50 protein-coding genes, 1 pseudogene and 1 riboswitch (2 of these 52 running past the window's edge) are annotated in these 57,671 nt (G+C 43.3%); of the genes and pseudogenes, 34 read left to right on the top strand and 17 right to left on the bottom strand.

Annotation, left to right across the window (positions count from 1 at the left end):
• The 8 genes from P8596_RS20760 to qoxD all read left to right on the top strand — a co-directional run.
• Positions 1-724 carry the end of a heavy metal translocating P-type ATPase gene (locus tag P8596_RS20760; RefSeq protein ID WP_254652314.1) on the top strand. Its footprint begins 1,733 nt before the window's first position, so the window shows 724 of its 2,457 coding nt (coding positions 1,734-2,457); the start codon falls outside the window, past its left edge; the stop codon is at positions 722-724.
• Positions 725-752: 28 nt separating this feature from the next.
• A complete protein-coding gene (locus P8596_RS20755; RefSeq protein WP_224521958.1) occupies positions 753-1,034 on the top strand; it encodes a glutaredoxin family protein in 282 nt (93 codons plus the stop codon).
• A 227-nt stretch (positions 1,035-1,261) separates the two neighbouring features.
• Positions 1,262-1,498: an SHOCT domain-containing protein gene (locus P8596_RS20750; RefSeq protein WP_279724921.1), complete on the top strand. Its 237-nt coding sequence runs from the start codon at positions 1,262-1,264 to the stop codon at positions 1,496-1,498.
• A 51-nt stretch (positions 1,499-1,549) separates the two neighbouring features.
• Positions 1,550-3,073: a multicopper oxidase family protein gene (locus tag P8596_RS20745; protein ID WP_279724919.1), complete on the top strand. Its 1,524-nt coding sequence runs from the start codon at positions 1,550-1,552 to the stop codon at positions 3,071-3,073.
• A 372-nt stretch (positions 3,074-3,445) separates the two neighbouring features.
• Complete coding sequence (qoxA, locus tag P8596_RS20740; RefSeq protein WP_279724918.1) at positions 3,446-4,465, top strand: cytochrome aa3 quinol oxidase subunit II; 1,020 nt, start codon at positions 3,446-3,448, stop codon at positions 4,463-4,465.
• Between the two features lie 16 nt (positions 4,466-4,481).
• Positions 4,482-6,443, top strand: coding sequence for a cytochrome aa3 quinol oxidase subunit I (gene qoxB / locus P8596_RS20735; protein WP_279724917.1), 1,962 nt, complete (start codon positions 4,482-4,484; stop codon positions 6,441-6,443).
• A 2-nt stretch (positions 6,444-6,445) separates the two neighbouring features.
• A complete protein-coding gene (qoxC, locus tag P8596_RS20730; protein ID WP_279724916.1) occupies positions 6,446-7,057 on the top strand; it encodes a cytochrome aa3 quinol oxidase subunit III in 612 nt (203 codons plus the stop codon).
• A complete protein-coding gene (gene qoxD, locus P8596_RS20725; protein WP_060672612.1) occupies positions 7,057-7,353 on the top strand; it encodes a cytochrome aa3 quinol oxidase subunit IV in 297 nt (98 codons plus the stop codon). The genes qoxC and qoxD overlap by 1 nt, the downstream gene beginning before the upstream one ends.
• A gap of 55 nt (positions 7,354-7,408) precedes the next feature.
• Here the strand turns inward: qoxD and P8596_RS20720 are convergent, their stop codons facing one another.
• Both P8596_RS20720 and P8596_RS20715 read right to left on the bottom strand, forming a co-directional pair.
• A complete protein-coding gene (locus P8596_RS20720) occupies positions 7,409-7,831 on the bottom strand; it encodes a VOC family protein (protein ID WP_254652310.1) in 423 nt (140 codons plus the stop codon).
• Between the two features lie 166 nt (positions 7,832-7,997).
• Complete coding sequence (locus P8596_RS20715; protein WP_279724915.1) at positions 7,998-8,363, bottom strand: cbb3-type cytochrome c oxidase subunit I; 366 nt, start codon at positions 8,361-8,363, stop codon at positions 7,998-8,000.
• A gap of 249 nt (positions 8,364-8,612) precedes the next feature.
• Between P8596_RS20715 and aspA the strand changes: the two genes are divergently transcribed.
• From aspA to P8596_RS20670, 9 genes and pseudogenes are all read left to right on the top strand, one after another.
• Complete coding sequence (gene aspA, locus P8596_RS20710; RefSeq protein ID WP_254652308.1) at positions 8,613-10,043, top strand: aspartate ammonia-lyase; 1,431 nt, start codon at positions 8,613-8,615, stop codon at positions 10,041-10,043.
• Positions 10,044-10,335: 292 nt separating this feature from the next.
• Positions 10,336-11,595 carry a helix-turn-helix domain-containing protein gene (locus tag P8596_RS20705; RefSeq protein ID WP_279724914.1) on the top strand — a complete coding sequence of 420 codons (1,260 nt, stop codon included), beginning with the start codon at positions 10,336-10,338 and terminating at the stop codon, positions 11,593-11,595.
• Positions 11,596-11,930: 335 nt separating this feature from the next.
• The gene (locus tag P8596_RS20700; protein WP_279724913.1) at positions 11,931-16,109 is read left to right on the top strand and encodes a S8 family serine peptidase; all 4,179 of its coding nucleotides are present in this window, start codon (positions 11,931-11,933) and stop codon (positions 16,107-16,109) included.
• A gap of 557 nt (positions 16,110-16,666) precedes the next feature.
• Complete coding sequence (locus P8596_RS20695) at positions 16,667-20,086, top strand: S8 family serine peptidase (protein WP_279724911.1); 3,420 nt, start codon at positions 16,667-16,669, stop codon at positions 20,084-20,086.
• Positions 20,087-20,368: 282 nt separating this feature from the next.
• Positions 20,369-24,463 (top strand): S8 family serine peptidase, encoded by a 4,095-nt coding sequence (locus tag P8596_RS20690; protein WP_279724910.1) that lies wholly within the window; start codon positions 20,369-20,371, stop codon positions 24,461-24,463.
• Between the two features lie 134 nt (positions 24,464-24,597).
• Positions 24,598-24,690, top strand: a pseudogene (locus P8596_RS20685) (spore cortex-lytic enzyme); the annotation flags it as partial.
• A gap of 133 nt (positions 24,691-24,823) precedes the next feature.
• A complete protein-coding gene (locus tag P8596_RS20680; RefSeq protein WP_279724908.1) occupies positions 24,824-25,321 on the top strand; it encodes a protease inhibitor I9 family protein in 498 nt (165 codons plus the stop codon).
• A 397-nt stretch (positions 25,322-25,718) separates the two neighbouring features.
• Positions 25,719-26,930, top strand: a complete 1,212-nt coding sequence (locus P8596_RS20675) for a helix-turn-helix domain-containing protein (RefSeq protein ID WP_279724906.1) — start codon at positions 25,719-25,721, stop codon at positions 26,928-26,930.
• Between the two features lie 28 nt (positions 26,931-26,958).
• Positions 26,959-27,219 carry a hypothetical protein gene (locus P8596_RS20670; RefSeq protein WP_034764165.1) on the top strand — a complete coding sequence of 87 codons (261 nt, stop codon included), beginning with the start codon at positions 26,959-26,961 and terminating at the stop codon, positions 27,217-27,219.
• Positions 27,220-27,265: 46 nt separating this feature from the next.
• Here the strand turns inward: P8596_RS20670 and P8596_RS20665 are convergent, their stop codons facing one another.
• Positions 27,266-28,651 (bottom strand): DUF2254 domain-containing protein, encoded by a 1,386-nt coding sequence (locus P8596_RS20665; RefSeq protein ID WP_279724905.1) that lies wholly within the window; start codon positions 28,649-28,651, stop codon positions 27,266-27,268.
• Between the two features lie 257 nt (positions 28,652-28,908).
• A riboswitch (SAM riboswitch) is annotated at positions 28,909-29,019 on the top strand.
• Positions 29,020-29,151: 132 nt separating this feature from the next.
• Here P8596_RS20665 and P8596_RS20660 point away from each other — a divergent pair.
• Together P8596_RS20660 and P8596_RS20655 are read left to right on the top strand one after the other, a co-directional pair.
• Entirely contained in the window at positions 29,152-30,399 is a 1,248-nt protein-coding gene (locus P8596_RS20660; RefSeq protein WP_279724904.1) for a homoserine dehydrogenase, read from the top strand.
• A gap of 48 nt (positions 30,400-30,447) precedes the next feature.
• Positions 30,448-31,644, top strand: coding sequence for an aspartate kinase (locus P8596_RS20655; RefSeq protein ID WP_279724903.1), 1,197 nt, complete (start codon positions 30,448-30,450; stop codon positions 31,642-31,644).
• A gap of 38 nt (positions 31,645-31,682) precedes the next feature.
• Here the strand turns inward: P8596_RS20655 and P8596_RS20650 are convergent, their stop codons facing one another.
• Together P8596_RS20650 and P8596_RS20645 are read right to left on the bottom strand one after the other, a co-directional pair.
• Positions 31,683-32,177, bottom strand: a complete 495-nt coding sequence (locus tag P8596_RS20650; protein WP_279724900.1) for a L,D-transpeptidase family protein — start codon at positions 32,175-32,177, stop codon at positions 31,683-31,685.
• Positions 32,178-32,288: 111 nt separating this feature from the next.
• Positions 32,289-32,921, bottom strand: coding sequence for a spore coat protein (locus P8596_RS20645; RefSeq protein WP_371928698.1), 633 nt, complete (start codon positions 32,919-32,921; stop codon positions 32,289-32,291).
• A 135-nt stretch (positions 32,922-33,056) separates the two neighbouring features.
• Between P8596_RS20645 and P8596_RS20640 the strand changes: the two genes are divergently transcribed.
• Together P8596_RS20640 and P8596_RS20635 are read left to right on the top strand one after the other, a co-directional pair.
• A complete protein-coding gene (locus P8596_RS20640; RefSeq protein WP_279724898.1) occupies positions 33,057-33,686 on the top strand; it encodes a LysE family transporter in 630 nt (209 codons plus the stop codon).
• Between the two features lie 64 nt (positions 33,687-33,750).
• Positions 33,751-34,494 carry a YqcI/YcgG family protein gene (locus P8596_RS20635; protein WP_279724897.1) on the top strand — a complete coding sequence of 248 codons (744 nt, stop codon included), beginning with the start codon at positions 33,751-33,753 and terminating at the stop codon, positions 34,492-34,494.
• Between the two features lie 9 nt (positions 34,495-34,503).
• On the opposite strand, the gene P8596_RS20630 is transcribed toward P8596_RS20635, so the two are convergent.
• The gene (locus tag P8596_RS20630; protein ID WP_279724896.1) at positions 34,504-35,808 is read right to left on the bottom strand and encodes an amino acid permease; all 1,305 of its coding nucleotides are present in this window, start codon (positions 35,806-35,808) and stop codon (positions 34,504-34,506) included.
• 129 nt (positions 35,809-35,937) lie between these two features.
• On the opposite strand from P8596_RS20630, the gene P8596_RS20625 reads away from it, so the two are divergent.
• Positions 35,938-36,885, top strand: a complete 948-nt coding sequence (locus P8596_RS20625) for an arginine deiminase family protein (protein ID WP_224521977.1) — start codon at positions 35,938-35,940, stop codon at positions 36,883-36,885.
• A gap of 82 nt (positions 36,886-36,967) precedes the next feature.
• Positions 36,968-37,369 carry a DoxX family protein gene (locus tag P8596_RS20620; RefSeq protein ID WP_224521978.1) on the top strand — a complete coding sequence of 134 codons (402 nt, stop codon included), beginning with the start codon at positions 36,968-36,970 and terminating at the stop codon, positions 37,367-37,369.
• A gap of 111 nt (positions 37,370-37,480) precedes the next feature.
• On the opposite strand, the gene P8596_RS20615 is transcribed toward P8596_RS20620, so the two are convergent.
• Positions 37,481-38,569 (bottom strand): GGDEF domain-containing protein, encoded by a 1,089-nt coding sequence (locus P8596_RS20615; protein WP_279724894.1) that lies wholly within the window; start codon positions 38,567-38,569, stop codon positions 37,481-37,483.
• 159 nt (positions 38,570-38,728) lie between these two features.
• Complete coding sequence (locus tag P8596_RS20610; RefSeq protein ID WP_279724892.1) at positions 38,729-40,372, bottom strand: M4 family metallopeptidase; 1,644 nt, start codon at positions 40,370-40,372, stop codon at positions 38,729-38,731.
• Between the two features lie 344 nt (positions 40,373-40,716).
• Here P8596_RS20610 and P8596_RS20605 point away from each other — a divergent pair, with 344 nt between their 5' ends.
• Positions 40,717-41,607 carry a TIGR01777 family oxidoreductase gene (locus P8596_RS20605; protein WP_279724890.1) on the top strand — a complete coding sequence of 297 codons (891 nt, stop codon included), beginning with the start codon at positions 40,717-40,719 and terminating at the stop codon, positions 41,605-41,607.
• Between the two features lie 39 nt (positions 41,608-41,646).
• Here P8596_RS20605 and P8596_RS20600 read toward each other — a convergent pair whose 3' ends face one another.
• On the bottom strand, positions 41,647-42,024 hold the full coding sequence (locus tag P8596_RS20600) for a winged helix-turn-helix transcriptional regulator (protein WP_279724889.1): 378 nt from the start codon (positions 42,022-42,024) through the stop codon (positions 41,647-41,649).
• A gap of 311 nt (positions 42,025-42,335) precedes the next feature.
• Between P8596_RS20600 and P8596_RS20595 the strand changes: the two genes are divergently transcribed.
• Positions 42,336-43,316 (top strand): zinc-binding dehydrogenase, encoded by a 981-nt coding sequence (locus tag P8596_RS20595; RefSeq protein WP_279724887.1) that lies wholly within the window; start codon positions 42,336-42,338, stop codon positions 43,314-43,316.
• A gap of 45 nt (positions 43,317-43,361) precedes the next feature.
• Here the strand turns inward: P8596_RS20595 and P8596_RS20590 are convergent, their stop codons facing one another.
• Together P8596_RS20590 and P8596_RS20585 are read right to left on the bottom strand one after the other, a co-directional pair.
• Positions 43,362-44,117 carry a sugar phosphate isomerase/epimerase family protein gene (locus P8596_RS20590; protein ID WP_279724886.1) on the bottom strand — a complete coding sequence of 252 codons (756 nt, stop codon included), beginning with the start codon at positions 44,115-44,117 and terminating at the stop codon, positions 43,362-43,364.
• Between the two features lie 10 nt (positions 44,118-44,127).
• Positions 44,128-44,556, bottom strand: coding sequence for a MarR family winged helix-turn-helix transcriptional regulator (locus tag P8596_RS20585; protein WP_254652291.1), 429 nt, complete (start codon positions 44,554-44,556; stop codon positions 44,128-44,130).
• Between the two features lie 147 nt (positions 44,557-44,703).
• Between P8596_RS20585 and P8596_RS20580 the strand changes: the two genes are divergently transcribed.
• Positions 44,704-45,912 (top strand): MFS transporter, encoded by a 1,209-nt coding sequence (locus tag P8596_RS20580; RefSeq protein ID WP_279724885.1) that lies wholly within the window; start codon positions 44,704-44,706, stop codon positions 45,910-45,912.
• 117 nt (positions 45,913-46,029) lie between these two features.
• Positions 46,030-46,185 carry a DUF1540 domain-containing protein gene (locus P8596_RS20575; protein ID WP_079532121.1) on the top strand — a complete coding sequence of 52 codons (156 nt, stop codon included), beginning with the start codon at positions 46,030-46,032 and terminating at the stop codon, positions 46,183-46,185.
• Positions 46,186-46,283: 98 nt separating this feature from the next.
• Here P8596_RS20575 and P8596_RS20570 read toward each other — a convergent pair whose 3' ends face one another.
• On the bottom strand, positions 46,284-47,492 hold the full coding sequence (locus tag P8596_RS20570; protein ID WP_279724884.1) for an MFS transporter: 1,209 nt from the start codon (positions 47,490-47,492) through the stop codon (positions 46,284-46,286).
• 237 nt (positions 47,493-47,729) lie between these two features.
• Between P8596_RS20570 and P8596_RS20565 the strand changes: the two genes are divergently transcribed.
• Positions 47,730-48,767 carry a nuclease-related domain-containing protein gene (locus P8596_RS20565; RefSeq protein ID WP_279724883.1) on the top strand — a complete coding sequence of 346 codons (1,038 nt, stop codon included), beginning with the start codon at positions 47,730-47,732 and terminating at the stop codon, positions 48,765-48,767.
• 34 nt (positions 48,768-48,801) lie between these two features.
• Here P8596_RS20565 and P8596_RS20560 read toward each other — a convergent pair whose 3' ends face one another.
• Together P8596_RS20560 and P8596_RS20555 are read right to left on the bottom strand one after the other, a co-directional pair.
• Positions 48,802-49,473, bottom strand: a complete 672-nt coding sequence (locus P8596_RS20560; protein ID WP_279724881.1) for a 5'-methylthioadenosine/S-adenosylhomocysteine nucleosidase family protein — start codon at positions 49,471-49,473, stop codon at positions 48,802-48,804.
• 75 nt (positions 49,474-49,548) lie between these two features.
• Entirely contained in the window at positions 49,549-49,863 is a 315-nt protein-coding gene (locus tag P8596_RS20555; RefSeq protein ID WP_034764117.1) for a winged helix-turn-helix transcriptional regulator, read from the bottom strand.
• 161 nt (positions 49,864-50,024) lie between these two features.
• Here P8596_RS20555 and P8596_RS20550 point away from each other — a divergent pair, with 161 nt between their 5' ends.
• Entirely contained in the window at positions 50,025-50,873 is an 849-nt protein-coding gene (locus P8596_RS20550; protein ID WP_279724880.1) for a VOC family protein, read from the top strand.
• 223 nt (positions 50,874-51,096) lie between these two features.
• Entirely contained in the window at positions 51,097-52,074 is a 978-nt protein-coding gene (locus tag P8596_RS20545; protein ID WP_279724879.1) for an LLM class flavin-dependent oxidoreductase, read from the top strand.
• A 93-nt stretch (positions 52,075-52,167) separates the two neighbouring features.
• Here the strand turns inward: P8596_RS20545 and P8596_RS20540 are convergent, their stop codons facing one another.
• The 3 genes from P8596_RS20540 to P8596_RS20530 form a co-directional block, all read right to left on the bottom strand.
• Positions 52,168-52,461, bottom strand: a complete 294-nt coding sequence (locus tag P8596_RS20540; protein WP_279724878.1) for an inner spore coat protein YmaG — start codon at positions 52,459-52,461, stop codon at positions 52,168-52,170.
• 213 nt (positions 52,462-52,674) lie between these two features.
• Entirely contained in the window at positions 52,675-53,217 is a 543-nt protein-coding gene (locus P8596_RS20535; RefSeq protein ID WP_279724877.1) for a DUF6944 family repetitive protein, read from the bottom strand.
• 57 nt (positions 53,218-53,274) lie between these two features.
• Positions 53,275-54,312: an MBL fold metallo-hydrolase gene (locus P8596_RS20530; protein ID WP_279727041.1), complete on the bottom strand. Its 1,038-nt coding sequence runs from the start codon at positions 54,310-54,312 to the stop codon at positions 53,275-53,277.
• Positions 54,313-54,679: 367 nt separating this feature from the next.
• On the opposite strand from P8596_RS20530, the gene P8596_RS20525 reads away from it, so the two are divergent.
• The 4 genes in view from P8596_RS20525 to P8596_RS20510 are tightly spaced (each overlapping or abutting the next) and all read left to right on the top strand, a layout consistent with a single transcriptional unit that may run on beyond the window.
• Positions 54,680-55,381, top strand: coding sequence for a response regulator transcription factor (locus P8596_RS20525; RefSeq protein ID WP_279724876.1), 702 nt, complete (start codon positions 54,680-54,682; stop codon positions 55,379-55,381).
• Positions 55,368-56,423 carry a sensor histidine kinase gene (locus tag P8596_RS20520; protein WP_279724874.1) on the top strand — a complete coding sequence of 352 codons (1,056 nt, stop codon included), beginning with the start codon at positions 55,368-55,370 and terminating at the stop codon, positions 56,421-56,423. The genes P8596_RS20525 and P8596_RS20520 overlap by 14 nt, the downstream gene beginning before the upstream one ends.
• A complete protein-coding gene (gene msrA / locus P8596_RS20515) occupies positions 56,420-57,562 on the top strand; it encodes a peptide-methionine (S)-S-oxide reductase MsrA (RefSeq protein WP_371928697.1) in 1,143 nt (380 codons plus the stop codon). Before P8596_RS20520 ends, msrA begins: the two co-directional genes overlap by 4 nt.
• Positions 57,559-57,671, top strand: partial view of a Crp/Fnr family transcriptional regulator gene (locus P8596_RS20510; protein ID WP_034764109.1) — the 5' portion only. Its footprint extends 526 nt past the window's final position; the window shows 113 of its 639 coding nt (coding positions 1-113); it begins with the start codon at positions 57,559-57,561; its stop codon lies off the right edge, out of view. Before msrA ends, P8596_RS20510 begins: the two co-directional genes overlap by 4 nt.

Raw genomic sequence — 57,671 nt, 5'->3', positions numbered from 1 at the left:
CGAAGGAGACGATCTCCTCCTCGGAAACCGCAAGCTGATGGACGAAAATGATGTCGATGTCGGTGAACTGGCGGAAGTTTCGGACCGCTTGGCAGCCGAGGGGAAAACGCCCATGTATATCGCCGTCGAAGAAGAGATTGCGGGCATCATCGCCGTTGCTGATACGGTGAAGGAAACGAGTTTCAAAGCCATTGAAAAGCTTCACAGGATGGGGCTCCAAGTGGCCATGATCACGGGAGACAATAAGCGGACAGCGGAAGCGATCGCAAGAGAAGTAGGGATCGACCGCGTACTGAGTGAAGTATTGCCTGAAGACAAAGCAAATGAAGTCAAGAAGCTTCAGGAAGAGGGCAGGAAAGTGGCGATGGTGGGGGATGGAATCAACGATGCCCCGGCACTTGCACAAGCGGATATAGGAATCGCCATCGGTTCTGGTACGGATGTAGCCATGGAGTCGGCAGACATCGTCCTCATGAGAAGTGACCTCATGGACGTACCGACAGCCGTCGAATTGAGTAAAGCAACCATACGGAACATTAAACAGAACCTTTTCTGGGCCTTTGGCTATAACATCCTCGGCATACCCATTGCCATGGGAATCCTGTATCTGCTCGGCGGACCGTTACTGAATCCAATGATCGCTGGTGCAGCCATGAGCTTCAGTTCTGTATCCGTGTTGCTGAACGCCCTGCGCCTGAAAGGATTCAAACCATCAGAAACGTAGTTCTTGACGAAAGGAGCTCTAGAATGCCATGAGTCATGATCTTGAATTAGAACTTTACACCAGACCCACCTGTTCCGATTGTCAAGCTGCTAAAGAATACCTGAGTGGGCAAAACATCAAGTATGTCCATAAGGATGTAGGAGAAGATGAAAGGTTCGAAAAGGAACTCAAGGAAATATCCGGCTCCAGAATCGTTCCTTCCTTTGCTTTTTACAAAAAAGGTATATTCGGTAAAAAAAGAATCGTAAAGAATTTGATTGGTTTTGAGAACAATAAAGAAGAAATCAAGCAATTAGTAGGATTGAAATAACTTCACTAAAACAGCTCATCATGACGCAGAGGGCTGCTATAAACAAATCAGAAATGTCCAGTAGATGATCAACGACATTTCTGATTTTTTTATTGTTTTCTTCATTAAATCTGCACATTTAAGGGGAAAAGTGAAGGTGTCCCCAAGATGCTGCAAGAGAAATGAATTTTTGTTTTGTATAATACCATAGTGGGTATAAGAAGAAAAAACATAAAGGAGATGATTTTATGATGAATGGTGGAGGAATGGGCGGCGGATTTTTTGGAACCGGCTTTCTTTTTATCCTACTGATCGTAGCGATTGTGGGGGTATTCATCTGGATGATGAGAGCGAAGACGCCGAAAGAGAACAACCCGACGGACAATGCAAATCGTCATTCTTTGAGTTTATTAAAGGACCGACTGGCAAAAGGGGAAATAACGGAAGAAGAATACGAACGACTTAAACGGAAAATCCAGGAGTAATAACCTACTTGCAAGACTGGTTGGTACAACAAACGGTTAGGAGAGGCAGCGATGAAAAGAAAAGTTATTGGAAGCATACTCATTACGTTATTAGTGGCAATCGGGGTGATCGTGTTTCTTCAATCACCCTGGTATAAAAATGGGGAAATGGCATTGCCCAAGGGAGTGACGGACGGAGAGACGAGTATATTAGACGTAAGCGCACAAGAAAAAGGTGACCGCCATGTCAAAAAATTTGAATTAACGGCTCAGGATACGGAGTGGCAGATCAGTGAAGGTAAAAAAGTGAATGCTTGGACTTATAATGGGACGGTTCCTGGTAAATCCATTCGTGTGACGGAAGGAGATTTTGTACAAGTAAAGCTTAAGAACGAGCTTGATGTACCGGTTACCATTCACTGGCACGGCGTCCTGCTGCCAAATAAAATGGACGGGATCCCAGGTTTGACTCAAGATGCTGTTCAGCCGGGAGAAAGCTTTACCTACGAATTTATTGCACATGATGCGGGTACATATTGGTATCATTCCCATCAACAAAGCTCTGTACAGGTCGACAAAGGCTTATATGGATCGTTCATCGTGGAAGAAAAGGAAAAAGAGTATAAGAAGGATGAAGTCTTCATCCTCGATGAGTGGGCAGTAAATCAAGAAAAAGAGGACATCACCAATATGGGAGGAATGATGAAGGGAGCCATGTCCGGGGACGGTGAAGCAGATACGAAACAAATGTACGATACCTTTACCGTGAACGGAAAATCAGGAAAGGCCATTGAACCCCTTGTAATGGAAACGGGTGAAAAAGCAAGATTGAGATTCGTGAATGCCGGATACCAGGTTCATCGGTTGGTCTTTCCGGAGGGATCGATGAAGGTTATTGAGAATGATGCAGAAAGAGTGATCTCTGAAGATAGAAACACCAATGTTCTTGAAATTGCCCCTGGGGAAAGAGTGGATGTGGAATTCACGAAGCCCGATCAAGATACGGTATTCATTGGTCAGGAACAGAATATAGACCACGCAGAAGACATGATCCTGCCAGTTGTGTCGAATGAGACTCATTCCGATCAAGAAGCGTCGCTTGCAAGGGAAGCAGGTACTGCGAAAGGAATTTCATATGGGAGTGAAGAACTGATTTTCGACAAAGCCCCTGACCCCGATGTTACCTATGACATGGATCTAAGCATGGGCATGTCAATGGGAGAAGGCATGTCCTTTCAAATTAACGATGAGACCTTTCCCGATACACCGCCTATCAAGGTGGAAGAAGGTGACATCGTGAAAGTCACATTAAGAAATAAAGGCAGGATGAATCATCCCATGCACCTTCATGGTCATCGTTTCCAGGTGGAATCCAAGAACGGAAAAGAATTTGAAAAACCGATTGTCAAAGACTTGATTCATGTGAAACCAGGCGAGGAATACGTGATTTATTTTAAAGCCGATAATGTGGGGGAATGGTTATTCCATTGCCATGATAACAATCATGCTGCCAGGGGAATGGTGACGATCGTCGATTATGAAGGAGTATATTCCCCGTTTGAGTTAGGCGGACAAGAGGAGAATCAGCCTAACTGAATCAATCATTAGTTACTACCACAAGAGAGGAATAAAACGTTCATGAGGATACAGATATATATAATGAATGTTTTATTAGCATAATGGTAATCAGAGAAAAATTTTAGGTCTGTTCACATTTTATGAGTGATGATTATTAATATTCTAAATAATGAACCTATAAACCGCTCTCAACGTTATTCTCAGATAACTTTGAGAGTTATTTTTTTGTCCATTGAGCAATTCTTTCCAACATTGTTACCGTTCTGTGAATAAAATGCGTCGAAATTTCGAAAATCTGTTTAAAAATGAAGTTATGAAGGGTACCTGATTAGAGAATTTGATAGTATAGGTCTACGAGAGTAAATTCTACATAAAGGAAGGTGATTTCTTTTGTTTAATAAATTTAAACCGTATTTAATTGTTTTAATAAGTCTTATTTCGTTATTTTTCATCATTATTTTCAGTACGGATAGCGAATTAATCATCCTGGATCCCAAAGGACCGGTGGGAGCCGTTCAAAAAGATCTGATTATGCTGTCCATCTACTATATGATTGCCATTATGGTTGTTGTTCTTGGTTTCTTTACGATCATCTTATTCAAGTATCGAAGCAGTAAGAAGAATAGTGACTATAAGCCGGATATGCACGGAAGTACATTCCTTGAGGTCATTTGGACACTCATTCCTGTCCTGATCGTCATCGCATTATCCATCCCGAATACAAAGGCCCTTTACGAATTGAGAGACGCACCGGAAGCGACCTCTCATAAAGACCCGATCGTGATCCATGCGACAGCTGTCGATTGGAAATGGATCTTCAGTTATCCTGAAGAAGGAATCGAAACCGTAAACTATGTGAATGTTCCCGAGGATCATCCGATTCTTTTCAAAGTAACCGCAGCTGATTCCATGGCTTCCTTCTGGGTACCGCAAATCGGCGGTCAGATCTATGGTATGCCTGGAATGGTCAATGACTTGTATCTGCAGGCTGATGAACCGGGTACCTATGATGGAAGAAACTCCAACTTCACTGGTGAGGGAATGACGCACCAAACGTTTGATTTTGTTGCAATGAAACAAGACAAATATGAAGATTGGGTAGAAGATGCTCAAGACGAACCGAAATTGACGGAAGATACGTATGAAAAACTGATGCTTCCTGAAACGGTTGATAAGATGACCTTTTCATCTACTCACTTAGCATTCGTCGATCATGGTAAGAATTCAGAGTATGCCATGGCGATCCGCCAGAAATACGGACTGGATACCACGGTAGGTGGAGCAGATAAAGATGCTCAGTCCGTTCATGGCAATATGGATATGGAAGGCCATGAAGGCATGGACCATGACGATATGAAGAAAAAAGATGAAGATGACGACCATGAAGATCATGGCGGTCACGAGCACTAAGAAGGGAGGACTTTAAATGTTTGATTTTATTAAGGATAATCTGATCCTCAACGATCCGTTGATCATAGGAGCCAACATTTCGATCGTGTTCACCGTAATCGGAATCGTTGCAGTCCTCACTTACTTCAAAAAGTGGAAATGGTTGTGGAACGACTGGATCACAAGCGTTGATCATAAAAAAATCGGAATTATGTATATCCTGGCTGCACTTGTCATGCTCTTCCGCGGAGGAGTCGATGCACTCTTGATGAGGGCACAATTGACAGTGCCGAATAACTCATTTTTAACATCCGAGCACTACAATGAAATCTTTACCACTCACGGTACGATCATGATCCTGTTCATGGCGATGCCGTTCTTACTTGGATTGATGAACGTGGTCGTTCCTTTGCAGATCGGTGCAAGGGACGTAGCCTTCCCTTATTTGAATAACCTGAGTTTCTGGTCATTCATGTTCGGGGCAATCCTTTTCAATATTTCATTCGTATTCGGTGGTTCACCGAATGCAGGTTGGACGAACTACGCACCGCTTGCGATTGAAGGTAGTCCTGGACCGGGTATTAACTATTACCTGCTGGGCTTACAGATTTCGGGTATCGGTACATTGCTGACCGGAATCAACTTTGTCGTCACGATCATCAAAATGCGTGCGCCAGGTATGACGCTATTACGCATGCCGATGTTCACATGGACGACGTTGATTACGGCTTTCATCATCGTGTTTGCCTTCCCGATTTTGACTGTCACATTAGCACTGATGACATTTGACCGCTTATTCGGTTCCCACTTCTTCACGCTTACGGCTGGTGGTAACCCGATGCTATGGTCAAACCTATTCTGGCTGTGGGGACATCCGGAAGTATATATCGTTATATTACCGGCATTCGGGATTTTCTCAGAGATCATTGCTACATTTGCAAGAAAAACACTATTTGGTTATAAATCTATGATTATCTCACTTGTTGCGATTTCTGGATTGAGTTTCGTTGTCTGGGTCCATCACTTCTTTACAATGGGTGGAAGCGCAGCAGTAAATAGTGTATTCTCGATTTCAACGATGGCGATTGCCATACCGACGGGAATCAAAATATTCAACTGGTTAGGTACCTTATTCAAAGGGAAGATCGAATTTACTGTACCGATGTTATGGTCTGTTGCATTCATACCGACATTCCTCATCGGTGGGGTGACAGGGGTTATGCTTGGAATGGCTGCGGCCGACTTCCAATATCACAATAACTACTTCCTGGTTGCTCACTTCCATTACACATTAATTGCCGGTGTAGTATTCGCCTGCTTCGCAGGACTTGCATACTGGTATCCTAAGATGTTTGGTCATAAGATGAATGAACGCATCGGACGATGGGCTTTCTGGTTATTCTCCATCGGATTCAATCTTTGTTTCTTACCTCAGTTCGTATTAGGATTCGCGGGTATGCCAAGACGAGTATACACGTACGGTCCTGAAGATGGCTGGACAGCATTGAATGTGATCTCTTCTGTCGGAGCTTTCGGAATGGGAGTAGGATTCATGGTACTCGTTTATGGTATCTATTACAGCTACCGTTTTGCTGAGAGAGAAACAACAGGGGACGCGTGGGATGGACGTACCCTTGAATGGGCAACAAGTTCAGCCATTCCGCCTCACTACAACTTTGCACATGTACCTGAAGTGAAGAGTCATGATGCATTTTATGATATGAAGCAAGAAGGAAGAAAGATGGTACCTGACAACTTTGAATACCAACCGATTCACATGCCAAGCAATGCAGGGACACCGTTCATCATGTCTGCACTGTTCTTCGTCGCAGGATTTGGTCTAGTATTTGAACTGTTCTGGATGGCCATTGCAGCGCTTGTCGGTATCTTCGGATGCATGGCATTCCGTTCATTGATGTCCCATAAGCAGGATGAAGGGTATTATGTAAGTGTGGAAGAAATCGAAAAGACTGAAAATCCGTATAAGAGGGAGGCGTGAGCATGGCACAAAGTACGAATATAGATCCAAACACGCCGCTTGAATATCAATCCGATATCGGTAAACTGAACATCTTCGGATTCTGGGTTTTCCTTGGCGCGGAAATTGCATTGTTTGCCACTATTTTCGCAACGTTCTTCGCTCTGAAGGCCGGAACGATGGGTGGCCCGCTTCCAAGTGAAGTGTTTGATATGAAGAATACCATCATCATGACGCTTTTACTATTAATCAGTAGTTTCACGTCTGGTCTATCAATAAATGAATTACGAAAGAGAAATGTCAAATCCATGATGGTCTGGCTGATCATCACATTATTATTCGGATTAGGATTCCTTTATATGGAAATCACCGAGTTCATCCATTTGGTACATGAAGGAGCAGCCATGGGTACGAACGCATTCTGGTCATCCTTCTATTTACTGACCGGGACGCATGGTCTCCACGTATCAGTAGGTATCTTGTGGATCCTTCTCGTCATGTTCCAAGTGAAGAAACGGGGATTGAATCCTGATACCGCTAAAAAACTATTTGTATCCAGCTTGTATTGGCACTTTCTGGACTTTGTCTGGATCTTCGTGTTCACAAGCGTGTACTTATTAGGGATGGTGGGATAATGTCACAACATACGAATCATAGTGGATTACCTTGGACTCAGATCATTGGATTTATCTTATCGATTGCGTTGACGTTTTTAGCCGTCTGGTTTGGACTGTATACGAATATGGCATATGAACTGATCGTAGCGATCGTGTTCGTCCTGGCATTCATACAGGCTGCCATCCAGCTCTTCATGTTCATGCACGTAACGGAAGGTGAAGGCAAATGGCAGGTAGGTAAGATGATGTCGGCGGCATTTATAGCGATTGTCATCGTGGCCGGATCTGTCTGGGTATTGAGCAATATGCATTAAAATAGAAAAGAAGCTGTTGGGTTTCCAGCAGCTTCTTTTTTATGTTTCGTGTTTGTTACCTTTCCTGGCCTTCGTAATTAAATTGCCACTGGATGCCGAATTTATCGGTGACCTGACCGTACAGCTTGCTCCAGAATGTTTCCTGAAGCTCCATGTCCACTTTGCCGCCTTCTTTCAACTTGTGGAAACGGGCCATCAGTTTTTCAGGATCATCGCTTACGAGGGCAAGGGTGATGTTGTTTCCTTCCACAAAAGGCATATTTGGAAAAACATCGGAAAACATGACATGACTGCCGTCGATGGTGAGTCGTGTATGTAGGACCAGATCTTTTGCTTCTTCGGGCAGGGGATAGTCAGGATGCGGGGGTGCCTCAGCGAACGTCATGATCTGTGGTGGTTCGGTTTCAAATACTTCTGCATAATACTCTGCGGCTGCCCGGCAATTGCCGTTGAAATTCAGGTAAACATTGACCGACATATACATCACTCCTAAAATTGAGATAGGTATTCTACTGTATTTTACCATCTTTGTAGGCGTATGAAATAATAAAAATTTGAAAAGTCAAAAAATAAAAACACTAAAAACACTAAAAACACTAAAAACCCCTTCCTGCCAACTGGCGAAAGGGGTTTTCCGATTTGGTTCAAGATTTTAATTCTCTCAGGAGATTGATGCCAAACAATAGTATACCAACTGTCGTCAAGACCCCGCCTGTTGCAATGACCGGGACGACTGCTTCATTCCCAAGTACAAACAGGAATAATCCGATCATCATAAGCGGAAGTCCGACATTATGGAGCCAGAAATGAGCTTTGGCCAATTTGGTTGAAGATACGGCCGGAAATAAGTGATAAATGAGACCTGCAAGCGTCAGCGCCGTCCAGCCCAATAAGTTAATATGAACGTGGACCGGGGTCAGGCTGTAGTCATGGACCATGGACATATATAACCCGATACATACACCGACCATAAAATAGACGACTGAAATTTTAATCAGTTTGATCCCCATACGAATCCTCCTCCTTCACTGGTTAATATATGAGTATTTAGACCCGTGTAGAATGTATTGGCATTGTGTAATGACAATCTATTAAATCCATCTTTTTTCTGAAAAAAGGGAGAATCAGATCAAAAGAATGAAAGCGTTTTTTTTGGAATTTTTGAAATTAATGGTTTTACCTCTAAATCGTTGCCTACTCCCTCTCTAATTGATAGAATCATCAATTAGAGAGACAATCCAAATATGGGGAGTAGAGAAATGATAAACGTCACTAGTGGATTTAGAATAGAAAAAGATTTCCTCGGGGAAAAAGAAGTACCCCAAGATGTGTATTATGGAATACAAACGTTGCGGGCAGTGGAAAACTTTCCGATTACGGGATATAAAATCCATAAAGAGATGATTGATGCCCTGGCAGTCGTAAAGAAAGCGGCCGCACTTGCAAACATGGAAACGACGCGTCTGTATGACGGGATCGGTCAAGCCATCGTGCAGGCTGCTGATGAAATCCTGGAAGGCAAGCTTCATGAATTCTTCATCGTCGATCCGATCCAGGGAGGGGCAGGTACGTCAATCAACATGAACGCTAATGAGGTCATTGCGAATCGTGCCCTGGAACTCATGTCCCACCGTAAAGGGGAATATGGGAAGGTCAGCCCGAACAGTCATGTGAATATGTCACAGTCAACCAATGACGTGTTCCCGACAGTCATCCATATTTCCACTCTGAAATTACTGGAGAAGCTATTGGACACGATGGAGCATATGCTGAAAGCCTTCAGACAGAAAGCCCAGGAGTTCGATCCCATCATTAAAATGGGACGTACCCATCTGCAGGATGCTGTACCCATTCGCCTTGGGCAGGAGTTTGAAGCTTACAGCAGAGTAGTAGAACGCGACATTAAACGTATCGGACGAACTCGCGATCATCTGTATGAAGTCAATATGGGGGCCACTGCAGTAGGAACCGGCTTGAACGCGGATCCTGTTTATATCAAGAGTGTCGTCAAACACCTGGCGGATATCAGCGGGTTGCCACTGACAGGGGCTGAACACCTGGTCGATGCGACACAGAACACGGACGCCTATACAGAGGTTTCTGCAGCATTGAAGGTATGTATGACCAATATGTCCAAGATCGCCAATGACCTGCGTATGATGGCTTCTGGACCCCGTGCCGGACTTGGTGAAATTTCACTGCCGGCAAGACAGCCCGGCTCTTCCATCATGCCGGGTAAAGTGAATCCGGTCATGCCGGAACTGATCAATCAAGTAGCCTTCCAGGTGATGGGGAATGATCAAACCATTTCCTTGGCCTCCGAAGCCGGTCAGCTCGAATTGAACGTGATGGAGCCTGTGCTCGTATTTAACCTTTTGCAATCCATCAGTATCATGAACAATGCGTTTAGAAGCTTTACGGACAACTGTCTAGTCGGTATCGAAGCAAATGAGACACGTATGAAAGAATATGTAGAAAACAGCGTGGGTATCATAACGGCTGTCAATCCACATCTGGGATATGAAGTCGTATCCCGCATCGCAAGGGAAGCTATTCTAAAAGGCAAATCGGTACGAGAGCTTTGCCTTGAATATGATGTTTTGACAGAGGAAGAGCTTGATTTAATCCTGAATCCTTATGAAATGACGAATCCGGGGATTGCGGGTCGTGTGTTATTTGACCGGGAGTAAACGGCAATAACGATGAAAGTAAGAGAAATCCCTTTTCTATTTGAGAGGGATTTCTCTTTTCATATTTACAAACCCTTTGGCTGGTGCAGAAGTTCTTTGATCCCAAAAAGGAAACATGAACGTTCATAGATTTACATTGAAAATAATTTCCTTAAATATGAAAAAATGTATTTTTATTGATTTTATATATTTTTTATCCAGCACCACCAGGCTAAAATACTTGCGTTAATAGCTTATAAGTTACCTATTCCCTATGTATAATGAGAGATATATACAGGGGGGAAGTGAAACAATGTCTATCGGCAGGATTATCTATTATCATCGAAAAAAACAAAATAAAACACAAGAACAGCTTTGCAAGGGAATATGTTCAACCACTCATTTAAGTAAGATTGAGAACAGTTCTAAAGAAGGAAATCTGGAAACATTAGAATTACTTTGTAAGCGACTTGGTGTATCAATCGAAGAGGAAACGGCAAAGACACTTCACCTGAAACGCCAGCTAGCTCAATTCTATGAAGCGATTGAGAGACTTCATCGAGAACATGCCGAAAGACTGTATCAGGAGTTACAAAGGCATAAAGACTATATCCAATGTACGGAAATGGTTTACTTATTTGAGCTTTACATGCTTCGATATCAATTATTCACGTATAATCCAACCGAATATGAACAGGCTTCTCTTGCGCTCAAAAAGAATATGAGTAAATTTTCATCGTTTGAAAAGTATTTGTGGGAGTTCTTTCAGGGAATTTACTACGGACAAAAACAACAATACTCTAAGGCGCTTTCCATTTTTGATCAAATAGAGGATAGAGCCGATATCTATAGTGAGAAAGTAACAGATTATTATTATTATAAAGCGGCTAATCATGGGTTGTTGAAGCACTTCACATTGTCTCTGCATTACTCATACAAGGCTTTGAGGATTTTTCAGAATACTGGGAACATATTGAGGATCCTGCATGTGAAAATCGGATTATCGGCTAACTTGATTTATATTAACGATCTTGAACGTGCAGAAGTCATGCTGCATACGGCTTTAAACGATGCCGAGATGTTAAAGGATAACGAATCGAAAATTACCGCCCTTCATAATTTCGGATTGCTAAATAGAAAAAAAGGAAGGCTACAAGAGTCGTTAGACTATTTCTCCCAGTCCCTCAAATTGAAAAAGAAGCATACAATGGGGTATTACGGCACATTGATTGAAATGGTACAAGTGTTGCTGGATTTGAATGAGAGGGAAACAGCAATCAATCTTTTGCAGGAGAACTTAAAAGATTTTAAAAATCAAGAGTCCGTTAAATATACGGAATTGATGGTGTTGTATTTAGATGCGACAGAGGATGATAAACAGCTTAGCGACTATTTAATCGATCGTGGTCTGCCCATGATGAAGCAATATGATCGATATAAGGCCGCAGCATTCTCAGAGCGACTAGCGGTTTATTTTAAAGAGAAGGGGGACCTGAATTCTTCCAATCACTATCTTCAATTATCGAATGAGCTATTGAAAAAGTTGATATTTAATCATAATGAACCCATTTGAATGAAGCGTTTTACAAGCAACTATTAACAGTTGCTTGTTTTTTTATGAAATTTTATAGGAGTTATTGCCCTATGTAAAATGGTTCTTTATACCTGTTTAGTGAGAGGGGATTATGATTATATAGGTATAATTCCTACTTCAGAAAAAAATTTCCCAACGTTTATCCTATCTTTATATCTTGCGTTAAAAGAAAATACCGTGAAGAGAGTAGAAACTCTAAGAAAATTGGCGGAATGTGTATATAATTTTCCCAATTAACAGAATCATTAATCAGAAATACAATGAACCTTGTAAACAATTCTGCTCCAACGGATGAATATTAGAGGGGGAAAAGTATGAATAAGAAACGTTCAGCTAAGCTCTTGACGGTTGCACTGACTACAAGTCTATTAGGAACATCAGGAATTCCATTTAACGCTATGGCAGAAAGTGCGCCTAGTACGTCTAAGTTCACACAGGTAAAAGATGTAAAGAAGACATTAATGAATCTATCAGATGAGCAAAGGAATGCTCTTAAACAGATCGAAGCGAAACCGGATTTTGAAATCGCTCCGAATATCAATACAGAAAGTGAAGGGCTCGTAGATGTCATCGTTGAATTCAAACAGGCCCCTGCAAAAGTGGAAGTGATGACGCAGGCGGCTAAGGGACTCCGAATGACTACTAAAGCAGCTTCTGAAAAGGTAGAGAAATCTCACAGTGAATTTAAACAAAAGTTCAATTCTATGAAAAATAAAAAGAGTGTAAGTCCTGGATTACAAGATGCGAAAATCACGAAAGAATATCGTTCAGCCATCAATGGTGTCGCGATGTCCATTCCGGGAAATGAGATTGAGAGTTTACTGGATTCCGGGGTCGTGAAACGGGTTTGGAAAGATGAAGTCGTTCAACTAGATCTTCCGGACATGGAAGGGGAAGCTTCCACATCCAAAATGATGGATAGTATCCCTCAGATCAATGTGGACAAGCTTCATGCTGAAAACGTAACAGGAAAAGGCATTAAAGTTGGGGTTTTGGATACAGGAATTGATTATAACCACCCTGATTTAAAAGATGTATATAAAGGTGGATATGATTTCGTTGATAACGATAATGACCCGATGGAAACCACATATGAAGATTGGAAAGAATCCGGTTTACCGGAAATTAATCCGAATTCAGGGTCTGCTTATTATACAGAACACGGAACACATGTGTCAGGAACAATCGCTGGGCACCAACAGAATTCAGTGGATTACGCCGTAAAAGGGGTAGCACCGAATGTAGATCTTTATGGCTATCGTGTACTTGGACCCTATGGATCCGGAGCGACGGCAGGAATCCTTGCAGGAATCGACAAAGCTATAGATGACGAAATGGATGTCATCAACCTTTCATTGGGAGCGTCTACGAATAATCCATTATATCCAACCTCTGTAGCCGTTAACAACGCCATGCTATCGGGAGTTGTGACAGTGGTGGCTGCAGGAAACAGCGGTCCGAATGAAGGAACACTGGGGTCCCCAGGTGCAGCGGCACTCGGAATTACGGTTGGGGCAAGCGATTTTGACATGGATATCCCTACCTTCCAATCCATGAGTGTAAACGGAGAGAGATTTGAGAATGTTTTATTATTAGGGAAGAATTTCTCTGATGATTTAACATCACTCCAAAATCAATCCAAACCAGTTGTTTTTGCCGGACTTGGTTATGAGGCAGATTTTGAAGGAAAAGATTTAACAGGAAAAATCGCCTTGATTCAACGTGGTGAAATTGCCTTTGTGGACAAAATGAAACATGCGAAAGAAGCTGGGGCAGAGGCTGTCATCATTTACAATAATAGTGACGGTGAAATCCAGGCTTACTTGGGAGAAGGTTCAGAATATATCCCGACTTTCCGTATGACGAAAGCGGACGGAGAGCGTTTGAAAGGGCTGGGAGATAACGCATCCATCACGTTTGGAGATGTAGCGTCGGTCCAAACAGAAGGAGATAACCTGGCCAGCTTCAGCTCAAGGGGACCTGTGGCTGGAAGCATAGATATAAAACCGGATGTCGTGGCACCCGGGGTAGCGATTTTCTCAACCATTCCAGAATACATCAATAGCCCGGAAGAAGGGGTAGACTATTCTGCAGCCTATGCCCGCCTTCAGGGAACATCCATGGCAACGCCTCATGTAGCTGGTGTAGCAGCCTTGATCCTTTCAGAACACCCGGAGTATACCACATTTGATGTAAAGGAAGCGCTAATGAATACAGCAGAAGACTTGAATGGTGACGTATCCGTATTCGAACAGGGAGCGGGACGTGTGGATGCCTATGATGCGGTACATGCCGATGTATCCATCAAAGTGATGGATACAACAAAAAATTTAAATGAAAATGGTGAAGAGGAAGAGATTGTTGATGAGACGGCTTCCATCTCTTTCGGAAGTCACTACAAGGATGACAATGGAATTAGTGAAGAAAGCAAGATGATCATCGAGAACAATGGTGGAGAAGACAAGTCATTCAAGGTTGAAGTCGAATACCATGGTGAACGTACAGGCATCAAGGATTCAGCTGCAAACGGCATTCATTTAGACGTTCCGACGAGTGTAGCGGTTGCCGCAAGCAGTTCGAAAGAAATTTCACCTGAGATAACGGTTCCGGAAAATGCAGAAGAAGGGCGATATGAAGGATATATTCACCTGACAAATGCAAGTGATGCGAGTGAAACGTATCAGGTTCCGTTTGCGATTAGAGTCACAGGAAAAGGGTTCGACTATCTTGAAACAGACCGACCTGCTCTTGCAAATAATACACCTAAGTGGCAGTACTACAATCCATACATCTCAGCAGCTTTTCAAATGAAGAATCCGCTGACGAGGATAGACGTAGTGATAAAGGATGGACAATCAGATGAGGCAATTGGATTCATAGCCTCCCTCACACAAGCAAATGCAAAGGCTGACTACAGATATTATATTCCTGCTGTTTTTGCTGGAGTCGTTTATCCATTTACAAATGATGAACAACATCCGATTTCCGATCAATACGTGGATCTGCCTGAAGGGGACTATAAAATGGAGTTCATAGGGTATGATGAAGAAGGGAAAACGTATTCGATCGACACTCCTGTTATCGTTGATAATACAAAACCAGAAGTGGAATTTGATAAAGCTCCTGGTGTGTATGAAATCAATGAAGATATGTACACAGAAGAGTTTGGAAAGAAAGCATTCTGGCTCCACGGAAATGTGCAGGATGAAACAGTGGGTGTTTTACAATCAAAAGGATTGAATTATGATCAATCTTCGAACAAATTTTTAATAGCAACTGGCTTCCGTGAGTACTTTAATTGTTGTTTCCCTCCAGCGGATTCTGAAGGAGACACAGAGTTTGGTATAGAGCCTTCTGATATTGCAGACGAACCATTAAAGTTGAGCCTGGCAGCAACTGATATCGCAGCAAACGTCAATTACCAAAGATATATTTTCCTTCAGGAAGGTACTGAGTATCTGACTTCTGATTACAATAAGGAAGAAGTCGGGTTAGATGAAACTGTCACCATGACTCTGAGCCTGAATAACTTGAAAGACTTCATTTCCGGAGAGTATTCAATTCAGTATAAAGGGGAAATGTATTCATTCGAATCTGCAAAGCTGAATGATGAATTTAAAGCCTACGCAGAAGAAAACGGACTTCAGGCATCCCTTCTTGATCCTGTAGAGAGCGATTCTGGATATTACGCTAACGTAACGGTAGGAGCTGCATTGAACGGAGAAGGGTACTCCGGTTTGAATGGTGACATGCCTGTTGTGGACGTGACGTTCAAGGTCACTCAAGATGATTGGTTTTATGGAGCTGACAAACTGGATGTCACAAAGTCAACTTACACAAAAGCAGGTGAAGATGGTGCCGTAACTCTTCCATATTACAGCACTTCATCTTATAACTTCGTGTCCAAACATGCAAGGGTCGAAGGGAATATTAAACCAGAAGCATTTTTGAAGAAAAGTGGCAGCGGAAATCTTTTTTTACCAAATGGTGTAGCTCAAAATATTGGAGCGAAGGTATATGCCTTGTCACCGGATGGTGAGAAATATGAGGGCATCATCGCTTCAAATGGGAAATACACAATCTATGGTGTCCCTGCTACACGTGAGACATACAATGTCGTAGTGGAAATTCCAGGACATTTAAAGACTTACACGCCATTCATACCTGGATTTGAATTGAAAGGCGAAGACTATGGAAGGTTCGTTTCAGCAGGAACCAAGATCAGTCTTGCTGGAGATGTGAACAGCGACAGCTTGATCGACATCAAAGATGTCCGTGACATCGTTGAGTATTACGGTCAAGAGCAACCGGAAGTCCAAACATTCGATGTCAATCAGGACGGTATCGTGAACGAGACGGACGTACGTTTCATTGAGAAGAACTTCCTGACGAAAGGACCGGATGCTCCTAAAGGGAAATCACCTAAGGAAACAAACGGGAAAAAAGATCTGGCCTATTATTTGAATATGATGGGATTAGAGCTAACTGAATAAAAGCTTCTCATGAGCAACTAAATCAAAAGAGGGAGAACGCTGTCCATGGACAGCGTTCTCCCTCTTTTCTGCTATCTATCATTTTCGGGGATGACCCATTACTCTTGTTTAAAAGTATGAGGCATCAGTAGATTGAGCCTATTTTCATAAAACAAATTCTTTTAAAGTGTTCCTGCAGGTTTTTCCTCCAAGTGTAGATAATTACCCCAATAAATTAATTGAATATTACTTCTATTTTCCTACTATTTGATGCTGTAAAAAGGAAATGTAAATAAACCTTGACTATTTAAGGGTGAAACGACCCATTATCCGCCTCTCTATAGACAGGGACTCCCCCAACAGGATACATGATCATTTAATAGAAATGGTTACGTGGTACTCCAAATTCGAAAAATTGAGGAGGGGAACGTTTAGGGGTGAGTATCCATGACAGGCACTGTCATTAGGATATCTACAAAGGAGGAAGCGAGAGTACTAGATAGAGCTTTGATCATTGTAAGCTTCTAGCAAGCTATGAAAAAAGGAAAATCCTAATTTTAATTAAAGGGGGAAACAAAGTGGTTTCGAAGAAAAATACGTTATCTATTGGATTGATGTCCGTACTCCTAAGCAGCAGTATGATTTCGCCAGCAAGTGCTGAATTCTATCATTCGAAGGAAGAAAAGGCACCTGCTCAAATCCAAAAGGCACAACTTCCATTGATGGATATGGAAAAAAAGGCGACCGATGATCCATTATATGGACAGGATTTAAAAGCATTCAACCCTAATGAAAATATTCGCCTAATCGTTGAAGTAGACGTCAATAAGAAACTGAAAACGTCACCTGAGAAGCAGGTTGAGCAGATTCAAAATACGTTTATGAAAAAGAGGGATGCTTCTTCTAAAGTCATACATACGTATTCAACAGGGTTCTATGGATTCAGTATGGAAACGACGATGAAAGACGCGGAAAAGATTAAAGAAATGGAAGGCGTTAAGGATATTCGCGTTGCGAAAACGTACGAACATATGGACGTAAAGAGCAACGAACTAGTCGAAGCGATGAATGTATGGACGAAATATAATTATAGCGGTGACGGGATGGTCGTAGCGATCGTGGATTCGGGAATCGATTATCGACATGAAGCCATGACGCTTTCGGATAAAGGGAAGAAAAAAGCAAAGTATAATGAAACCAACATCCAAGAGAAGCTTGATGAGTCGGAAGTAGATGATATTTGGTACACAGACAAAGTACCTACAGGCTATGACTGGGCGGACCATGATACCAATGTCATCCCGGCAAGTAATTCCCATGGAACCCACGTAGCCGGCATTGTCGGGGCATACGAAGAATCCCAGAAAAAGGCGATGGGGGTCGCACCGGATGTACAGCTATTAGCTGAAAAGGTATTCTCTGATAAAAGAAGCGGTGCCTATGACGATGATATTACAGCGGGAATCTATCATGCCGTGGAGTTTGGGGCGGATGTCATCAATTTAAGCCTTGGATCTGATGCAGGAAGCGTAGATGCGAATGATCCGGTCCAACGTGCCATTCAATATGCAACAGAGCAGGGTGTGTTGGTCGTAGCTGCGGCAGGGAATGCTTCTTATAGTACAAAACAAAACCTGCTGGAAAGATCTCAATTACCTCTGGCTAAAAATCCGGATATCGGTCTTGTAGGTGACCCAGGTGTAACGCCCTCCGCACTGCAGGTTGCTTCATCTGAAAATAATCAGATGAGAGTAGATGCACTTAGCTTAAATGATGGTAGTCAGCTTGGATACCAAACGCAGTACAGTTCTAAAAAGTTCAGTGATGAACTCGAAGCCGGTAAAGAATACGAATTGATTTTCGCCGGTGAAGGGTTTGGCAGCCATCTGGATGGCTTGGATTTAGAAGGGAAGATTGTAGTTGCAAAGCCAAAATCGTATTCAATTTATTCGACCCTTCAATATGACTCTGCAAGAAAAGGGGCAGTCGGCATCATTGTCATTCCACCGGATAAGTACCCATCTTATGCAAGCTTAAATTTCTCAAGATACACTATCCCAGCTGTTACGACTGGACATACAGAAGGAGCTCAATTGATCGAACGATTACAAAGCGGTGAGAAAATCTCGGTAGAATTGTCTGATGAAGGGATTTGGGTGCAAAATCCGACAACGGAACCAATGTCCTATTTCTCTTCTTATGGTTCGCCAACAGACCTAAGCTTTAAACCGGAAATCACAGCACCGGGTGGAAAGATCAGCTCAACAGTATTGAACAACAAGTATGAAGTCATGAGTGGAACGTCCATGGCCACTCCACATGTAGCAGCTGGAGCGGCATTACTCCTTGAAAAGTATTACGAGGAGTTAGGTTTACCAAAAAATGAAGAAACGGTCTTAAAAGCGAAGAATGCTTTAATGAACACGTCTGAGGTGTTAACGAATCCAGATGATGAGAACTCCTTATACTCACCAAGACGCCAAGGGTCAGGCTTAATGAAGATTGAGCAAGCGATTAAATCTCCTTATCTTGTAGAACATGTAGGGGCTCCTTTAGAAAAGGCTGCATCTGTTGCATTAAAAGAAGTAGGCAGAACATTCGATTTCACATTGGATGTCGAGCCGCTCTCGAGGAAGCTTGAAAAAGCCAATGACCAGTATGAAATCGTCGTAGATGTGCTAATGGATGAAACAGAGAAGAAGACATATAACGGAGTGGAAAGAGACTATCTAACTTTACACTCGGTTCCTATCGATGGGGCAGTTGTAAAAATCAACGGAAAACAGCTGGGTGACCAGAAATTTCAATACAAACCACGTCGTGATGGCGAAGTAAAGATCTCTGTCACATTGCCGGAAGAGCTAAGTGAAGGACGTTTTGTTGAAGGGTTTGTTCGCTTTGTTCCTAAAGGAAGCTCTGTAAAAGATTTAGCGACTCTAACGATGCCATTCATGGGATACTACGGTGATTGGGGTGCCATTGATAATATTGATGAGAGCCCGGTTAAAGGAGATCCATACCTAGGATATACCGTTCTTTGGAATGACGTAATGGAGTTGCCAATGGGATATGATACTTCCACAGGAACATTTGATCTAAATAAGATTGGATATTCTAAGAATGCGGTTGCGTCAGGTATATATCCTTCCTTCACAGCATTTCGTAATTTGAAAGAAATGTCTCTGAAGGTAGAGGATGAGAACGGAAAAACAGTTGCTCACATTACGAATTTCGGTGAGTTTACGGAGGATGGTAGCCCGTACCCATTCAGAAAGAACATTATGAGCTATGGAGATTACTCCTATAAGTTCGATGGGGTGTTCTGGAGTGGGAAAGATGATGAGGGGAACCAACTTCCTGACGGTAACTATACGTATGTATACGAGAGTACATTGAATTATGGGGGAGCAGAGCCGCAACAAACGAAGATTCCGTTTAAACTGGATTCAGTTGCGCCTAGTGTTAAAAATATCAAGATTACAGAACAAACGGATGGGAAGTATAAAATTACGTGGGGTGTCACAGAAGAAGAAACGAAACATATCGGAAGTTTCATCTGGGTAAATGGCGGTATCCGTAAAAGCGTATACAGTGATGCAAATGAGTACATTACCGACGAAAAGCCTGAGGTTGTCATGATTTCAGCAATAGATGCTCTCCAGAATGTAGGTGTTGGTTATACTGGAAATGAGGAATTGCTGAATGCAGATCCCTTTATCAATTATTGGAATGTTTCACGATCCAATGTAAATGAAACGAAACCAGCTTCCATCTTGATCTTTGGCTATAAACGGATAGATTGGCATATAGAAATTTCTAATGCAGCAGGTGAAGTGATTGAATATGCCGATATTGAAAATGAACATTCAATTTATGGGTTGAAATGGTATGCTGGTAGTGAATATCCGGACGGTGACTATTATGTAACTGTTACAGGGACAGATGAAACAGGATTATCGCTGAAGTCCGAGAAAAAGAAAATAACAGTAAAACATTGACCCGCAAAGCCAAGAAATTCCTCAAGGAGTTTCTTGGCTTTTTCTATGTGAAAGTTATTTTATCCCCCAACTTAAGTGGTTCAAAAGGAATGGTTCTAATGGATTGTTTTGGTTGGTGGAATTACTGTTTCTGTCTGTAAAAGTTGATTTTTCTGACTTTTGTCCTTTGGATTACACAAAAATCACCATATTTCTTCTCCCAAACTTGATAAAATTCCCCCCAATGACGTACGAGGTATTCGACAATATAATTTATTTAGAAAGAAAAAGGGGGTTGAAGTCATGAATGCCAGCAAATATCCAAAGATCGCATTAAGTGTAGGGCTTCTGATGGGTGGAGTTGCACCATTAACTCATGGGCCTGCGATACATGCAGAAACACAGTCGGATGCAATGAAAATCTTAGCGGGTTTGTCGACAGAGCAGCGTGAGGCGTTGGACAAACTTGAAGCCAATCGGTCAATGAAGGGTCTGCAATTATCAAGAGACATTGATTTGAAAAGTGAAGAAGAAGTGACAGTCATTGTCGAATTCGAACAGCTTCCTGCAAAGACAGAACAAATTCAACAATCTTTAAAAGGGAAAGAAGTTTCTCTTGAGAAGGCAAAGAAACAGGTAGAAGAGTCCCACGCAAAATTCAAGAAAGACTTGAATGAAAAGGTGAAAAAGACGAAATCCGGGAAAGAAAACTACGAAATTAAGCACACGTATAAAGATGCGTTTAATGGCGTAGCGATGGCTCTACCGGCCAATGAAGTTGAAAGCCTATTAGATTCTGAAGTAGTGAAAGCTGTTTACAGTGAGGAAGAAGTCCAACTTTCTCCTCCACCTAAAGCAACGGATGAAGAAGGATCAACCACAAAAGTAGACAGTATCCCTTTCATGAAGATTGACCAGCTACATAAAGAAGGATTCACAGGTAAAGGGATTAAAGTTGGGGTGATCGATACAGGAATCGATTATAATCACCCTGATTTAAAAGCTGCCTATAAAGGCGGATACGACTTTGTAGATAATGATGACGATCCAATGGAAACAACGTATGAGGACTGGAAAGCTTCTGGTTATCCAGAAACGAATCAAGGAAGCTATTATTATACCGAACATGGTACACATGTTTCGGGAACCATCGTAGGTCAAGCGGCGAATGATTCCGATTACAAAGTCATTGGTGTCGCTCCAGATGCCGAATTGAATGTATACCGCGTATTAGGCAAATACGGATCTGGATCAACCAGTAACATTCTTGCCGGGATTGACCGTGCTGTGGCAGATGGAATGGATGTCATCAACCTTTCTCTTGGAGCAGCAACGAATAACCCATTGTATGCAACGAGCATTGCCGTTGACAATGCCGTATTAAGTGGTGTGACAGCCGTCGTTGCAGCGGGGAATTCAGGTGACGAAGGAAATTATACACTGGGATCCCCAGGTGCAGCCGCACTTGCTTTGACTGTAGGAGCAAGCTCTGCTCCATCCAATGTTACAACGTATGATGGAGAATTCTCTGTGGAAGGCAAGGAACTTGATGGCCAACTACAATTAATGACCAATAACTGGACAAATGAGTTTAGTAAGCTTCAAGGACAAAGCTATGAAATGGTCGATGTAGGTGAAGGTGGACAAGCCGATTACAACGGGAAAGAGGTCACCGGGAAAGTGGCATTCGTGGCACGAGGCACTTATGCACTCATTGAAAAGATGGATATCGCCAAACAACATGGGGCAAAAGCTGTCATCATATATAATATCAACCCGGATGAAGGACATATACCTCACTATTTAGGTGAGAGTGATGACAATATCCCAACCTTCTCGATCACCAACCAAGATGGATTATCGGTGAAGGAACTATTTAAAACCGGAACCCCTTCTATCACGTTTGGAGAGGCGGGAGAATCTGAAATCAGCGGTGATGAACTGGCATCCTTCAGCTCAAAAGGTCCTTCGGGAACCTTATATGATATCAAGCCGGAGGTGACGGCCCCTGGGGTCAACATTCTCTCAACCGTTCCATCTTATATGCAGAACAAAGAGGATTCATCGGATTATTCACATGCCTATCAACGATTATCAGGTACATCCATGGCGTCCCCTCAAGTAGCCGGGGTTGCTGCACTATTACTTCAAGCGCATCCTGATTATACACCAAGTGACATTAAATCGGTGTTAATGAATACGGCAGATCCTTTGAAAAATCAATATAGTGTATTTGAAGTGGGAGCAGGAAGAGTCGATCCGATGCAGGCCATTCATTCTGAGACCATGATTTCCGTTTTGGATGAAACTCCATTCATTGAGAATCAGGAAGAAATCATCATCCCGGAACAAACCGGTGGCTTAAGCTACGGTTTTATCCCAATGGGAGAAGAACAACTGACAAGATCGACGAATCTATCCATTACAAATAATAGCCATAAAAATAACAAATATGAGATTTCAGTAGAATATAATATAGGGGCAAAAGCTTCTGATTCCCTGGACGCAGAGAAAAATGGTGTGAAGCTCGATGTGCCAAGCTCCCTGAAAGTGAAAAAAGGGGAAGTGGAATCATTCAACGCAGTTCTCACCATTCCGAAATCTGCGCAAAAAGGAACGTATGAAGGGTATATTGTCATTCAAAACCAGAAGGATCAAGATGACACATATCGCATCCCATTCGGAGCGAAAGTCGTTGAAGAAGGAATTGGCTACTTTGATGTGTATACGAAGAGCATTTCCACGAATCGCGTGAATAATCCTTACAGCAGAAAAGAAACGGACCTTGATTTCAGATTGAACTCCCCAATGGAAAGATTGGATTGGGTATTGGTTGATCATGATACCAAGGAAGACCTGGGATGGATTACTGGGGTGAATTCAGCAGGAGCAGCCATCGATGTCGACTATTACATTGAAGAAGGGTTCTATGGTTATTATTATCCATTAACAGGAAATGATAAAAAGCCACTCAGCTATACAAAAGTGAGAGTGGAAGATGGCATTTATGATGTGAAGATGATCGGAACGACGAAAGATGGAAAGCAGTTCACCAAAACATCAACCATCAGCTTAGACAACGGGGCACCAACCGTTGTGTATGATCAGACGGACGCAATGCCAACCGGCGACTTTCCGATTGTAGAGCTGGAAGAAGGTCAAGAAACAGTTACTTTATCAGGAACTTTATTGGATTCTGAAATAGAGGAAACGTCTAAGACCGATCTCCCATTTACTCAAGCTAGTAATAATATATGGTACGGGTCGTACGGTCCAAACTACCGACTTCAAGCGGATGAAAATGGAAAGTTTTCTAAAGAAATTAATGTAAATACATCTTACATTAAAGAAATGCAATATTTAGGAACGGATTATGCTGGAAACACAGCCATTCCTAAAATGGTCTATTATGTTCCGAAAGGATTTCAATTTATTTTTGCGAAAGCGGATAAAGATTCTTACCAAATGGGTGATAAGGTAACCTATACATTCTACGGTAGAAATTTAGAGAACGCCCATGCCTTTTCAATGTATACTTACAACTCAAGTAAGTTCTTGGATTCCGTTGAATTCCAATTAGCGGATGGGTTACCAGAGGGAACAGAATTAAATGTGACAAAAACCGGTACAACAAGTGTCAGAAATGATATTGAGATAAAAATTCCAGATGAAGGTGTATCAGGCGACGTGGCATTATTCAAGATTGTAGCCGATACGAATGAGAAGGAGTTCTTCAATACGTATTCTCCATTGTTCAGTAGTGTAAGTACAATGAAGATTAATGACGGTTCACGAATCCCCACGAAAATAGGAGCTCATCCAACCTATCCGAAAGTATCAAAAGTTGGTGCTGGATTCATAGGGGCAGAAGGCCTCCTGACAGATGCAGGCCGCTTTGATTATAGCCGCGACTACACCCAGATAGGTGCCTCTATACACTTAGAGGATAAGGATGGTAATACCTATCCTGTCACCATACCGAAAAATGGTGTGATTAATTTCGAACAACTACCGGCATCGGTTCATAAGTACACAGTCGTGACAGATGTGCCAGGTCACTACACAACGTATACACCACTTGAAGCGGGGCGCACGGAAAATGGTGTGAATATTGGTGAATATGTCACGTATTATATGGCCGTGTCCAAGCCTGGAGACATCAATAAAGACAATGTGATTGACATTCACGATGCTCTATTGCTTCAAGATCATTGGAAAACGGACTATCGAAACACGGATATTAACTTCGACGGCACGACAGATGAGAAAGACTTTACACTCCTTGAGAAATACTACTTGTCTGAAAATGATTTTGTATTAGATACTCCAGATCCTCAAGCAGAAGCGAATGGTGAAACAATCGACACGATCAAAAAAGAATTGGGAATTAATTCCTAATCGAAAGAAAGGGCAGTCCAACTGGGCTGCCTTTCTTTGCATTAGAGCGGAATATGAGTTAGTACATAATTTAGCTCTTTTGAGAAGAAAATATATGTATCTTTCTATGGAGGTTCTTATGTCAAAACTCAAATCTTTCTTATTTCAATCCCGATACGGCAACTAGCAGATGGATTTGGAGTCGTCCACAAATCAAGCAAATTGGGAAACATATTTTCTGTAAGTAGGTACGAGGAATTGAAATGTAACCCTAAGCAGAGTAAGGGTGACACCCTATCCATACTATTGAAAAGACAATCGTCAGGAAAAATTCCTTATAGGTTGTCTTTTTTACTATTTAAAAAAGGAGATTGAATGACGATGAAGAAGTGGTACTGTAAAGCCCTTTTAGCACTGTCATTGATAGCCCTGGGAGGCTGTCTGAATAATGGGGACAATGGTAAACAAGGAGATGAAGAGGCGGTGAAAGAGACAATGAATTCGTCGATCAAAGTGGATCCGGAACTTGACCTGTCAAGCGCAGAGAATGTATCCATCATTATAGAATTCAAGACCAAACCTGCAAAAATAGCTGTTTTGGAAGCAGAAGCCCAAGGAGTGGAGCTGACTCTGGAATCAGCCAAAGAAAAAGTTGAACATAGTCATCGGGAGTTTGAAAAAGAGCTACATGCCTTTTTAGAAGAGAACGAAGTGGATTATCGAATCACACATCGTTATAAGACAGCTTTTAATGGGGTGTCAATGGAATTGCCGGCGAAAGAAATTAAGCGATTAATGGGATCGTCTATTATTTCCAGGATTTATCGTAACAAGGATATTCAGCTCGACCCACCGATTCAGCCTTCAAATCAATTGTAAAGAGGAAAGCCACATAGGCGTCGTTTTTTTATTTATAAAAGGCGATAGGAATCAAAACACTTTTTCAACATAACAACCATGACAATCTCATGTTGGGAAAAAAGAATAGGTTAAAAGACCTGGGTATTTATTCAGTGAACAGTCGTTTTGTTGACAAAAGATTCGGTATGAAAGAATGCAAGGCGGAAATTTTTTTGTGTGGACCGGAAATGCGAGAATGAATGTAGGTATAAAGTCACGGCCTGCTGGTTCTTATGCCTGTAGAAAACCCCAATTTCATCCCGATTATTTATTAGTATAATATTAGTAGAACGTATATCGCTATAAAAAAAGATAAAGCGATAGGCCAGTTATTGAGACGGAAGCTTTTCTACTAATTCACCACGGGGGGTAAATAATGAATATTGGGGCATTTATTAAATACTATCGGATCTATAAAGGTATGACTCAGAAGCAAGTGGGGGAAGGGATTTGTACTCCAGGCCATATTAGTAAAATTGAAAGTGGGCATTTACAAATTACGAAAGATAAAATCGATCTGTTCAATCAACGGTTACATATCAATATTGAGAAAGAGTTAAAAACATATAAAAAATTACAATTAGATTTAGAATTGTGGCATGATGTCATGATCAAGCAGGTAAATGGGAAGGTCGAGTTATTGAAGGAGACCATTGAACAAAATCCGTTAATCCAGATCGAAACCTTGAACGGGACATATAAGATATTGAAAGCAAGATACTTTATGATGAAGGGTAAGCTTAAGGATGCTGGATTCTATTTAAGTCAGTTCTCTAATAAGCGTCTATCCTTTCATATGTCCGATTATGACTTTCAGCTGTACTATCATATAAAGGGGATGTACGAGCTTGAGAAAGGGAATCCCCAATCTGCGATTATGTTTTTGGGAAGAATAGACCGGGATATCTACTCCAATCCTGAATCATACTTTCATCTGTCCATTGGCTATCATGAGTTAGGGCAGTATGACAGGTCCTTGCGATATAGTCAGCAGGCCTTGAATTATTTCAAAGAAACATTTAATTTTACAAGATGTATTGATGCGGCTACGATTCAGTTGATTGCGGAAAGCAAACATGGAGAGGAAGGTCTCGAGTCAATAGTAGAGAAGTATGATGAGTTGATTCAGCATTGTGATAATCTGCATGATCACGGAAGAAAAGCCATTCTTTATCTGAATTTAGGTAGGTTGTATCGGGACTTGATGCAGGATAGAAAGGCACGGGATGCCTATCAGGTCGCATATGGATTATTGAAACATGAGTCACCCACAGAAGACTATGTCAGAATTCTTTTTGGCTATATTGAGAGTTCCATGGATGTAGAGGGGCCGGCACTTGAAAAATTGGAAACTTTGATAGAGGAAGGACTCCGTTATGCAACCGCCAATAAAGATTCCTGCAAAGAGTGTCTATTTACGATGCTTGGTATCAGGGTTCATGAAGGGGAAGAAGCATATTATCAATATATGGAGACTATCATCATCCCATTGTTGAAGGAAGAAGGGCAATACTCCGAGTGTAATTACTATATTCAAAAGCTCTACAATGGGAAAATGGTTAAAGAAAAAGAATGCGTTAACAGCTAATCACAATACCCTGTAAAGGAGAGATAGGATGGAAAACCCAGATCGATTAATTTCGTCATTCGATGAGGTGGCCTTAAGTGATTATAAAATGCCGATCATCTGTATCTATCAGAGTCCGAAAGATTATCAAGGCATGTTTGTAGCAAGACTATTCGATGTGAATCAGCCGACACATAACATTTTGATGAGACCAACTTTAGAAGCGGTCAGAAGTGAAATCCCGGAACGATTCTCCGTTGTACCGAAAGCTCAAGGGGAAGATGACAGCATTGTCGAAACGTGGATATGACTCTCGTAAAGAAGCTTCATTTCTCTCTGAGAGAAATGAAGCTTCTTTACGTATTTTTGTTTGCGTTCGGATAGAATTTATCTTCGATTTCTTTATATTCCCTGAAGTGGCCGGTGAGGCGTGCAAGCTTATGAACCTCTTGGAGAAGAAAGGTTTTATCTAATTCGTAAATGACCTCCCTTTCGATATGATCGATGGTGTTGCAGGCGAATTCCCAAAGATCTTTGTGCTTCGAAGGCTGGATGGATTCGGCTAAAAGTGCCAGTGCACGTACGATTTCCGTTATGATTAAGTGATTGTCTTTCGCATAGTGTCGAATATAACCAAATCCACGATAGAGATAATAATCGAACGGTTCCGATTGGAGGATGACCCGTATCCTTTCATCTTGGTCGATTAAATAGGGTGTGAAGGATAATTGATCCTCCACCGTCAGCATCAAATCGGCCATCTGGTCGATCGTGTTCGAAGCCGTTTTGGGATCGTCATTCCCCAGGGATTTAATCGCCACCTCTGCGAGTTTGTGGATCCCCATCTGCAGGTCTTGGATTTCTGTCTCTTTATGGCCCATTTCAATGAATTGAAGGTATGAATCAGTAAGGATATTGTTTGTTTCAGGGCCCCATAAGCTCAGTATTTCATTTCCGGCGAGTACATAATCGCCCACTTTATAATGAAGCTGTAGGAGAAGATTCTCTTTCTGTGCGCGTTGAATCATTCCCTGGAAGTCTACTAACTGAATATATCCGGAGTGCTTAGCCTTCACATGAACAATGTTCTTTTTCTCTTCCTCCATGATGTCCCCATTTTCTGTCGTGCGATGTGCTTCTAAATCCTTCTTCAGCGTCTGATGGATCATCACTTCAGAAACCTGTTTCATATTATACGTGATATTATGGACCTGCATCCAAGTCGACACATGATTAATGAAGAAGATGAAAGTGACGGCTGAAAGAAAGGCAAGGAAGATCGTCATCATGGGTGCAGCGACAAACATCTCCTTCTTTGAACTACCGATAAACAGAAAGAGAAGGAGGACATAAACAAAACTCCCATTAAAAATACCGAGGGCGTGCTGCGTCTGCTTGTCCGAAATGAAATCCAAAAGCATTCTTGGAGAGAATTGACCACTGAACGTCGTCAACACGACTAAGAGGGAATTAAGTGTAAAGGCACTGAGCGTCAGAACGCCACCGATAAGTGTGCTCACCAGGATTCTGGTGACAGAGGCATCCATACTCAATAGATCGAACGTATACTGTGAGATTTCCAATGATAGATCCAAGTAAAGGGTAATGGCTACCAGCAGTACGGCAAGACATATGTATAAGAAAGGCATATACCATATGGTCAGCCGGATTTCATGCATGCGCTGACGTTTTGACATGAGCAAATATTTTCTGATGGAAAGGGGGAGCATTTTTTTAAACATGATTGAAACGGTTCCTTTCTAGTAAATGGATATGGATTAGTTTTCCCTGCCAGTGTAGGTTAAAACCTGAATTTCAAAAATAGATTCATAGAGGGTGGATGTTTCAAAGGAAATCACAGTAAACCCATGTGAAATTAAGTTGTCTGACAAATTAGAAAGAATTTTTTAAAAATACCGAAAATGGTATTGACGGAGGAATGAATCACCTATATAATCCAATTCATACTCAAATATCAAGTGAAAACGTAACGTTATATCTCTTATCAAGAGCGGCGGAGGGATAGGCCCGATGAAGCCCGGCAACCTGCAGGATCAGTCTGTAAAGGTGCCAATTCCTACAGATTCCATGTGAATCTGGAAGATAAGGGGAGGAGCATACACACTAAGCCCTCTTCTTACAAGAAGAGGGCTTTTCTTTATACCCTCATTCTTTCCACCATGCCCGGTGGATCTTCAGAAAGAAGCGATGCGATACAAACGACAAAAAGGAGGCTAAAAAGATGTCAGCGATAAATGTGGCGATACTGGGCTTTGGAACTGTCGGTCAAGGGGTTTGTGAAGCCATTGATACTCACCAGGACAGATTGAAGGAAGCACTCGGGAAAGAGGTGAAGGTGAGGGCGATTCTCATCAAGGACCCGGTTAAACAAAGGGAAATTGATCCGTCCATTAAGGTTACGACAGAATTCAAGGACATTCTTGACATACCGGATCTTCATGTGATTTTTGAAGCGATTGTAGGAGAAGAACCGGGATACACGTATTTATCGAAAGCGGTGGAGAAGGGGATTCACATCGTCACGGCCAATAAAGCCATGTTTGCTAAATTCGGCCCCAGCCTTATGGAGAAAGCAAAACGTCACACTGTATCCGTTGGTTTCGAAGCGACAACAGCCGGAGGGATCCCGGTCATCGGCACGATCCGCCAGCTCCTGAAGGTAAATGAAATCAAAAGCATCCAAGGCATATTGAATGGGACTTCCAACTTCATTTTGTCCCAAATGAGGAAAAAGGGTCTTTCCTTTGAGACCGCTCTAAAGCAGTCCCAGGAAAAGGGGTACGCAGAGGCGGATCCGACGAGCGACATCGAAGGATATGATGCCTTTTATAAATTGCTGATTTTGAGTCAGACCGCTTTTGGCAGACAGCCAGATTGGAAGGATATCCGACGCAGGGGGATCACACACTTGACGGCAGAATGGCTGCAGGCAGCCGAGTCCTTCCGATTGCGCTTTAAACACGTAGGTTCATTGGAACGTGACGGATTCAATCGGATCAAAGGTGAAGTAGAGCCGGTCCTCGTCCACGACACCCATCCTTTCTACGGTGTGGAGGATGTGGAAAATGCGATTTCATTAAAAGGGAGTCTCGTAGGAAGAATCACACTACTTGGGCCGGGCGCCGGTAAATGTCCGACAGGAAGTGCTATGGTGGAGGACTTTCTTTCACTGATTCAAGGGAAATACACGGCCTCTCCTGAAAGTGCAGTACACAATGGAGAGGTTCTGGAAGATAGCACAGGCCAATGGGTCTTACGTGTTCCTGCAAATGAAGACTATCAAAGGTGGATTCCGTTGTTCACACTGAAAGACCGCATTCAGCTTGGCGATTTCCTGTATGTCTTTGTAGAAGGCAGGAAAGAGGACATAGAATCAGTTCTTACATCACAGGAACAGATCCAGGCAGTGTCCATCCTGGACGAAATCCCACTTGAAAATGCAGTGAAAGAAGGGATTGCGGTTTCCTGACGATTTTATTAAAAAAGCAACAGATCTGATAGAAAGTAGGGGGATCACTTGAGTATCGTCGTTCAGAAATTTGGTGGAACCTCTGTAGGTTCTGCGGATCGAATTAAACGGGTAGCAGGTTATGCGTTGAAGGAAAAGGAGAAAGGGCATGACGTGGTGGTGGTTGTATCGGCCATGGATAAAACGACGGACGCCCTTGTAAAGCTTGCGGGAGAATTGTCTGATGTTCCCCGGAAAAGGGAAATGGATATGCTCCTTTCAACAGGGGAACAGGTCACGATTTCCCTTCTGACAATGGCCCTCCAGCATAAAGGGGCGGAGGCAGTATCCCTGACCGGCAGGCAGGCTGGGATCCGGACAGACGCGGTGTTCGGCAATGCCAAGATCACTTCCATAGAAACAGGGAGAATCGAAGGGGAATTATCAGCCGGACGGATTGTGGTGGTCGCTGGTTTCCAAGGAGTTACAGAGGATGGTGAGCTCACTACGCTTGGAAGGGGTGGTTCAGATACAACCGCAGCTGCCCTTGCTTCCGCACTGAAAGCGGATCGATGTGACATTTACACGGATGTGGACGGGGTGTATACCTCAGATCCGAGAGTGGTCCCACGGGCTGCTAAAATCGACGGTTTATCGTATAATGACATGCTCTGTTTTGCCACGATGGGAGCAAATGTCCTGCACCCTAGAGCGATTAAGCACGCAAAGGAACATCTTGTCCCTTTAATCGTCCGTTCGAGTTTAAAGGAGGGGCGGGGTTCCGTTATTAGTGCTAAAGCTCAAAAGAATGGAAGCATAGTCGGCGTGGCGCTCCAGAAAGGTATTTCAGTCCTTACCATCCATGGGTGTGATGGAGGGGAATCCTTGATTCTGTATGACCTTGATTCTCACCATATCGAAACAGAGAGGATCAAGCATAGAGAAGACCTTGCACTGATCATAAAAGATGAGGATGTCCATGCAGTGAAGAAAATCGTCAGCGGCTATAGCGGGGCATATTCTCATTTTGAAATAGCGGAAGATCTATCGAAAGTATGTGTGATAGGGAGTATCCAATCTTCCGGTGAAGTAAAAGAAAAGGTCACCAATGTTTTTCATGATTATCATATCGGGAAAGTATCGGTTTGGGAATCATCGGTTGGCCTAAGTGCCCTTGTCGATCGCGGTGACGTTGAAAAAGCAGCAAGGATTCTCCACATGCACTTTGGTCTGGATTATATTGAATCCAAAAGGGCGATATTATAAAGGGAAAAGTGTATAGTCCTGTCTATACACTTTTTTCTTTATGGATTGATGGACACAGGCGTCCCGACAGGAACAATCTTAGAGAGCTCTTCCACGTCTTTGTTATACATCCTTATACACCCCTTGGAGACTGCATTCCCGATGGAAGCAGGGTTGTTTGTACCATGGATTCCATAGCTTTCCTTCGATAAACTCATCCACATCGTCCCAAATGGCCCCCCTGGATTCGGTGCTTTATTGAGGATGATGAAATCCCCGATGGGTGTTTCGAACAGGACTCTTCCTACAGCGATGGGATACTGTTTTATCTCAACCCCATCTTTGAATAGACGGAGGGTGCGATTGTTAACAGAGACTTCTATTCTATAAGGATTGCCGGTAGTATCGGGGATACCGGGAATGGTGATCGTTTGTCCTGGATAAATTTGATCCGGATTGATGCCCGGATTGGCAGTCAGGATGGCAGAAAGCGGAGTCCTGTAGTCCCTTGATATTTGTCCCAGTGTTTCTCCTGTTTTCACCGTATGAATCAACAGGGGTCACCTCCTGTTTCACTTTCACTTCATACTATGTGCAGATAAGGAAATCAGTGAGAAGCGGAAAATAAAAAACGCCTGCATTCTGAGGCAGGCGTTATGTGGACGTTATTGAGGAAGGTTCTGCTGTGGAACTTCCGTATAGCTTTGCAGCATGAGGGTCATATCCTGGTCATTCAGTTGAGGGACCTGATAGTATCCATGCTTGTTCTGATAAAGGAAAATTTCATAGCTCATTTCAATGAAGTTCGGCACACTGTCCGCTACAACCCGTCGCAACACAGGGTTTGTCATTTCGAGAGCCGTCATGGCAAGGAGAGTGGCCAATGATTTGGTCTGTCCGAGCATATACGCAGACAAACCTTTGTCTGAAAGGTCATTCACGGACTGATTGGGCTTTTTAGGAGCACCCGGTTTGATGCCGTAAGTGGCAGTGTGGGATTGGTTCATTTTGTATTGCTGGGTGGGTACTTGTGGATCATGTCCCGTTGAAAAGCTCCCTACGATTGAATTATACATAGTCGTTACAAATGCGGTCTGCCGTTTTACGATATCTTTTAACTCAGGGTCCTGAATATGTTGATCATACATTTGATACTGATCGAGCATGCTGATGATTCCTGCGATGATTTCATGGGCATCGAACAACTCATGTCCCCCATGATCTTTACTTTGGGCGTTCATCATGTTCGGTGGCATCCCCGACCCGGGTTGGTTCATTGGCTGCTGTTGATTTTGCACAGATGTTCTCCTCCTATGGTAAATAGTATCGTTGATTAGAATAACCGGATTGATTATATTTATTCCGAAATCGATTTAATACTTCCGGACTTGTCCGAATACAATGGGAAGAAGTCGATTTGAAGGTGGTCGAACATGAGTATCTTTATTAGTTATATTGTGTTGGGTTTATCCCTTTCAGCACCGATGGGTCCGATCAATGCAGCTCAGTTGGACAAGGGGATCCGATTCGGTTTCCTCCATGCCTGGCTTGTCGGGATTGGAGGGATGGTGGCGGACGGGATCTTTATGCTCCTGATTTATTTTGGGATTGCTCAATTCATTGATATCCCGATCATCAAACTTTTTTTATGGATAATTGGATTTTTTATTCTGACCTACACGGGGATTGAAAGCCTTCTAAAGTCCGGAGACATTGAGGCTAATGCTGGGAAAAATCATAGTGAGACAAAAGGGAAGGCCTTTCGTACAGGATTTTTTATGGCAATATCCAACCCGATGAGTATTTTATTCTGGCTCGGGATCTATGGTTCCATCCTTGCTAAGACGTCAAGCTCTTACGAATCGTGGCAGGTCCTAGTGTACAGTCTGGGTATTTTTCTCGGTATCACCATTTGGGATGTGACGATGGCCGGTGTCGCAACGGGGGCGAGGAAGCTTGTCAGTCCGGGGATCCTGCGCTTCATTTCCATTGTTTCCGGGATTGTTTTGATGGGTTTCGGCATTTATTTCGGCGTGGAAGCCTGCAGGTTATTATTCGGCTAGACAGACACCCAGACGGTTTCTTCCTAATAGGATACATGAGTAATCCTAAGGAGGGATCGGCTATATGTTATGTTCAAAGAGCTGGATCGATCAACATATGGAGAAGCTTACCCCGTGGCAGCAATCCGCTTACCGCCACTTCTCAGCCATGATGCTGGATGAAGAGCATCCTTATCCTTGCGTACCCGGGAAACAAGGGTTTCAATCTGATACACTTCGTTTCGGTTTTACGGGGGATCCAAGAAGTGGGGAAGCTTCGGAAAAACTGGCATCTTACTTAAAACAATACGGTGAGATTTCCAGGGAGACTGGAAATTACGCTTCTCTGGTGGTGTTCTGTCATTCAGATGTGATAGGGGAAAATCTGTCGGTTGAAACCTATGAGCAGGTTTTTTGGAATATGTTGAACCGTGTCCACCAAATGGACGAAAAGCCCTGGCCGGATCACATCGGTAAGGATCCCCATGATCATACGTGGGAGTTCTGCTTTGATGGAGAACCTTATTTCGCCTTCTGTGCAACCCCTGCTCACAATGTCAGGAAAAGCCGTCATTTTCCATACTTTCTATTGGCATTCCAGCCCAGATGGGTTTTTGATGAAATTAACTCCTCAACGGCATTTGGCCAAAAATTAAAGAAAGTCATCCGAAAGCGGCTGGTGGAATATGACGATATCGAACCTCACCCAAGTCTGAAATGGTATGGGCAGGAAGACAACTATGAATGGAAGCAATATTATCTGCGTGATGAGGATACTTCTATAAGTAAATGCCCGTTTTCACATATGCATAAAAAGATCAAGAGTTAAAGGCAGCCTTTAACTCTTTTTTCTTTTCACAAATGCCGCAGAGGCAATCAGCAGGATGAATCCGAGACTCACAAAGAACCCTATCCGGCTCACATCATCAAAGAGAGTACCACTGATGGCGAATAAGATAAGGAAAAGGGCGATCAGCGTCTGAATCAGATTCCAAGCTGTTTTGCTCAAAAGTTTGAGGGAGGAGGCAAGGATAAAGATCCACGTATAAAGAAGCATCAGTCCTGCAGCTGTTGTGATGTATTCGAATAGTCTTTCGGGGAGGAGCATGGCAATCACAATCGAGATGGCAACGACTAAAGTTGTTAGTCCGAAAGCAGGAAGTGGTATGCTCCAGTTCCCTTTCCTCGAGAAAATCCGTGGCGCGTCCCCTTCCTCAGAGAGGGCGACAAGCATCGTCGTCACAGCGTACAATGACGCGACCATCGTCGAGAAACCAGCAATGATCAGAATGGAGTTGAAGACATGTGGGACCCATGGAAGGTCATATTGTTTCAGGGCTGTCAGAAATGGACTTTCATTCGGATCAATCGCTTCAGCCGGAACCATCTTCAAAACAAGATAGAAAGAAAGAACATAAAGGAAGGTTAACGTCATCAGCATGATGTTCCCCGACTTCGGGGCATCCTTTGGATCCTTCAGTTCTTTGGCCATCAGACCCATCACTTCAATTCCACCGAATCCATAAAAGGCAAACAGTAGGGCAAGCCATAACCCCTTTCCCTCGACGGGAAGTAGGGTGGAAATGGGATTCTGAAGCTCAGGGCCAGATGCTTCGTTTCCGAGCCACCCAAACATGGCGGCACCCGCTACGAGGATGAACATGACGATCGCAGCCGCCTTCATCACTCCAAAGAGATTCTCCATCTGCTCGACTCTCTTCACTCCCAATAGAATGATCACCAGACCAAGACCCGCAAATCCGGCAGTGAAAATCCAAAGGGGCACTCCTGGAAACCAAAACTGGGCAAACAGTGCTAGGGCGGTTAATTGGCTCCCCATAATGAGCATCTCCGCTGACCAGTACACCCAGCCGTTACTGAACCCGGCCCATGATCCGTATGCTTTCTTGGCATAGGTACGGAATGAACCTTTTTCAGGGTGTTCTGCCGTCAGTTTGGCAAGTGCCTGGAAGACCATCCATGTACCAATACCAGCGATTAAATAGGCAAGAAGGACAGAAGACCCGGCCCGTTGAATCGGAATGGCCGAGCCTAGGAAATATCCCGTTCCAATGATGCAGCCCACCCCGATGAAAGATAGCTGCCACCACGAAAGATTCGTTTCATTCGTACATTTACTCACATCACTTCACCTGACCTTTATCCTCCATAGTGTGACATTCCCTCGGATGAATTATGTGAATGGGACCGGAATGATTTTCATGGGAACGGAGAAAGTAAGGAAAGACTGATAATAGAGAGGGTTCTGCTGATGGTAAAGATCAATGCGAATTGTTGGAATGAACATGGAGAATTGAAAACGGTGTTGGTATGCTCGCCTTCTTCACTGGATGTTCCCGATCAACGCACGGCGGATTACGTCGGATGGGAGAAACCGGTTAACCAGGAAAAAGCGAAAGAAAATCATAAACAGATGATTCGTGCAATGGAGGATGCGGGTGTTACGGTCATCGATTACTCCAAGCATCTTAAGGATGAGGCCGGGCAGTTAAATGACCAGCTTATCAATCGTGTTTTTGTACGAGATCTGGCATGTGTATATGGGAACACCGTGATCCCGGGTGATGCAGGTATTACCATGAGAGCTCCGGAATACGTTCACAGTCATGAGTTGTTTCAGAGGTGGTTTGATGAGAATACCTTTTCCATACAGGACAATAACCGGTTGAAGGCGCTGGAGAATGGGGATGTATTCGTTTTGAATCGTGATACGGTTTTCATCAATACCGGGCTCCGGTCCAGCATTGAAAGTGTAGAGATGATGAAGGGAAAAATCTTTCAAGCTGGATTTACTGAAATCGGGATCATCGACTTACCCCGTACCGGTGAAACTATGCATTTGGATATGAATTGTAATGTAGCCGGGGCAGACCTCCTGATTGCCAAAAGCTATATGCGTCTTTTTCCTGTGCAGGTCGTCAATGAAAAAAGTGGACGGTATGTGATGATGGAAGACTATATCAAGCGGCATGGATTTGATGTTCTCTGGACCGATGATGTGAAACATACGGTGGCTGACATCAATTTTTTAAATCTGGATCCTGAAACGCTGTTGGTAAGTACGAAAGCCAATAAGAAAATATGGAAAGATCATCCGAAATTAAAAGCTAAGAAACTGATTGAGGTGGACGTAAACGAACTTGAAAAAGGCGGTGGTGGAATCCGTTGTATGACCTTGCCATTTGAACGGAGCGAGTAATACACAGTTCCCTTTATGAAAGCAATGAAGTGATCCATTTTGGATGACTGATCGTTAGCTTGATTAAAGAGGAGTGGTTAAGATGAACAAGAGAGTAGAATGGTCCCTTCTGATTGGAAGGGTGGTCCTGGGGATGATCATGGTCGCCCATGGAATGCAAAAAATAATGGGTATGGAGCAAACCATCGAGATGTTCGATCAAATCGGCTTACCGGCGATCATGGCCTATACAACGGCAATCATAGAGGCTGTCGGTGGATTAATGTTAATCATCGGTTTCTATGTGATTCCATCAGCTGCTGCATTGGCGGTGACCATGTTGGGAGCGATTGTACTGGTTAAATTTAAATTGGGTCTCATCGGAGGATATGAGTTTCCTTTAGTGCTATTGGCATTGTCAGTCATGCTTTCAATCACGGGAAGTGACAAGTGGTCCGTCATGAGTGCGCTCAATAAACAACGTCAGAAGGTCACCAGTTTATGATAGAAAGGTTGGATGAATGAAAAAGGAGAAGGGAGTCGACACCCTTCTCCTTTTTCTTCCAATTCCCTACATCATTTCCTGGGAAAGGATGTTGAAACTTGTTGTGCTTTATCAGTGTATGGCTTGAACCATCTGGAAATCACATACTTTATTTCGTCCTGTCCGTTTCGCAAGATAAAGGGCCTTATCTGCCTGTTCGAAAATTTCCTCGCCGTCCTGGGAAAGAGTATCTGGGAAAGTGGACACCCCGATTGAAATCGTGATGCGGATCGATTGTTCCTCCGTAATGAAAAAGGAATGTCTTTCAACGGCTGCCCTTATCCTTTCCGCTATGACCATCCCATGAAAATGGGGACAATCCAGGAGGAGGATACTGAACTCCTCTCCTCCGTTCCTTGAAACAATATCAAAGGTCCTGGAGTGGTGCTTCAACACTTTTCCAAGCTCTTTCAGAACTACATCACCGGCATGATGACCGAATGTATCGTTTACGTTCTTGAAGTGGTCGATATCAATGAGGAGTAAGGATAGTTTTTCATGTCTTTCATGTGCGTGTTTCAAGGCCTCATTATAACTAACATCAAACTGTCTTACATTGTTCAGGCTCGTGAGGAAATCTTTCGTCGCATTCTGTTCCAGTTGATGATATTGTTCATTTGAACGTTTGATCTGCTCGGCAATAAAATAAATGATAAAGGCGACCAGAATAGAAGTAATCGTATGATAAGGAATGATTTTCAATGCATTCAAGAAACCTATGTTGATTTGTAACAAGATGAAAATGATCATCAGGGAGGCCAGGTTCATAATCTGAATCTTTACTAGTCTCCGGTAAGGGAGAAAGCTTAATACACTGCAGATGATTCCGATAACCAACATACCGATTGCCGCCACAATGGATTCCTGCGTGACACCGAACATGATCGTTCTGCCGACTGTGATGATGGAGGCTGAAAGAAGGGCGGGAATCCAGCCGACATAGACGGCGGTGGTCACAATCGCTACATGCCTCAGGTCCACTATACTGTGGTGATCCAAGGGAATGGCAAAATACATGAGAGCCAATCCAAGGACCCCGGAGAAGGTTCCAATCAATACACTCATTGGAATCGGTGATTTCCGTGGATTTCTCAACACAATCCCGGCAAAGTACAAAAAGGATATTAAGATACATATGTTGATGAATACATGCTCTAACATGATCATCCCTCCTTCATGATGGACCGATACTGTGACATATTACCTATATTTAGTATATCGGATTTCCGGGAAGGTTGGTGAAGTATTTTCTGAGATTCGTATAAAGGAAAAAAGCCGTCCCGGGTAGGACGGCTTTTTGGCTGCTAACTGGATCGTGTCTTAATAAACCCCGACAGCATCCCAAGCTGCTTTAACGGAGTTGTAAGTGGAGCTTCCACTTCCGTACAGGTCAGCTGCTGATTGAAGAAGGGCTGCACGTGCATAACTGAAATTACTAGTTGGTGTTAAGTAGACAGTCAGGGCACGATAGTAGATTTTTTCTGCTTTGGCTTTCCCGATGCTTGAGATCGTGTTATAAGCCGCTTTATTCGGGATACCGGAGTTTGTATGAACACCACCGTTATCGGAAGAAGTGTTCACATAGTTATTCATATGTTCCGGTTGTCCATATTTAGATGGGTTTGAAAGACTGCGCAGAGCATCTCCAGAGATGCCAGGGGTGTAGACATCTTCACCCATCAGGTAATCGCCCGGATCTAAGAAGTATCCGAACACATCAGAGAATGATTCGTTCAGGGCCCCGGATTGATATTGATATTGTAATCCGGCAGTACGCTCCGTCACGGCATGAGTCAGCTCGTGGGCCACGACATCAAGTGCACCGGAAAGAGATGTGAAAGTAGATCCGTCCCCGTCACCATAGACCATTTGGGAACCATTCCAGAACGCATTATTGTAGTTGGATCCATAATGGACAGTAGAGCGGATGGTCGCTCCGTTGTTGTCGAAACTATTGCGGTTATGTGTGTTTTTATAATAGTCATAGACTTTACCGGCATACGCATGGGCATCGACATCAGCCGCCTGGGAATACGCAGTCCAAGAGTTATTGCTGTCAGTGGAATAGTACCCTGGAAGGCTTGAACCATTTTGAGCCGTAAAGGTCTCGATGACACCATTCATCGGTTTCGTCACATCATATAAGTAATAAGTTCCATTTGAAGAATAAGTATTAAGAGTTTTATAGTCATCTAAAACCCCGTAACCGCTTCCGGTTGTCGCTGCATCTGTCACAGCATTGTAAGCTTCGACAATCGATCCGTCTTTGGCATCCACATAGATCTGCCAGTTCGCTCCATAAGGCTCGATGAATTGAAGTTGTACTTTATAAGCAAGAGTGAACTTTCCATCCTTCTCATGAATCACGAGATCATTTTTTTCAGTTGTGTTTTCAACTTTACTGTCTTTCTTCGCATCGATGCTGAACTCGTTTTGAGCCCCTTTCAAGGTGTCGGTCTTTGATAGGCCGATGTGCTTCCATGCAAGATCCGTCGCGGATTTTTGATTGATTTTGGATTTTGTCTTGGTTACTTTTTTAGAAGCTTCTTTAAAAAGCTGACCCGTCGTAGCCGTTACTTCATTGTTTTTATTTGTATGGACAATGAAGATGGCTCCTTCAACAGGCACACCGTCCACTGATTGAGTGAATCGATAATGAGACATTCCAAGATCATCTGTTGTCTTTTCAAGTAATGTCAGTTCAGAATGGGGATCGACGGCAAAAAGCTCTTTATTGTCTTTTATGAACTTTTTCACGTCTTGATCGTTCTTTACAATACCTTTTGATAGTTTCCCAGATAGGAAGCTTGGCCCTTTTTTATCTATGTTCATGACCTTTTGATGAATGTCCATTTTCGAAGTAATCGAATCTGAAGACTGGGCGAATGCGGAGGCACCTGTAAAAGATGCGCTGAATACAAGAGAAGTACCTAGTGCTAAACTGACTAATTTCTTTTTCGACATAATTACAATTTCCCCTTTTGATCATAGATTTTGGAAATAGCTATTTCTTTTGGCCCCGGCGGCTAATTAGTAGTCTAGTAAAAAATAGGAAGATTGACAATGAAAAAAATGGTAATTTTCAGTAAATTTGAAATATTTAGTGTTCAACAATGTCGATATATACGAAATTTGAGGTGAATTTCTACCTTTATCTTTGCCGTTCAAAGAAAAATATTTTTCTAGGAATATTCCACTATTTTTTGTGCATATGGGAATCAGACAAAAAACGGTTGAATTTGTTACAGTATTTGGTATAATTAATGTGAATTAATTCACAAACTCATACAAAGAAATGGGGGGATAGTGTGGAAAAGAAAATTGTCATAGCGGGGGGAACTGGCTTCATCGGACAGTATCTTCAAAAGAAATTTCTCGAGAACGGCGATAACGTGATTATCATTTCAAGACAGTCTCCCCATGTTTCCTGGAACCGGCCTGATGATGTGATACAGGCATTGGAAGGGGCCGATATGCTCATCAATCTTGCAGGGAAATCAGTCGACTGTCGGTATAATGAAAAGAATAAAGCGGACATTTTCAAATCCAGGACGGAGACGACGAACATATTGGGGATGGCCCTTTTACAATGTCAGAATCCGCCTCCCTTATGGATCAATTCCAGTACGGCAACGATCTATCGCCATGCAGAGGACCGGCCGATGACGGAGGAAGGCGGCGATATCGGCACAGGCTTTTCCGTTGAAGTGGCAAAGGAATGGGAGAAAGCATTCTTTTCCTTTTCTTTACCCGGGACGCGGCAGGCTGCTCTCCGGATCGCGATCGTACTGGGACCGGATGGCGGTGTGATGACACCGTACAAAAACCTTGTCAGATTTGGTCTCGGTGGGGTGCAGGGACCGGGCAACCAGAAATTCAGCTGGATCCATGTAGAAGACCTGTACCGGATCATTCTCTTTTTGAATGAAGAGAAGGCGTTAAGCGGAGTGTTCAACTGTGCCTCGCCGGATCCGGTCACCAATCGTGAATTCATGGCCAACCTAAGGAACGTGATGAATAAGAAAATAGGGCTCCCGACCCCGAAATGGATGCTTGAAGCAGGTGCGGTGTTCATCAAAACGGAAACCGAGCTGGTCCTTAAAAGCAGATGGGTCATTCCGGAACGGTTGGAGAAAGCAGGATTCTTCTTTCAGTATGATACCATTGAAAAGGCACTGGGTCAGATCCTGGCGAAGTGACGATGAAAGGACTTGTCCCTGCGACAAGTCCTTTTTGCCTTACTGATCATTTTTCATGAAATCATAGGTTGTCCAGCAGCGGTTCATCCCGATCCCTTTCTGCTCGGCATATTCATCTCCCCATTTACACATCTCAAATAGCGTGGCCTGGAGCTTCTTCCCCATCTCTGTGGTCGAATATTCGACTTTCGGAGGGACTTCCTGATACACCTTCCGTTCGACCAGTCCGTGTTCTTCCAGCTCCCTTAGCTGCTGGGTAAGCATCTTCTGGGTGATATTTGGCAGGGAACGCTTCAATTCATTGAATCTCTTTACACCTTCATTCAAATTCCATAGTATCAGAACTTTCCATTTTCCTCCGATGACATCGATCACGAGGTCTATGGCGCATTGGTATTCGGTATTGAGTTGTTTCATATGGGTACCTCCTTGATGATGTTGTTGATTGTGGAATTGTTAATTGTGCTGTTTGGATGGATTCTGCTGTTGAATAAAGGGGTTTTTCAGCAGGTGTAAAAATCAAAGTCATTCAACAGCTGATATTTCGCGGATATTCAGCTGCTGAAAAAGAATGAAAAATCAGCAGCTGAACCGCACCTTCCCATTAACGCAGTTTCCAAACGGTAACCAGGATACTAAATAGTGCCTACTTGTTTATCTCTTTTATGGTATATATTATATACCATGTAAGCAAAATAATCATAACGCTCTTTAAGGAGATGAATATATTGAAAGCTTTATTATTGAAAGATAAAGGTTTATGGAAAGGCATGAAGGTGGAGGAAATCGAAACACCTTCACCGCAAAAAGGAGAACTTCTCGTGGAGGTCCATGCCGTCGGATTGAACCCGGTTGACTACAAGACAGCCACGAATGGGATGCCTGTCTGGTCCTATCCGCACATCCTCGGTTTGGATGTGGCAGGAGTGGTCGCACAAGTCGGTGAGGGAGTAACGGATTATAAAGAGGGAGATCGTGTCGTTTACCACGGGGATTTCACGAAAAAAGGCGGATATGCAGAATACGCCATCATCACAGCACACACGGTTTCACGCATCCCTGACAGTGTGTCCTTCGAGGATGCTGCAGCTCTTCCAACTGCGGGTTATACAGCTTACCAGGCCATTCACCGTAAACTGCCCCTGGACAACGTAGAGACGATTTTGATCCACGGAGGTGCCGGTGGAGTAGGCGGGTTTGGCGTCCAACTTGCGAAGCTTGCAGGGAAAACCGTCATATCGACTGCGTCCCGTCACAATCATGACTATGTGAAATCACTTGGAGCAGACCATTGTATCGACTACCGGGAAGAAGATGTTACAGCGAAAGTAATGGAAATCACGGATGGACGTGGTGTGGATGCCGTCGTGGATGCGGTCAGCAGACAGAGTGCGACGGAATCCCTGGATACTCTTGCCTATATGGGTCACATGGTGTACATCGCCGGTGCCCCTGATTTCACCAAAATCAAATCATTCACAAAAGTCGTTTCTTATCATGAAATCGCCCTTGCAGCGGCGCATCAAACAGAAGATTTCAAAGCCCAAAAGGACTTTGCGGTGATCGGGGATGAGATGCTTGACCTGTTGGAACAAGGGAAGCTGGATGCCATGCTGAAAGAGACGGTGGCACTTGAAGAAGTACCGGAAGCCCTCAGCCGCTTATCCGAGCGGCATGTGAAAGGAAAGATTGTAGCGAAACTGAAATAATGTGAAGAAGGAGAGCCATCGTATCCGGCTCTCCTTTTTATCTCATCAAACTTGGTTATGTCGTAAGTACTCAAGACTTTTTCGAACGCTGTCGATTGGCGGGATCTTGGAGTCGTCCTGCTCTACGATCCACCAGTCCACATCGCTGTGCATACCGAATTCCAGGATAGGTTCGAGGTCCACTCCACCAGATCCAAGTTCTGCGAAGAATCGTTCGCCATCCGTTGTCATATCTTTTAAATGGACAAGGGGAGTCCGACCCTGGTAACGCTTCAGCCATTCAACAGGCTTCTCCCCTGCATACGTCAGCCAATAGATATCAAATTCAGCTTTGACCCAGTGAGGATTCGTTTCAGCCAGAATCGTTTCGAGAGCCGTTTTTCCGTTGGAAAGAGTCCTTAATTCGAAGTCATGGTGATGATAGCAGAGGGTGATCCCCGCCTGAAAGCATTTTGCACCAATGGTGTTCAGGTCATCGATCAATCTGAAATAATCTTCCTCTGTTCGTTCTTCAGGGAGCAAATAGGGACATACAATGTAGGTACTTCCAAGCTCAAGCTGATCCTCGATCACCTGATCCACATTGCTCCTTAGTTCAGATAAAGAAATGTGACTGGAGACGGCACGAAGATTCAGCTTATCCAATAAATCTTTCAGCTCGTTGACGGATAAACCGCCATAACCGGCAAGTTCTACCCCTTCATAACCTAAATCAGCCACTTTTTGAAGAGTACCGATAAAATCCTTTTCCGCCTCGTTTCGCAATGTATACATCTGGAGGGCAACAGGGATTTTTTTCATACGCTCACTCCTATCCTTTGGTCATGTTCGCGTTGATTTGAGAAAGAACGCTCTTATATACTTCTAATTCCTCTTCTGAAATCCCTTTAAGGATCGTATCTTCATACAAATTCTCTATAAATGGGGAAAGCTCTTCCTTTGCTTTCATTCCTTTTTCTGTGATGAAAATAAGAAAAGATCGTCTGTCTTCGGCGTTTTTCTGTTTATAAATCAGTTCTTTCCTTTCCAGAATATCCAATATCCTGGTTACGGTCGGCTGGTCTTTTTCAGACCTTATGGCAAGCTGCTTTTGACTGATTCCATCCTGTTCTGCAAGTCTCTTCAGAACGGTCCACTGCTCTGGTGTCACATCGAAATCTTTCAGATGGAGGGTGAGGAATCGGATGATATTTTTGACTGTGTGGCTCGTATATAAGCCGATGGATTCATCTCGGGACATGGTCACTGGTTTCACCTTCTACGTGAGTTTCTTCCCTTTATCATACATGAAAACCGGAAGAAATTGAATTAATTGTCACAACAACTATATTTACAAATATACATGTTGTAGATATAATTAGTATAACAACTAATTGCGCGAAGGAGAATGATAGTGGAGCATTCAACACAACAAAACATCTGGACACGGCCATTTTTTATGGCGTTACTGAATAACTTTTTTCTCTTTTTGGTATTTTATTCACTGCTTACGATCCTCCCTCTGTATGTGCTTGATGAGTTGCACGGGACAGAAGGTCAGGCAGGACTTGCTACAACGGTCTTCTTACTATCGGCAATCATTGTGCGTCCCTTTTCGGGAAAAATCATTGAGCTGTTAGGGAAGAAAAAGACACTCATCCTCAGTGTATTCATGTTCGGGATTTCCTCATTCATTTACTTTTGTGTAAATGATTTTTATTTTTTGATGGGGCTCCGTTTCTTCCATGGAATCTGGTTTAGTATCGGTTCAACAGTCATGGTGGCGATTGCGGCAGACATGATCCCGGCAAACAGGAAGGGGGAGGGACTTGGTTACTTTGCCATGTCGATGAACCTGGCAGTAGTAGTAGGACCTTTTCTTTCCCTGGCCCTCCTCCAGTGGATTCCGTACACGACATTGTTTATGGGTCTTGCATGGATCATTGTCATTGGCTTTCTATGTTCATTTGGGATTCAGGTGACAGAGAACGAGGTGGTGGAACAGGTAGTGAGCAGTCGCCTGACACTTAAGGATTTAATAGAAGTGAAGGCGATCCCGATTGCATTGGTGGGGTTCCTGACCTCATTTGCTTATTCAGGAATCATGTCGTTTATATCCGTTTATGCGAAGTCTGTCGGTCTATTCGAATCCGTTAGCTTATTCTTCGTCGTATTTGCAGCGGCCATGCTGCTGTCACGGCCATATACAGGACGTTTATTTGACCGGTCGGGACCCAACGCGGTCATCTACCCGTCCCTAATCATTTTTGCCTTTGGACTGATTCTTTTAAGCTTCACTCATTCTGTCGTGTTCTTATTGGTATCGGGAACGCTGATCGGCCTCGGGTACGGTGCTTTGCTTCCAAGTTTCCAGACCATGTCGATACAGGCTGCACCGAAGAGGAGAACAGGGCATGCGACGGCTACGTTCTTCATTTTTTATGACCTTGGGATTGCGGTAGGATCGTTTATGCTGGGGCTTGTTTCATCGCAGCTCGGTTTTTCGGCTTTATATATCATCTGCAGTGGAGTGGTGTTGGTTACAGTCGCTGCATATAAAATCGTGACGAAACGAAGAACAATGGCTGTACATCAAGAGGAAGCATTAGAGTTATAAAATGAAGAGGGGCTTACCTTTCAGAGGTGAGTCCCTTTTTAAGGATCAGGGGTCAATGTGAAGGTATGAACCTGAAACGAAACGTACACTCTAATGGTACAGGGGAGGTGTAAAACCATGGCACAGGACGTACTATGTGAAGTAAGCAACTGCAGGTACAACAGTGAAGGAAAGAAGTGTTCTGCAGACCAGATTTTCGTTGTCAGTCATAAAGGGAACAAAGCGCATAACAGCGAAGAAACGGACTGCAAAACATTCGAACCGGGTATGTAATAGGAGAGAAGGCAACCATAGGCGTGGTTGTCTTCTTTTGATATATTATTGATAATAATTCTCATTGTTATACAAAAAAGCCCACAATGAGTTGTGAGCTAACTTGCTTGTTCCGATAACACAGTCGTTTTGAGCTGTCTGTATTTCGAGTAGAAAAGTCCCGTCATAACCAGGGAGAGGCATCCGAATAAAACCGTCATGATCTGCAGCCCGACAAGATCTAATAGGAGCCCGGTTAAAAGCAGGACAACTTGAAAGATCAGCCGGTCGAGCATATTCCGAAACGAAAAGAAACGTCCGTGAAATTCTTTCGGGATCCGTGTTTGGAAAATGGTAGCAGCTGTCGGGAAGAAGCACCCTACAGAGAAGCCGAATACCGTGAAGGCAAGGACCGACATGACGGGGCTAGTGGCAAAATAAAGGAGCATTTGCGCAATCCCGATGACAAAGCTGAAGGCGAACAGAATCTTATATGGAGATACTTTTTCACCGATTTTTTTCACTGCAAATGCACCCGTCATAAAAGCGATCCCTTCCGCTGTATAGATCCATCCTTTAATGGCGGAACTGTCCTGCAGCTCGCTGATGTTAATGACCATCAAATTGAATCCACCGATAAATAAAAGCGGGATGAGTGTCATCACGAGGGTCATAAATACGATGGGAAGTCCTTTGATGACCGGGAATACTTCCTTGAAGCCTGCTGCTTTTGGCTTGTTGCCTTGCGGTTTGGCGTATGACTCCTCGTTTTCGCCGATTGTCAGGAACCAGGTCATGACGAACAGGGCAAGGTACGCTACAAGAGATAGAACATACAGCATCGATAAAGAAATGATGACCAGCAGAATTCCAGCTAAAGCCGTCCCGAGGATCCTTGAAAGGGTCGCCACATTCATATGCACCCCGTTCATCTGCAGCAGTTCACTCTCTTTCACCACCATCGGAATGGCAGCCTGAAGGGCAGGGAAATAAAAAGCGGCAGAGATTTGGATGCTTATTAAGAAGACGACCATCCATAGTACCGAGCCCGTATATATAGCGATGAGCATGAAAACGACACTGAGTGCCCGTGTGAATCCGGATACGAGCATCACGGTTTTTTTATTTACCTGGTCCGTTATTTTGCCGGCTAGCGGACCGACAGCAAGGCCGGCCAGGAGACCGGACGCTAATAGGACGGACTTCAGAAAATCAGAAGGCACCTTTTCCTGCATAAACTCCAGATTTCCGATGATTCCGAGCCATAATCCAAGCCCGGCAATGAATTCCCCGATTAATAATATCCACACATTCTTATTTTTCCACATAGTAGGTCCGTCCCTCGCAGTCGATTTATTTCGTTACTCTAAATATACTATGGTGGGGGTGGGAAGGGAATGGTTTTTGTTGGGGGAGGGGTGTGTTTTTGGAGCAAATGCATTTCGCTGATAAAAGTGAGATATCGCTTATAAAACGTCAATTTCGCTGATATATCGGAAATTTTGCTGATAAAACTTAAATTCCGCTGATAAAACTAGGGTTAACCAACTCAAGCAGGATTTTCTATGTTCCATGAAGAATACAGTAATATAAAATCGGACTGGAGTGATAAAATGATCGAAAAAGAACGAATCATCCCTCGAAATATCCTCATTTTGCAAGCATTAATCCGCAGGTTACCACTCAATCATCCAAAACTGTACCTGATAAAAGATGAACTCGGTAAAAGAATGGCAGGGTTCAAAGGAGAGAAGACTTTGGATTACACATTAAGCTTATTAGACACCAAAAAATACTACATTCTCAACGATCTTAGGATCCCTTGCAAAGAAGGCTTTTTTCAAATAGACACACTGCTTATCACGACCAAAGTAATCATAAATATTGAAGTCAAATACCTTGCAGGTACTGCTTACTTCGATCCAATCTTCAATCAGCTTATTCAAACAAAAGATGGTAATGAATCAGCGTTACCAGACCCTACAATTCAAGTTAAAAGACAGGAAAGCAAGCTGCTAGATTGGCTAAAGAAAAATGGCTTCCACAATATCCCCGTATATTCCTTCGTAGTCATGAGTAACGATCGTACAATTATAAAAACCTCTCCAGATAACAAAATCCTTAATAAAATCGTCATTCACCGCCAATCCTTATTCGATAAGATTAAATATATTGAGGGGTTTGTTAGAAACGAATCGGCAACTATAAAGGACATAAAAAAATTGATCCGCACCTTAAAAAGACATCATTCAGAACCTGTTTCCACTGTTTTAGAACGATATGGAATTAAAGAAAGGGAACTGTTAAAGGGAGTCATATGTGAAGTTTGCAATCACCGCCCGTTAATAAGGAAACATGGTAAATGGTTTTGTATGGAATGTAATAATGAAAATTCACATGCTCATATTCAAGCCCTTAAAGATTATGAACTTCTTATAAGGTCCACAATTAATAATGCTGAGTTAAGAACATTTTTAAATGTAGATTCCTCCCATGTTGCCAAACGACTCCTCCAAACCCTCAACCTACCCACCACAGGCATCAAAAAAGGAACCACATATATCCTTTCATTCAACGAAAATCAATCAACAAAATCCCAATAAAAAACCCAGAGCCAATGTCTCTGGATTTGTATGGTTATATAAATCGATTTAAATATTCGCCAAATATTTTGTTCATCACTTTGGGTGTGTTTTCTATATAAACATTGATCTGGTCGATATTTGATTCGAATGTATCAGAGTTACTTTCAACTGATGGAAAATCAGATATTCCTTTAATGATAATGCATTCAACGTCATTCTTCTTACAGATATACGCAATGGCACCTGCTTCTGTATCGGCTATTGTGATTTCGTTTTCTTTCAGTTCTACATAGTCCTTCCACATAACGACTGCTTTATCAGCGGTGCCGATTGTTCCGGTGGAAAAGTCATTTCCGTATTTTGATAGATCGATATCGACGATAAAGGATTGCTTAATAAAAGGCTCGATTTCTTTTACTGTGCAATCATATTGAACGGCTTTGTCGGGTACAAAAATATCCAGATTACTGAACTTATCATCTATTCCTGCACAGGTTCCAGCAACGATCACTTTCGTTAAATGAAAGGTAGAAATCATATACTGATTACCACCGACACCATTTACCTTCCTTACACCGGTACTATAAAAAACAAGTTCGGTATCATTCATTGTTCTTTTGAAATATTCGCCATAAGGATAACCGAAACGTTCATGGTCTTTTACCCTGAAATATTCCAACGTCGCTTCATATTCCCACTTTGTTGCTATACTGATTCCTATCATCGACTTATCTCCCTGTAAAGATAGCTATTTTTATTTTTCTCTCCCAAAACGGAGCTCCTTAATAATAACGGGTTCTCATTCCTTTTCAATCCACTCTTGGGACCACTTCTCTATATTCTTCATTAAAGGCTCTAAAGAATAACCTTTCTTTGTTAACGAATATTCAATCCGCACCGGTGTCTCGGGATAGACGGTCCGTGTAACGATTCCTTCTTGTTCAAGATCCTTTAATCGCTCGGATAGAAGTCTTCCGCTAATGCCGATTGCGTCTTTGATGGTACAGTTCCGTTGGGGGCCGGAAAGCAGCTGGTAAATGATGAGCCCTGTCCATCGCTGACTTAAGATGCCGATCGCTTTTTCAAATCTTGGACATATTTCAGATTGGTTCATCTTCAATGCCTCCTTCATTCATGGAATTTCTAATTTGTAGTATACCATATAACGGGTAATTGGGTAATTTAATTACTTGACGAAACATAGTTATTAATTTAAAATTAGTTACATAAAGTAACTTAGTAAAATACATCTAAAAATAAATCGGAGGAACCATAATGAACTTTCATAAAGAACCCCATACATTTGTTGGGGAAGTGAGCTTAAACGTACAGGATTTGAAGCGATCTCTTTCTTTTTACAAGGAAGTGATCGGGTTTAAAGTGCTGGAGCAGTCAGAAAAACGGGCTACTTTAACGGCGGACGGTATTCATGCATTGTTATCCCTGGAAGAGCCGGATGAAGCTTTACCTAAAGAACCGCGAAAAACTGGGTTGTATCATTTTGCTCTGTTGCTGCCAAGTAGAGAGGACCTTGGTAAGATTCTGGCCCATCTGATCAAGATGAATATACAGCTCGGATCTTCGGACCACCTTGTCAGTGAAGCAATCTATTTATCCGACCCTGATGGGAATGGAATCGAGATCTACAGGGACCGTCCGGCAAGCGCCTGGACATGGCATGGTGATCAAGTCGAAATGACCGTCGACCCCCTCGACGCACGGGGGATATTAGCCGAGGCGGAAGGGGAAGTTTGGAACGGGCTTCCTGCCGGTACAGTGATGGGGCATATTCATCTCCACGTATCTGATTTGAAGGCGGCGGAAGAATTCTACGGGAAAGGTCTTGGCTTTAACGTGGTGAGCCGTTTCGGGAACCAGGCGCTCTTCATTTCGACCGGAGGGTACCATCATCACATCGGATTGAATACGTGGAATGGTGTGGGTGCTCCGGCTCCTTCCGAAAACAGTGCTGGCCTCAACTGGTTCACCCTTCACTTCCTAAATGAAGAAAAGCGCAACAGCACCATTCATCATCTCAAATCCATTGGGGCGGCTATACAGGAACATGACGGTACAATCCTCACAGTGGACCCATCCGGCAACCACATCTATTTAAGACTGTAAAAGGGAGGGACGGACCTCGAAAAACGAGGTCCGTCCTTCTTCTGTATTCTTCATACATGTTGATACAGAGGGGTTCATCTGGATATATTGAGAGCGTTTCCCGTGATATTCCCGCGGAAAGCGAGGTCCGTCCCTCTAAGCAGTTTTTTTGGTCCTGCAGATGTTAGTGGGATAATGTAAGTACATACTAATGGAAATTAGATTGGGAAGGGGAGTGACATGGATGAAGTTGAGTGTTTTGGATCAGTCTGTGATTGTGAGGGGAGGGGACGCAGGTTCTGCGTTTCGGAATACAGTGGAGCTTGCACAGGTTACAGAGGAGTTGGGGTACACGCGATTCTGGGTGGCCGAGCATCATAATACGAATGGTCTTGCAGGTTCGGCTCCCCAGGTACTGATCTCACATATTGCGTCCATGACGCGTTCGATACGGGTCGGATCTGGAGGTGTCCTCCTTCCACAATACAGTCCTTACAAAATTGCTGAGGACTTCAAGGTGTTGGAAACCCTATTTCCCCATCGCATCGATCTTGGAATCGGCCGTTCCCCAGGGGGATCATATGAAACACGGATGGCTCTTACGGATGGGTTGAAAAAGAGTATGAATGAGTTTCCGGGGCAGGTGGAGGCACTTCAGAATTACTTGCATCTCTCATCTGAACAAAGCGTGAAGGCTTATCCTGACATACCGTCTCCTCCACTTCCATGGATACTGGGCATCACCCACCGAGGTGCCAGGGTAGCAGCTGAAAAAGGTACGGCCTTTACCTTTGGTCACTTCATCAATCCGGTCAATGGGAAGCGGGCGATGGATTATTATCAAACTCACTTTCAGCCTTCATCCTCATTAGCCAGACCCTTGAGCAATGTGTGTATCTTTGTCGTTTGCGCTCCAACCGAGGAGCAAGCAGAAGAAATGGCTCTCACACAAGACTTATGGTTATTGGCTGTAGAGAAGGGGATCGATACTGAAATTCCTTCCGTAGAAGAAGCAAAGGCAAGAGTGCTGACACCGAAGGAACAAGAAAAAGTAAAGGAAAACAGAAAAAGAGCGATAGTCGGAACCCCTCAAAAAGTGAAAGAAGAACTCCAGATGCTAAGTGAAGTATATCAAACCGATGAATTTATGATCATCACCAATGTGTCCCAATTCAAAGACAAAGTAAGGTCGTATGAGTTGATCGCTGAGGCAGTTCTTTAATCCATAGGGGCCTGAGAGGCATGAAAACCCCTGAAATAAGAAAGGGAACCTATGGCGCTTTCCCGCCAAGGTTCCCTTTCGATTTATATGATATTAGTAATAAGGATATGGCGAATAACCATAACCATAATAAGGAGGCGGATAGCCATACCCGTAACCATACCCATAACCTGGACTCAGTAGTGCTGCTCCTAATAATCCACCGGCAAGTCCTCCCACAAACGGACTGAAGCCGAATCCAAATCCTGGTCTTCCGAATCCTCCATAACCGAACCCCGGTCTCCCGAACCCTCCAAATCCCGGTCTTCCGAAGCCTACCCGTCCGATTGGTCGGCGGTAATCACTATAGTCTATAAACGTTTCATTGCCTGTTTGAAAATCATTCATAGCATAAAACCTCCTCTCTATCTAGGTTATGAGTATTCGGTTTGAGTGGGATTGGTATAGGCGTCTACCCAGATAAAGAGATTTTATGAAAAAGTACCCAGTGGGCTGTCAGGAGAAGATTTGGATATCCATAGGATTCGGATTGGGTTCGATTGTTTTTATATCGAATCCATCGGCCCTGCATTTTCGAAATAAGAGTACACGCAAAGCGTATCAAGTGGAGGGCTTTTTTGATTGGGCGAGTGCTGAAATTATGGCTCCGATCGCCTGGATCCAGCTGCCTTTGGCGTAAAGGTTTCCGCTGTCCCTATCGTTTAATTCCAGGATGACGGCTATGGCTTGAAGGGAGTTCCCGATGGCTTTCAAAAGGTTCCCGTATATTGAAAATAGTTCTTCTACTGTATGTTCTTCATTGAAGGAATCTGCCAGGGCAGTGGATGCCCCCAATGCCTGCACCAGGTTTCCCTTGATAATCAACTCCTGCTCGATGATGTCATTGTTACGCATGACAATGCCTGCAATGACGATGACGTTCCCAATGGCTTGAAGTCCATTCCCTACTTTTGTCAAAGTGAATTCCTTGATGGCATCTGCACTAAGGGCGCTACCTGTTGCCTGAAGTTCATTTCCTATGAGATTAAAAGAATTGAGCGTTTCCCTTGGAATCCACTTAATGGGTGTACTCCCGATCGCGGCGATGACAGTCCCGGTAGCCGCAATCCATGCGCCAAGCGTGGCTTTTTGCTCATTTCCCATAGTTGATCGCCTACTTTTTCGTTCTTAGATAGTGTATACATAGGGGCGATTGTTTGTTCATTCCCACCATCTCGAAGAAGGGAATGAATCTCCCTCCACAAGAAACGTTTCCCCGATTTTCGGCGTTACAATGGAAACATTCCGTTCATTCCCGTATTTTGTGACACGTTCAATCGGATCTGTCCATTCATGAAAAGATAATGTGAAAGCCCCCCAATGGACGGGCAGCAGCCATTTCCCTTTCACGTCAATATGGGCTTGGACGGTTTCTTCAGGGAGCATATGAATCGGTGCCCATCTGGGGTCATACTGGCCGCATTCCATCAGGGTCAAATCGAACGGACCGTACTTCTCACCAATCTCTTGGAAGTGCGGACCATACCCACTATCCCCACTGAAAAAAATCCTGTTAGTTTCACCGGCGATAACCCAAGAACACCATAAAGTAGCGTTACGATCATTCAAATTCCGCCCGGAAAAATGTCTGGCGGGAGTACAGGCTAATGTAAGACCGGCCCATTCAAATTCACCCCACCAATCAAGCTCTACTATATGATCGGATTGGATCCCCCAACGCTCCAAGTGACTTCCCACTCCAATGGGGACGAAAAATTGCTTCACGTGATTAAGAAGCTTTTGAATGGTTCCGTAATCAAGATGATCATAATGATCATGAGAAAAAATCACAGCATCGATGGAAGGCAGTTCATCGATTTGAAAGGGGAGCTCCTTGCTGTAGCGCTTTCCACCGATCCATGGAAAGGGGGAAGGGGATCTTCCGAACATGGGATCAAGGAGAAGTCTCTTTCCATCGATTTCAATCAAGGATGCGGAATGTCCGAACCACGTAATATTCGTCACGAGGTGGGGGTGGGAAATAGAAGGAAAGGCGACTCGTGGAATATCCTGTCCCGGTTTGCGATTAGCGTTTCGTTTGAAGAGGTCGAGAATCATTGAAACGGATGAAGAAAAGCTGGCGGCCATGGAAGTGGGTAATGAATTTTGAAATGAACCTTGAGAATACTGGAGAGACGAGTTGACTCGCTCACGTGCAGGCTTTTTCCCAAATGCGGGGTAATACCTCACGATTATCATCCCTGTAAAAACTATGACTAAAAGCAATATAAGAGTGATAAACATGGAGATTCTCCTTTTCGTTCGATATCTTTTACTATCTCAAATTTGTAAGAGCCTGTCCAAAACGAAACCCGTGACATTTAAGAAATAATTAAGAATTACGTTAAGATTCCATAAGGTTTGTTATTTATACTTTTGATAATTGGAATTTGAGAAGATAGTATCTCGTGTCCTCCTTTTTAGACAGGGCAGCACCGGCATACACCTGCGTAAAAGGAAACCGATTCATCTTCGCCAGACAAAATCACTAGCGGTACAATGAATATATACAAAACCTTTGGAAGAGATGATCCCAATCAGAGGGATTAAAGGAAGGGGCATTTAAATGGCGAAAAAAGTTCTATTAGTGGATGACGAGGAAAATATTGTAGATGTATGTTCACGCTATCTTGTCCGGGAAGGGTATGAAGTTAGTGCTGCCTTTAACGGCAAAGAAGCACTTCAACAATATGCCGCCTTCCACCCGGACATTGTGATTCTCGACATCATGATGCCCGAAATGGATGGATGGGAGGTAGCTGAAAAAATAAGGGAGGACCATGACACTCCGATCATCATGCTGACGGCTCTTGGGCAAGAGAAGGACCGTATTTATGGACTTACCTTAGGAGCAGACGATTATATCACCAAGCCATTCAGTCCACGCGAGCTGCTGTTACGGGTTAAGAATGTTTTAAGAAGAACCCATTCTTCATCTGAAAGGAAAGAGGACATTCTCACATGGGATGGTTTGCTCATTGATCGTACTAGACGGAGAGTGATTGCAGGGAGAAACGAGGTTGAAATGACGGTAAAGGAGTTTGAACTGTTATCCTTACTGGCCAAACACCCATCTCAGGTGTTCTCAAAATCCCAACTGATCGAAACGTTGTGGGGATATGAGTATCTTGGTGATGCCAATACGATCAATGTCCATATTCGCAGGTTAAGAGAGAAGATCGAGGTTGATCCATCCGACCCCAAGTGGATTAAAACGGTGTGGGGAATAGGGTATAAATTCGAGGGGGGACAGCATGGTGAAGATTAGGACCCTCCTCATTTTAGCCAATACGATTTCCCTGATGGTGATCATGATCTTCCTCACCATATCATATGTCCAAATGTTTATTTCAACTGATATCATTATACTTCTCTTCTTTATTACATTGGGAGCGGGAGTTTTATCTTTTGCAGTCAATTTGATGATCACGAGCCCTTTATTAAATTCCGTGAAGCAAATGAGCAGAGAAGCAGGGAAGATGGCCAATGGTGACTTTAAGGTAAAGGTAACGGAGGCAGGACCTCAGGAAATCAAAGAGCTCGCTGCCAACTTTAATCACATGTCCACTAAGATAGAAGGGATGTTTGAGGAATTGAAGGAATCAGAAAAATTCAAGAGTGAGCTGATTGCCAATGTGTCGCATGATCTAAGGACACCCCTGTCATCCATCCATTCCTTTGTAGCTGCTTTGAATGATGACATAATCGAAGATCGGGAGACCCGGAAGCGATACTATGAAACGATCCTATCTGAAACGGAAAAATTAAGTCTATTGATAGGAGAAGTATTGGAATTTTCTCAATTGGAGAACAGAAAGCTGCCATGGAATCCACATCATACATCAATCGATCAGCTTCTGATTGACAGCCTTGGGCAATTCGAACGAAGAATACAGGAGAAAGAAATACAAGTAAAGGTCGAGTACGATGACAGCTTGCCTCTCATCCCGTTAATGCCTGTTCAAATCAAGAGGGTCATGACAAACCTTCTCCAAAATGCTCTTTCGTTCTCGCCTGATAAAACGGCTCTTACCATACGGACTGTGAAAAAAGGAGATAAAATAGAATTTTCCGTGACAGATCAAGGGAAGGGGATACCCATTGAAGAACAGGCCTCCATTTTTGAACGATTTTACCGAGTGGAAAAGTCCCGTACTAAAGCGGGAGGAGGATCAGGGCTGGGACTCTCCATCAGCAAGGAAATCATTGAACTCCACTGTGGGGAAATGGGGGTTGAAAGTGATGGTCATTCTGGCAGCACCTTTTGGTTTCAATTACCTATAGAAAATAGTGAGGAGGAGAGACAGTGAAGAAAATAATAATCGGAATCGGGTTGATACTCTTATTGGCTATTGGAGCCTTTTTCGGACCGAAACTGTATGCAAGTATGACCCAGAAATCGTTGGGAAGTGAAGCGGTGAAAACAGAGATGATCGATGAAGATCATGCACTCGCTACCTTTGCAGGGGGATGCTTCTGGTGCATGGAACCACCTTTTGAAAAACTGGATGGTGTATACTCGGTCATTTCAGGATATACGGGCGGAAAAGAACAAAATCCTACTTATGACGAGGTATCCTCCAAACAGACAGGTCACGTGGAAGCTGTTCAAATTGAGTACGATCCTGACGTGATCACTTATGAACAGTTACTAAAAGTCTTCTGGAGGCAGATTGACCCGACCGACGCAGGTGGACAGTTCGTAGACCGGGGACCTCAATATGTAAGCCGGATTTTCTACCACGATGAAGAACAAAAAAAGACTGCTCAACAGTCAAAAAATGAATTGGCTGACTCGGGACGTTTTGAAGATAAAATTGTAACAGAGATTCAACCGGCCAAAACGTTTTACAAAGCAGAGGAGTACCATCAGGATTATTATAAGAAAAATAAATTAAGCTATAAATTTTACAGAAGCAATTCAGGCCGGGATGACTTTCTGGATGAGGCGTGGGGAGATGATCGCCATATAGAACTCCAGACCAATTCTCTTTATCCCTCTTTTACCGATGATGAGTTAAAAGAAAAATTGACGGATATCCAATACAAAGTCACTCAGGAAGATGCCACGGAGGAAGCTTTCAAGAATGAATATTGGGATAACAAGGGAGAGGGAATCTATGTGGATGTCGTCTCGGGTGAACCTCTATTCAGTTCGAAGGATAAATACAAAAGTGGAACAGGATGGCCAAGTTTCACGAAGCCCCTTGTGGAAGATAATATTGTAGAAGTAAAGGACCGGACTTTGTTCATGGTGAGGACGGAGGTCAGAAGTAAACACGCCGATTCACATTTGGGTCATGTGTTTGAAGATGGCCCTCAGCCAACAGGATTAAGATATTGCATGAACTCTGCAGCCCTTCGTTTTGTCCCGAAAGGTGAATTAGAAGAGCAGGGATACGGTGAGTTTGTGTCTCAGTTTGAAACAAAAGAGGAGGGGGCGTCATGAATTCATCCACCCCGTTGCAATCGACTTCCATTTTAGAAGAACTGTCCGAGAGGCTCGTAAATTACTCGAAAAAAGAAGTCATCTTCCAGCCTTTTTCATTGGATCAGCA

Source organism: Rossellomorea sp. DA94, from assembly GCF_029834455.1.
Lineage (GTDB): Bacteria > Bacillota > Bacilli > Bacillales > Bacillaceae_B > Rossellomorea > Rossellomorea vietnamensis.
The sequence above is the reverse complement of the archived record's forward strand: the minus strand, read 5'-3'. Positions and strand labels throughout refer to the sequence as shown.

Coding starts and splice junctions, on each gene's coding strand:
- P8596_RS20690 (WP_279724910.1), top strand. CDS start 20,369: ATGAATGCCAGCAAATATCCAAAGATCGCATTAAGTGTAGGGCTTCTG.
- P8596_RS20575 (WP_079532121.1), top strand. CDS start 46,030: ATGGCACAGGACGTACTATGTGAAGTAAGCAACTGCAGGTACAACAGT.
- P8596_RS20600 (WP_279724889.1), bottom strand. CDS start 42,024: ATGAAACAACTCAATACCGAATACCAATGCGCCATAGACCTCGTGATC.
- qoxD (WP_060672612.1), top strand. CDS start 7,057: ATGTCACAACATACGAATCATAGTGGATTACCTTGGACTCAGATCATT.
- P8596_RS20585 (WP_254652291.1), bottom strand. CDS start 44,556: ATGTCCCGAGATGAATCCATCGGCTTATATACGAGCCACACAGTCAAA.
- P8596_RS20665 (WP_279724905.1), bottom strand. CDS start 28,651: ATGTTTAAAAAAATGCTCCCCCTTTCCATCAGAAAATATTTGCTCATG.
- P8596_RS20705 (WP_279724914.1), top strand. CDS start 10,336: ATGTCTATCGGCAGGATTATCTATTATCATCGAAAAAAACAAAATAAA.
- P8596_RS20745 (WP_279724919.1), top strand. CDS start 1,550: ATGAAAAGAAAAGTTATTGGAAGCATACTCATTACGTTATTAGTGGCA.
- qoxC (WP_279724916.1), top strand. CDS start 6,446: ATGGCACAAAGTACGAATATAGATCCAAACACGCCGCTTGAATATCAA.
- aspA (WP_254652308.1), top strand. CDS start 8,613: ATGATAAACGTCACTAGTGGATTTAGAATAGAAAAAGATTTCCTCGGG.
- P8596_RS20565 (WP_279724883.1), top strand. CDS start 47,730: ATGTTCCATGAAGAATACAGTAATATAAAATCGGACTGGAGTGATAAA.
- P8596_RS20530 (WP_279727041.1), bottom strand. CDS start 54,312: ATGATAATCGTGAGGTATTACCCCGCATTTGGGAAAAAGCCTGCACGT.
- qoxB (WP_279724917.1), top strand. CDS start 4,482: ATGTTTGATTTTATTAAGGATAATCTGATCCTCAACGATCCGTTGATC.
- P8596_RS20675 (WP_279724906.1), top strand. CDS start 25,719: ATGAATATTGGGGCATTTATTAAATACTATCGGATCTATAAAGGTATG.
- P8596_RS20720 (WP_254652310.1), bottom strand. CDS start 7,831: ATGTCGGTCAATGTTTACCTGAATTTCAACGGCAATTGCCGGGCAGCC.
- P8596_RS20540 (WP_279724878.1), bottom strand. CDS start 52,461: ATGAATGATTTTCAAACAGGCAATGAAACGTTTATAGACTATAGTGAT.
- P8596_RS20525 (WP_279724876.1), top strand. CDS start 54,680: ATGGCGAAAAAAGTTCTATTAGTGGATGACGAGGAAAATATTGTAGAT.
- P8596_RS20615 (WP_279724894.1), bottom strand. CDS start 38,569: ATGTTAGAGCATGTATTCATCAACATATGTATCTTAATATCCTTTTTG.
- P8596_RS20670 (WP_034764165.1), top strand. CDS start 26,959: ATGGAAAACCCAGATCGATTAATTTCGTCATTCGATGAGGTGGCCTTA.
- P8596_RS20700 (WP_279724913.1), top strand. CDS start 11,931: ATGAATAAGAAACGTTCAGCTAAGCTCTTGACGGTTGCACTGACTACA.
- P8596_RS20590 (WP_279724886.1), bottom strand. CDS start 44,117: ATGAAAAAAATCCCTGTTGCCCTCCAGATGTATACATTGCGAAACGAG.
- P8596_RS20660 (WP_279724904.1), top strand. CDS start 29,152: ATGTCAGCGATAAATGTGGCGATACTGGGCTTTGGAACTGTCGGTCAA.
- P8596_RS20715 (WP_279724915.1), bottom strand. CDS start 8,363: ATGGGGATCAAACTGATTAAAATTTCAGTCGTCTATTTTATGGTCGGT.
- P8596_RS20610 (WP_279724892.1), bottom strand. CDS start 40,372: ATGTCGAAAAAGAAATTAGTCAGTTTAGCACTAGGTACTTCTCTTGTA.
- P8596_RS20555 (WP_034764117.1), bottom strand. CDS start 49,863: ATGAACCAATCTGAAATATGTCCAAGATTTGAAAAAGCGATCGGCATC.
- P8596_RS20580 (WP_279724885.1), top strand. CDS start 44,704: ATGATAGTGGAGCATTCAACACAACAAAACATCTGGACACGGCCATTT.
- P8596_RS20755 (WP_224521958.1), top strand. CDS start 753: ATGAGTCATGATCTTGAATTAGAACTTTACACCAGACCCACCTGTTCC.
- P8596_RS20625 (WP_224521977.1), top strand. CDS start 35,938: ATGGTAAAGATCAATGCGAATTGTTGGAATGAACATGGAGAATTGAAA.
- P8596_RS20750 (WP_279724921.1), top strand. CDS start 1,262: ATGATGAATGGTGGAGGAATGGGCGGCGGATTTTTTGGAACCGGCTTT.
- P8596_RS20570 (WP_279724884.1), bottom strand. CDS start 47,492: ATGTGGAAAAATAAGAATGTGTGGATATTATTAATCGGGGAATTCATT.
- P8596_RS20550 (WP_279724880.1), top strand. CDS start 50,025: ATGAACTTTCATAAAGAACCCCATACATTTGTTGGGGAAGTGAGCTTA.
- P8596_RS20635 (WP_279724897.1), top strand. CDS start 33,751: ATGTTATGTTCAAAGAGCTGGATCGATCAACATATGGAGAAGCTTACC.
- P8596_RS20520 (WP_279724874.1), top strand. CDS start 55,368: ATGGTGAAGATTAGGACCCTCCTCATTTTAGCCAATACGATTTCCCTG.
- P8596_RS20680 (WP_279724908.1), top strand. CDS start 24,824: ATGAAGAAGTGGTACTGTAAAGCCCTTTTAGCACTGTCATTGATAGCC.
- P8596_RS20560 (WP_279724881.1), bottom strand. CDS start 49,473: ATGATAGGAATCAGTATAGCAACAAAGTGGGAATATGAAGCGACGTTG.
- P8596_RS20620 (WP_224521978.1), top strand. CDS start 36,968: ATGAACAAGAGAGTAGAATGGTCCCTTCTGATTGGAAGGGTGGTCCTG.
- P8596_RS20545 (WP_279724879.1), top strand. CDS start 51,097: ATGAAGTTGAGTGTTTTGGATCAGTCTGTGATTGTGAGGGGAGGGGAC.
- P8596_RS20640 (WP_279724898.1), top strand. CDS start 33,057: ATGAGTATCTTTATTAGTTATATTGTGTTGGGTTTATCCCTTTCAGCA.
- P8596_RS20535 (WP_279724877.1), bottom strand. CDS start 53,217: ATGGGAAATGAGCAAAAAGCCACGCTTGGCGCATGGATTGCGGCTACC.